Here is a 57,671-nt window from a genome sequence, read left to right on the forward strand (position 1 = left end):
AATAAGGTTTCTTTACAAGAACAAGCCGAGTCTCAAGCAAGACAAGCGCTTCAATCTATTCTTGAAAGTGCCCCAGCACCGAAACCTGTGACCGAACCATCACAAAATTTTGCTGAGAAACAAAGTCAACGTCAAGCTAGTTTTGATAAGGCTGAAATAACGCCAATGGTTGATATTAATTCTGAAGAGAATCGTGTTGTTTTTGAAGGATATATTTTTGATGTAGAGCAACGTGAAACTAAGACGGGTCGAATTATTATTAATTTTAAGGTAACTGATTATACCTCTAGTTTTGCTATGCAACGATGGGTCAAAGATAGTGATGAGCTCGCTAAGTTCGATATGATAAAAAAGGGGAACTGGGTTAGGGTTCGTGGCCGTATCGAGAATAATCCTTTCACTCATAGTCTGACTATGAATGTGCAAGACATTAAAGAAATTTCACATACTCCTCGTAAGGATTTGATGCCTGAGGGACAAAAGCGTGTGGAATTTCATGCGCATACCAACATGTCGACTATGGATGCAATGCCAACTGTTGAAGATCTTATTGATACTGCTGCCTCTTGGGGGCACCCAGCAGTTGCTATAACAGATCATGCTAATGTTCAGAGTTTTCCTCATGGCTACCATAGGGCTAAAAAAGCTGGGATTAAGGCTATTTTTGGTCTTGAAGCCAATCTTGTTGAGGATAAGGTACCTATTGTTTATAATTCTGAGGATTTGGAATTAAAAGAAGCAACTTATGTTGTATTTGACGTTGAGACAACGGGCTTGTCTGCTGTTCATAATGATTTGATTCAGATTGCGGCATCAAAAATGCATAAAGGTAATATTATTGAGCAATTTGATGAATTCATAGATCCAGGACATCCTCTTTCTGCATTTACTACTGAGTTGACCGGTATTACTGATAATCATGTTAAAGGTGCTAAACCTTTAGTGCAAGTTTTACAGGAATTTCAAGAATTCTGTCAAGGAACTGTGCTAGTGGCCCATAATGCGACCTTTGACGTTGGTTTTATGAATGCCAATTACGAAAGACATCAGTTACCAACAATTTCACAACCGGTTATTGATACTTTAGAATTTGCACGAAATCTTTATCCTGAGTATAAGCGTCATGGTTTGGGGCCTTTGACGAAGCGGTTTGGTGTGGCTTTGGATCATCACCATATGGCCAATTATGATGCGGAAGCTACGGGTCGTTTGTTGTTTATCTTCATAAAAGATGTGTTTGATAAGCACGGTTTGACTAATCTGGAACAGTTGAACACGGATTTGGTTTCTGAAGATTCGTATAAAAAGTCTCGTGTCAAACATGCGACGCTGTATGTTCAGAATCAAACTGGCTTGAAGAATATCTTTAAGTTAGTAAGTTTATCAAATGTCTCATACTTTGAGGGAGTAGCACGTATTCCTCGTACGGTCTTAGATGAGTATCGTGAGGGAATTATTGTAGGTTCTGCTTGTGCTGATGGTGAGGTTTTTGATACGCTTCTGTCTCACGGTATTGACAAGGCGGTTGAAGTTGCTAAATATTATGACTTTATTGAAGTTATGCCACCGGCAATTTATGCACCCTTGATTGCAAAGGATTTAATCAAGGATGAGGAGGCTATAGAACAACTGATTCGGGATTTGATTGAAGTCGCTAATCGTCTGGACAAGCCTGTGCTGGCTACAGGAAATGTACACTATATCAACCCTGAGGATGCCATTTATCGTGAAATCATTGTTCGTGCTTTGGGACAAGGAGCCATGATTAATAGGCCAATTGGTAAGGGAGAAAATGCGAAACCTGCTCCTTTACCTGAAGCGCATTTTAGGACAACTAACGAGATGCTAGACGACTTTGCCTTTTTAGGAAAAGACTTAGCCTATGAAATTGTTGTAACTAATACGCAGGCTATGGCAGATCAAATTGAAGAGGTTGAGGTTGTCAAAAAAGACTTGTACACACCTTTTATTGATCGTGCGGAAGAACAGGTTGCGGAGATGACATATGCTAGAGCGTTTGAGCTCTATGGTAATCCTTTGCCTGATATTATTGACCTGCGAATTGAGAAAGAGTTGTCTTCAATTCTTGGTAATGGATTTGCCGTAATCTACCTGGCTTCGCAGATGCTAGTTAACCGTTCAAATGAACGTGGCTACCTAGTTGGTTCGCGTGGATCTGTCGGTTCTAGTTTTGTTGCGACGATGATTGGAATTACTGAGGTCAATCCGATGCCGCCACATTATCTCTGTCCTAATTGTCAACACTCAGAGTTCATTACAGATGGATCTTATGGATCTGGCTTCGATTTGCCTGATAAGGAATGTTCAGAATGTGGAACGGAATATAAAAAAGATGGTCAGGATATTCCTTTCGAGACCTTCCTAGGTTTTGATGGGGATAAGGTTCCTGATATCGATTTGAACTTTTCCGGAGATGATCAGCCATCAGCCCACTTGGACGTTCGTGATATTTTTGGAGAACAATATGCTTTTCGTGCCGGAACAGTCGGAACTGTTGCAGATCGGACGGCTTATGGTTTTGTTAAAGGTTACGAACGTGATTACAATAAGTTTTACCGTGATGCCGAGGTCGATCGTTTAGCTATGGGGGCTGCGGGTGTTAAGCGAAACACAGGTCAGCACCCGGGTGGTATCGTTGTTATTCCAAATTATATGGATGTCTATGATTTCACACCTGTTCAATATCCGGCAGATGATGTAACGGCTGCCTGGCAGACGACTCACTTTAACTTCCACGATATTGATGAGAACGTGTTGAAGCTTGATATTCTGGGACATGATGATCCGACTATGATTCGTAAGTTGCAGGATTTATCAGGAATTGATCCAAAAGATATTCGAGCAGATGATCCAGATGTAATGAAACTTTTTTCAGGGACTGATATTTTAGGGGTAACACCTGAACAGATTGGGACACCAACGGGAATGTTGGGAATCCCTGAGTTTGGGACTAACTTTGTTCGTGGTATGGTCGACGAGACGCATCCGACGACCTTTGCGGAACTCTTACAGTTATCTGGTTTGTCCCACGGAACAGACGTTTGGTTAGGTAATGCACAAGATTTGATTAAGGAAGGTATCGCCACTCTGAAAACAGTTATCGGTTGTCGTGATGATATCATGGTATACCTAATGCATGCGGGATTAGATCCTAAGATGGCCTTCACGATCATGGAACGTGTTCGTAAGGGGATGTGGTTGAAGATTTCCGAAGAAGAGCGTAATGGCTATATTCAAGCCATGCGTGAAAATAATGTTCCAGACTGGTACATTGAATCTTGTGGTAAAATCAAGTACATGTTCCCTAAAGCCCATGCGGCAGCCTACGTTATGATGGCCCTGCGTGTAGCTTATTTCAAAGTGCACCATCCTATTTATTACTATTGTGCCTATTTCTCAATTCGAGCTAAAGCATTTGAGCTTAAGACGATGTCTGCGGGTCTTGATGCTGTTAAAGCTCGAATGGAAGATATTAAGGAGAAGCGCCAACGAAATGAAGCGACTAATGTTGAAAATGACTTATTTACAACGCTTGAAATTGTCAATGAAATGTTAGAACGTGGCTTTACCTTTGGTCAGTTGGATCTTTATAAGAGTCAGGCAACTGAATTTCTGATTGAAGGAGATACTTTGATTCCACCGTTTATTGCACTTGAAGGTTTGGGTGAGAACGTTGCTAAGCAAGTGGTTGCTGCACGTGAAGAAGGTGAATTCCTTTCCAAGACAGAATTGCGTAAACGAGGAGGCCTATCATCAACCTTGGTTGAAAAATTGGATGAAATGGGAATCCTAGGAAATATGCCAGAAGATAATCAATTAAGTCTTTTTGACGATTTCTTTTAATAGCTAAAGAGAATCGTCATCAACTTTGAGAGAATGGAGTCAGTCTCTGTTCTCTTTTTGTTTAGGGGTCTGCATGTGATGCTAAAAAGCCAAAGCTGAGAGGAAACCTTTTTCTTCGTCTTATGGTATACTGATAGAAAATTATAGTTTCAAGGAGTTAATTATGGTTTTACCAAATTTTAAAGAAAATCTTGAGAAATATGCTAAATTACTGGTTGCTAATGGGATTAATGTACAACCTGGTCACACAGTGGCCTTGAGCATTGATGTAGAACAAGCAGAGCTAGCACACCTCTTAGTTAAAGAAGCCTATGCTCTAGGAGCAGCTGAGGTAATCGTTCAATGGTCAGATGATATTATTAATCGCGAGCGCTTCTTGCATGCTGATATGGACCGCATCGAAGAGGTTCCTGCCTATAAAAAAGCTGAAATGGAATATTTGTTAGCCAAGAAAGCAAGTCGTTTAGGTGTTCGTTCATCAGATCCGGGCGCCCTTAATGGTGTAGCTCCTGAACGTTTATCTGCTCATGCTAAGGCTACTGGAGTGGCCTTTAAACCTATGCAGGTGGCAACTCAGTCTAATAAGGTTAGTTGGACGGTAGCTGCTGCAGCTGGTAAAGAATGGGCTAAGAAAGTCTTTCCTGATGCTTCGAGTGATGAGGAAGCTGTAGATTTACTTTGGGATCAAATTTTCAAGACGTGTCGTGTCTATGAAGAGGACCCTGTACGTGCCTGGAAGGAACATGCTGACCGTTTGGATGCTAAAGCACGCCTACTCAATGAGGCACAATTCTCAGCTTTGCACTACCAAGCACCTGGAACAGATTTGACTCTAGGATTGCCTAAAAACCATGTTTGGGAGTCTGCAGGTGCCATCAATGCACAAGGTGAAGGCTTCCTTCCTAATATGCCAACAGAAGAGGTCTTTACGGCACCTGATTTTCGTCGTGCAGATGGTTATGTCTCAAGTACAAAGCCTCTAAGTTACAATGGTAATATTATCGAGGGAATCAAGGTAACCTTTAAAAACGGTGAAATTGTAGATATCACAGCGGACCAAGGTGACGAAGTGATGAAGAATCTCGTCTTCAACAATAATGGGGCGCGTGCTCTAGGTGAATGTGCCTTGGTACCAGATCCAAGTCCTATCTCACAGTCAGGAATCACCTTCTTTAATACTCTTTTTGATGAGAATGCGTCCAACCACCTAGCTATTGGAGCAGCCTATGCTACCAGTGTTAAGGGTGGAGCAGACATGACAGAAGAGGAGCTTAAGGAAGCTGGACTTAATCGTTCTGATGTACACGTAGACTTTATGATTGGTTCAAATCAAATGGATATTGATGGTATCCGCCAAGATGGTAGTCGTGTACCGATCTTCCGAAATGGGGATTGGGTAATCTAAGTATGATGGAGAATTTATCATGATTGGAAGTATGATAGTTGGTTTTCTCATTGGCCTTATTGCCTCTGCTATATCAAATAGGGGTGAACGTATGGGCTGTATTGGTAAGACCTTTGTTGGATGGCTAGGTGCTTTTGTTGGTCAGCTTCTTTTTGGAAATTGGGGACCGATGCTAGCAGATACTGCTATCGTTCCATCAGTACTGGGTGCTGTTATCTTATTAGCCCTTTTTTGGAATCGTAATAGTTAGAAATGAAAGAGTTCTGAGGTATTGGTTAGATATCTAAGGACTCTTTTTTCTTATTTTTTCATTTTCATATACCACTTTTAGAAAAACTGTGGTAGAGTAATAAAAACAGCATCTATTTGGAAAGGACTAGAAATGAGTGACTTAGATAAAAACATGGCTGTAAAAAGTATGGTAGTTATGCGTAAAGCTTTTCGTACCATCGATGCCAAGGTTTCTGAGACCTTTAAAGAATTTAATTTGACACCAACTCAATTTGGAGTCATGGACGTGCTTAATGCCAAAGGTCGCATGAAGATTGGCGAATTAATTGACCGCATGCTTGCCACCTCCGGGAATATGACTGTTGTCATTAAAAATATGGAGAAAAAAGGTTGGTTGACGCGAGAAGCCTGCCAAACAGATAAGCGTGCTTTCGAGGTTGATTTGACGGATGAGGGCCGTCGTATTATTCAAGCAGCAATCCCGCCACATCAGCAAGCTATTGAGGAGACTTTTTCCGTTCTGACACCTGAAGAGCAGGCACAGTTGGTAGAGCTCCTGAAAAAATTTAAGAATGTCTGAGCATATTTCTTTATATTTCTAATGGAATCCTATATATTACTATGTAGTAATAAAAAACAATTATTAGAAATACAAAGGAAGTGTATTATGAAAAACATTTTATTTATCGTTGGGTCTCTTCGCAAGGGATCATTTAACCACCAATTAGCAGAAGAAGCTGAGAAAATGCTAGCTGGTAAAGCTAATATTTCTTATCTTGACTATAGTCAAGTACCTGTTTTTAATCAGGATTTAGAAAGTCCAGTTCTTCCAGTTTTGGCAGAAGTTCGAGAACAGGTCTTGGCAGCAGACGCAATTTGGATTTTCTCACCGGTTTATAATTTCTCAATTCCTGGGCCAGTGAAAAATTTGCTTGACTGGTTGAGCCGTGCCCTTGACCTATCAGATCCTTCAGGGCCATCAGCTCTTCAAGATAAGATTGTAACCGTGTCATCAGTTGCTAATGGTGGTCACAATCAACTTTTTGATGCCTACAAAGACTTGTTACCATTTATCCGTACCCAAGTGGTCGGTGATTTTACAGCGACACGTGTAAATGATACAGCCTGGGCGGATGGGAAATTCCTAGCAACTGAAGAAGTTCTTGAAAGTCTTCAGAATCAAGCGGAAGCTTTGATTGAAGCGATTAAATAAGAATAATGAATACCCGAGGTTTCTAGCTTCGGGTATTTTTATATGCAATAATGAAAAAAGACACCCTAAGGTGTCTTCGTATTATGAAGGCGGTAGACGGATTTGAACCGACGATCAAGCTTTTGCAGAGCCGTGCCTTACCACTTGGCTATACCGCCATAACAGATACCATTCTATCGAAAAAAAAAAGATTCGTCAAGTCTCTTTCATCAAATTGACGGGGTGTTTGTTCAAACTGCCTATTTACAAGAAACATAAAGAGGTTGAAAGACATTCAACCTCTTCATATTAATTGTAACTGTTGAAGATAGATTACTAACACGCAAGTGTTGATTATTGTCTAATCAAGTAATCAAAGGCTCCAATAGCAGCTGTAGCACCAGACCCCATGGAGATAATGATTTGCTTGTAGGCGCTATCTGTACAGTCACCTGCAGCAAAAATACCAGGGATATTTGTTGACCCAAATTTATCAACGATAATTTCTTGGCGCTCATTGAGTTCAATGCCACTATCTTTGAGCCAAGCAGTACTTGGTACAAGACCAATTTGAACAAAGACACCTTCAAGATCAAGATGTTTTTCTTCGTTTGTATCACGCTCAACGTAATTCAAACCAGTTACATGATCTTGACCAACAATTTCTTTGGTTGCAACGTTCTTAAGAATGGTCAGATTATCAGTTTTAGCAGCTCGTTCTTGTAAGACTTGATCTGCCTTTAATTCAGGTAAGAACTCTAAGACCGTAACATGTTTAGTAATGCCGGCTAAATCTAAAGCCGCTTCCAAACCTGAGTTACCACCACCGATAACTGCAACATTCTTCCCTTCAAATAGTGGACCATCACAGTGTGGGCAGTAAGTAACACCTTTATTGCGGAATTCTTCCTCGCCAGGAACGTTGATATTACGCCATTTGGCTCCGAGAGCTAGGATGGCAGTTTTGGATTTTAAAACGGCACCGTTAGCCAGTGTCACTTCAATAAGTTCTTTCTTTTCGATGCCAGTAGCTAATTGACTTTTGATGATATCAACATCATAAGATTTCGTATGCTCTTCAACTTGGGCCATTAACTTAGGACCTTCTGTATATAGCGTACCAATCATGTTCTCAATGCCGACTGTTTCGATAACTTGTCCACCAAAGGTTTCTGCTAAAAGACCAGTTTTTAAACCTTTACGGGCAGCATAGATGGCCGCACTGTTTCCAGCAGGACCACCACCAATAACCAAAACATCATAGACACCTTTATCAGCGAAAGCATCAGCATCAAGTGGTCCGTCCAATTTTTCTACAAGTTGTTCAATGGTTGCACGACCAGATGTAAATTCTTCTTGATCTTTGTAAACCGTAGGAACAGACATGATACCTTTGGCCTTGACCTCATCCTGATACATACCACCTTCAATCATGGTGTGAGTGATATTTGGGTTCAAAACAGCCATTATATTAAAGGCTTGAACAACGTCTGGACAATTGTGACAAGTTAATGAAACATAAGTTTCTAAATCGATGGGTTTATCAATCTTCTTGATACGTTCGATAGTGTCCTCATCAACTTTAGGTGGACGACCAGAAACTTGCAAGAGAGCTAAAATGAAAGATGTGAATTCGTGGCCCATTGGTAAGCCTGAGAAAATAACACGACTTTTTTGCCCTTTTTGTGCAATACCAAAACTAGGTTGACGTTTTAAATGTGTTGATTCAAGACTAATACGGTCAGACATAGCGGCAATCTCGTCTAGAAATTCTTTTACTTTTCGAGAATTATCGTCATCCCCTAAGTCTGTTTGTAATACAATATCAGATTCTAGTAAATTTAAATATTGTGCTAATTGCGTCTTGATTTCTTTATCTAAGACCATGGATACCCCCTGGTTGTTAAATTTTACCTACAAGATCTAAGCTAGGAGTAAGTGTTTCAGCTCCTTCTTTCCATTTGGCTGGACAAACTTCACCTGGATGTTGACGAATATATTGAGCAGCACGAACTTTATCAATAAGAGTGCTTGCATCACGTCCAATACCATCAGCGTTGATTTCCATCATTTGGATAACGCCATCTGGATCAATAATAAATGTACCACGTTGTGCGAGGCCATCTTCTCCAAGAACATCAAAACCTTGTGAGATGTGGTGTGAAGGATCTCCAATCATAGGATAAGTAATAGTTCCAACAACATCTGAGTCATCATGCCAAGCTTTGTGAACAAAGTGAGTATCAGTAGAGACAGAGTAAACCTCTACACCAAGAGATTTAAGAGTTTCATATTGTTCTTGAAGGTCACCGAGTTCAGTTGGGCAGACAAATGAGAAATCTGCAGGGTAGAAGCAGAAAACAGCCCATTTTCCCTTAACATCTTCATCTGTAACAGTAATGAATTCCCCGTTGTGGTAAGCTTGTGCTGAAAATTCAATAATTTCTTTTCCGACTAATGACAAAATAATGTCCTCCTCTATTTTTGATAGCCTAATTATAAACAAAATACTTATCAACCTCAAAGAAAACGATTGCAATTTTAATGCGGGTAATTTTTTTCTAATGATTAGCCTGATTTTAGAGCTTGTCAAATGTCACTTTTTTTGATAGACTACTATAGTTGCGTAAAGTGACAAATACTCATTCTAAGCCGATTGTGGTCTTGTTGCCGCAGGGTGGGACTGCAAGTCTAAAGCTTAGAAGAGGAAAAAACAATTTTTAAGGAGAAATACTCATGGCAGTAATTTCAATGAAACAACTTCTTGAGGCTGGTGTTCACTTCGGTCACCAAACTCGTCGCTGGAATCCTAAGATGGCTAAGTACATCTTCACAGAACGTAACGGAATCCACGTTATCGACTTGCAACAAACTGTAAAAATGGCTGATACAGCTTACGAATTCGTTCGTGAAGCAGCAGCTAACGATGCAGTAATCTTGTTCGTTGGTACTAAAAAACAAGCAGCTGAAGCAGTAGCTGAAGAAGCAACTCGTGCTGGTCAATACTACATCAACCACCGTTGGTTGGGTGGTACTCTTACAAACTGGGATACTATCCAAAAACGTATCGCTCGTTTGAAAGAAATCAAACAAATGGAAGCTGATGGAACTTTCGAAGTTCTTCCTAAGAAAGAAGTTGCACTTCTTAACAAACAACGTGCACGTCTTGAAAAATTCTTGGGTGGTATCGAAGATATGCCTCGCATTCCAGATGTAATCTACATCGTTGACCCACACAAAGAACAAATCGCTGTTAAAGAAGCTAAAAAACTTGGTATCCCAGTTGTAGCGATGGTTGATACAAACGCTGATCCAGATGAGATTGATGTAATCATCCCAGCTAACGATGACGCTATCCGTGCCGTTAAATTGATCACTTCAAAAATGGCTGATGCTATCATCGAAGGTAACCAAGGTGAAGATGCTTCTGCAGATTTCCAAGAAGCAGCTGCAGCTGATTCAATCGAAGAAATCGTTGAAGTTGTCGAAGGTGACAACAACTAATCTTTAAGATTGGTTTGGGCTCAATGCCCACTAAAGATACGACAAACACCTAAGGGGCGGGGCTCAGCCCTGCCCCTTAGTTTGATAAAATAAATTTGGAGAAAAACAAAATGGCAGAAATTACAGCTAAACTTGTTAAAGAATTGCGTGAAAAATCTGGTGCTGGTGTCATGGACGCTAAAAAAGCATTGGTTGAAGTTGAAGGTGATATCGAAAAAGCAATTGAATTGCTTCGCGAAAAAGGTATGGCTAAAGCAGCTAAGAAAGCTGACCGTGTTGCAGCTGAAGGTTTGACTGGTGTTTACGTTAACGGTAACGTTGCAGCAGTTGTTGAAGTTAATGCTGAAACTGACTTCGTTGCGAAGAACGCTCAATTCGTTGAATTGGTAAACGAAACAGCTAAAGTAATTGCTGAGGGTAAACCAGCTAACAACGAAGAAGCACTTGCATTGACTATGCCTTCAGGTGAAACTCTTGAAGCTGCATACGTAACTGCTACAGCTACTATCGGTGAAAAGATTTCATTCCGTCGTTTTGCAGTTGTTGAGAAAACTGATGCACAACACTTCGGAGCTTACCAACACAACGGTGGACGTATCGGTGTTGTTTCAGTTATCGAAGGTGGAGATGATGCTCTTGCAAAACAAATCTCAATGCACATCGCAGCGATGAAACCAACTGTTCTTTCATACACTGAATTGGACGAACAATTTGTTAAAGATGAATTGGCACAACTTAACCACGCTATCGATCAAGATAACGAAAGCCGTGCTATGGTTAACAAACCAGCTCTTCCACACCTTAAATATGGTTCTAAAGCTCAATTGACTGATGCTGTTCTTGCTCAAGCTGAAGAAGATATCAAAGCTGAGTTGGCTGCTGAAGGTAAACCAGAAAAAATCTGGGATAAAATCATCCCAGGTAAAATGGACCGCTTCTTGCTTGACAACACTAAAGTTGACCAAGCATACACACTTCTTGCTCAAGTTTACATCATGGACGACAGCAAAACAGTTGAAGCTTACCTTGAATCAGTAAACGCTTCAGTAGTAGAATTCGTTCGCTTTGAAGTTGGTGAAGGTATCGAAAAAGCATCTAACGACTTTGAATCAGAAGTTGCAGCTACAATGGCAGCAGCTCTTAACAACTAATTCTAGTTACTAGATAAAAAGAAAAGAAGTTACGTGAATGAATCGTAGCTTCTTTTTTGTTGCTATTAAAAAACGTCTGAGTATGCCCCAGACGTTGAAAAAGTAATTAATGAGCGAAGGTATTTACACCAAGTAGAAGAGAGAGTGTTCCCATGATGATACCTGCAAGGATAACCCCAAGCATAACAGCAATAACACTACGTTTAAAGTCCCAATCTAGGATAGATGCTGCTAGGGTACCAGTCCAAGCTCCTGTTCCTGGAAGCGGAATTCCCACAAAAAGGAGAAGGGCCCAGAAGACACCCTTATCTCCGGCAGCTTTTTCAAGTTTTTGGCCACCACTGTGACCTTTTTTAAGACACCAGGTAAAGAAACCACCAATTAGAGGTTTGTCTGCCCCCCATTCGAGAACACGGCGGGCGAAGAAGAAGATAATTGGGACTGGAATCATGTTCCCAATGACACAAAGAATTAGGGCTTGCCACCAAGGGATACCTGAGGCGATAGCAACAGGAACGGCTCCACGGAGCTCAACCAAGGGAATCATAGAGATTAAGAGTGCAATGATGTATTTCATGAGTAACCTTTCATAGGGAAATAAAATAAGAGATAAGACTCAAAATGACATGAGCTTTATCAAGAGTGATAAGACTAGTACTACTGCTAAAGTGCTAAAAAGTACTTGTTGGATTAGGTGGGTCTCAGCCTATTAAAGTGGATAGAAAATTTGAATCAAACACCTTAAGTAACCTAATATTTTAGTCTTATTTATTGTATCTTATATGGTCTCTAATGACAACTTTAAAAAGCTTTTTGAAGGTATAGTTTCCCATGAGCTGACATTTTTGGTATAATAATAGTCAGTTATAGTCAAATTAGACTGGAGGAATTAAGATGGCAAGAAATACATCAGATAGTATAGAAGAATATATTAAAGAATTGCTGGGCCAGTCTGGAATTGCTGAGATTCAACGCTCGAACTTAGCAGATACTTTTCAAGTTGTACCGAGTCAGATTAACTATGTTATTAAGACTCGTTTTACAGAAAGTCGTGGTTATATTGTTGAGAGTAAACGTGGAGGTGGCGGTTATATTCGTATCGTCAAGGTCAGATTCTCCGACAAGCACCACATGATTAATGATTTGCTTCAGAACTTGGCAGATCAGCTCAGCGAGCAGGTATTTACAGACTTGATTCAGTTGCTTTTTGATGAAAAAATCATCACTGAACGTGAGGGAAATTTGATTTTAGCAACTGCTAGTGATGATGTTTTAGGCGAAGATGCGGCTGCTATTCGTTCGCGTATTCTACGCTCGCTATTACTTAGATTGGATAGAAAAGGAAATTAGATGACGACATATTCAAGAAAAATGCAGGCCATTTTCCATCGTGCTCAGCTTGAGGCAGAGCGTTTTGGAAGTCCTTTCTTGGAGACTTGGCATGTGCTTCTGGCTATGGTTGAGGTTCCAGGATCTGTAGCCTACCTAACATTTACTGATTTTGAGGACCGTATTCGTGCGGAAGAGCTTGAGACAGCCGCTGTACTAGCGATGGAGAAAAGTCCAAAAGACTTGTCTGAATCCGATATTATCGATTTACGTGCACAGTCACATGCTTTAGAGGTTATGTTGCAAGAGGCAGAGGGAATTGCTAGTGTGACTGGTGCTGTAGAGGTAGGGTCTGAACATGTATTGATGGCCTTCCTTCTTCATAAGGATTTGATGGTTTGCCGTCTCCTTGAAGTTGCTGGTTTTCAATATAAGGATGACAGCGATAAGCCTCGCATTATCGATTTACGACGTTCTTTGGAGCGTTACGCAGGTCTTAGTAAGCAAGATTTGAAGGCCATTCATGACCTTCGTAAGCCTAAAAAATCAAAGGCATCAGGAAATTTTGCTAATATGATGCAGCCTCCTCAATCTTCTACTGGGGAACTGTCAGATTATACCAAAGACTTAACGGCAGTAGCCGAATTAGATGCTCTTGATCCTGTTATTGGACGTGAGAAAGAAATTTCACGCATGATTCAGGTTTTGAGTCGTAAAACGAAGAATAACCCAGTTCTTGTGGGTGAAGCAGGTGTTGGTAAGACGGCACTTGCGCTTGGCTTAGCACAGCGTATTGCTTCAGGCGAAGTACCTTTTGAGTTGGCTGATATGCGTATCTTAGAGCTTGATATGATGAGTGTGGTTGCAGGAACACGTTTCCGTGGCGATTTCGAAGAACGTATGAATCAGATCATTGATGAGATTGAAGCTGATGGAAAAATCATTCTTTTTATTGACGAATTGCATACGATTATTGGTTCTGGTTCAGGTATTGATAGCACCTTAGATGCGGCGAATATTTTGAAACCCGCTCTAGCACGTGGAACTCTTCATATGGTTGGAGCAACTACTCAAGCTGAGTACCAGAAGCATATTGAGAAAGATGCAGCTCTTTCTCGCCGTTTTGCTAAGATTACAATTGAGGAGCCAAGTGTACCTGAGGCGATTGATATTCTAAAAGGCCTACGTTCGTCTTATGAAGACTATCATCGTGTAACGATTACTGATGAGGCGGTTGAGACAGCAGTCAAGGCAGCCCACCGTTATTTGACGAGTAAAAACTTGCCTGACTCTGCCATTGATCTTTTAGATGAAGCGAGTGCAACTGTTCAAGGTCGTATCAAAAAAGAAGCCAAACGTGAGATAACGCCTTTGGATGAAGCGCTTCTATCTGGTGATATGAAGGCTGCTGTTAAACAATATAAAGCTAGCCAAAAAGCAAAATTACCAGAACCTGCCTTGGTAGATGCAGATCAGATTATGCAAACCCTTAGTCGTCTATCAGGTATTCCTGTTGAGAAGATGACTCAGGCAGATAGCAAGCGTTACTTGAATCTGGAAGCAGAGCTTCATAAACGTGTTATTGGTCAAGACGAAGCAGTTTCAGCGATTAGTCGTGCTATTCGTCGTAACCAGTCAGGTATTCGTACTGGAAAACGTCCGATTGGTTCCTTCATGTTCCTTGGACCTACTGGTGTTGGTAAGACAGAGTTGGCCAAGGCTTTGGCGGAAGTTCTCTTTGATGATGAGTCAGCTTTGCTTCGCTTTGACATGTCAGAATACATGGAAAAATTTGCGGCTAGCCGCCTTAATGGTGCTCCTCCAGGTTATGTTGGATATGATGAGGGTGGTGAATTAACAGAGAAAGTTCGCAATAAGCCTTACTCAGTTCTCCTCTTTGACGAGGTGGAAAAGGCTCACCCAGATATTTTCAACATCCTCTTACAGGTTTTGGATGATGGTGTCTTGACGGATAGTCGAGGTCGTAAAGTCGATTTCTCAAATACCATTATCATTATGACTTCGAACTTGGGAGCGACTGCTCTTCGTGATGATAAGACTATTGGATTTGGTGCCCAAGACATTTCTCATAATCACCAAGCAATGCAGTCACGTATCATGGAAGAACTTAAGAAGGCCTACCGTCCAGAGTTTATCAACCGTATTGATGAGAAGGTTGTCTTCCATAGTCTAGAGGAAGAGCAACTTCGTGAGATTGTCAAGATTATGATGAAACCGTTGGTATCAGCTTTGGCTGAAAAAGGGATTGACTTGAAATTCCAACCAGCTGCTCTCAAGCATTTAGCTAAAGATGGCTATGATGTTGAGATGGGTGCTCGTCCATTACGTCGCACGATTCAAACTCAAGTGGAGGACAAGTTATCTGAGCTCTTACTAGGTGGTCAAGTAGTTAGTGGACAAACTCTTAAAATCGGCTGCTCGAAAGATAAATTAACCTTTACAGTAGTGTAAAAATCAAACAAATAGACAGATTACAGGTGTAGTCTGTCTTTTTTTGTGTCAATAGGAGTCAAGATAGAGTCAATCTTTCTGTAAAGATGGGGTAAAAGAAAAAGCCGAGCAAAGCTCGACTGTAATAATTAGAGTTTTTCGTTGACAAAGTTGACAAAGTGATTCCACCAGACCTTGAGGAAGAAGCTTTTCTTAACTTCTTTACCAGCAACCAGTTCCATGCTAGGCATACCTTGGTTAGGCAAGTAACCTTCTCCTACAAGTGACTTATCTTCAAAGGTAGCAGTTCCAACCTTGTCACTTGAGTTGACAGGGGCTTGGACTTGATTTGTAGTAACTTTAATATGTTTACTATTGTTAGCATCTATTTTTTGGATGATATTAAAGTCAGACTTAGCAACAGCAGTGACTTGCTTAGATTTCCCATCAAGGACAGGGGCTTGGCTTTTACCGATGGCTTGTCCTTTTTTGGCAATGGTCTTGCTTTCCCAATGATAGACTACGTAATTAAGTAGGTCATTGGTTGCAGTGAAACGGGCGTAGTCATCAGTATCGGTATTATCAGCATTCAAAATGACTGTGATAATGCTCATGCCGCTTTCATTTGAGTGGGCCACGAAGGAAGCACCGGCTAAATCAGTGGTCCCTGTTTTTAGGCCATCCACTCCTTTACGGTAACTAGGTTGTCCCTTGAGCATATAGTTGAAGGTTTTGAGTTTGTTGACACCATCAAAATCAGCTTCAGTTTTTTTAGTGATATCGAGAATTTCAGGATATTCTTTCACCACGTGTTGTGCAATGATAGCAACATCTTTAGCACTCATGGTATTTTCTTCGTCTGATTTAGAGCCTGGATAGATATTGTCACCTAAGTAAGAATTATTGAGGCCAGAGGCATTGACAATCTTGGCATCAGTGATACCCCAATCTTTAAGTTGGGCTTTCATCATGTCGACAAACTTACTTTCGGTTCCTCCGATTTCCTCGGCTAGAGCAATAGATGCACTGTTGGCACTGGAAATAAGAGTTGCGTCAAGAAGTTGTTTGACAGTGTATTTGCGGGCATCTAGTGGAATATTAGATACTCCGGCACTGACAGTTAGTTCAAAGGGGTAGTCAGAAATGTCAACTTTGCTGTTCCATTTTAGGTCTCCCTGATCTACCGCTTTATAAACCATATAGGCTGTTAGGAGCTTGGTAATAGAGCCAACCCCTGTAGAGGTGGTTGCATCTTTTTCGTATAAAATCTTGCCAGTATTAGCTTCGACAGCGATGGCATGTTTGGCTGAGGCATCATATCCTTTTTTCTTATCTGCTGCAAAAGCAGGGGCTACGCTTCCCAGACAGAGTAAGAAGGTCATCATAAGCGTAATCAGTTTTTTCATGGTTTGTTCCTTCATGTGTTTTGGATATTTATTATACCACATTTTGAGAGGAACTTAAGGTGTTGAGAAGGAGCTTTTACTTACAAGACCAATTTTGAAGGCAAGATAAAACTACCTTTTGATATCTAAAAGGTAGTTTTGTGTTTACTTGTTTCCTGTAAAGAAATTAACGATATGGTTCCACCAAACTTTTAAGAAGAAACTTTTCTTGATAGATTGGTTGGCTGTTACAGAAATTTGAGGTGGATCAGAGATGTAACCTGTTCCAACGAGATCCTTATCATCAAAGGTCGCTGTTCCAATAGTGTCACCTTTTTTGATAGGTGCTGTTATAGTTTTTGCTTTGATTTTAACAGCATCATTTTTGCTGTTTATTTTTTGAACGACTGTAAGGTCCGACTCGAGCTTAGCAGATATGGTTTGACTGTCTCCATCGGCTACCTTAATATTATTTTTCTTGACGATTTGTCCTTTGGTGTTGAGGGTTTTGATTTCCCAGTTTTGAGTCACATAATCTAGCAACTCATTTGTGGCTGTGAATCTGGCAGCTTCATCTTCTCCACCATTATCTGCATTCATGACAACGGTAATCAAACTCATGCCATTTTCATTGGAGTGGGCTACAAAGGATGCTCCTGCAAGTTCAGTTGTTCCAGTCTTGAGTCCATCAACGCCTTCACGGTAGTTGTCTTGACCTTCTAACATGTAGTTGTGCGTCGTTAATTTGTTGTCACCTTCGAAATCAGTTTCGGTTTGCTTGGTGATTTCAAGTACCTGAGGATAGTCTTTGATGAGGTGGTCTGCAATAATGGCAACATCTAGAGCGCTCATAGTATTTTCGTCATCTGCTTTAGAGCCAGGATAGCGGTTATCCCCAAGGTATTTATTGTTTAGGCCAGAAGCGTTAAATAATTTAGCATCTGTAATGCCCCATTCTTTAAGTTGGGCTGTCATAGTGTCAACAAAGGCACTCTCTGATCCTGAGATTTTTTCAGCTAGAGCAATAGCAGCACTGTTAGCGCTGGAAATGAGGGTGGCATCCAGGAGCTGTTTAACAGTGTATTTTCGGGAATCTAGTGGGACATTTGAAACTTCTGAATCAACGGTTAAGTTGAAAGGATAGTCTGAAATATCTACTTCAGTGTCCCAGGTAATTTTTCCTTGGTCAACTGCTTTATAGACCATGTAGGCTGTTAGGATTTTAGTCATTGAAGCCACACCATCAGGAGTAGTGGCGTCCTTTTCATAGAGGACTTTCCCAGTAGTTGCTTCGATAGCAATCGCATGTTTAGCAGAAACATTGAAGTTATCTGTCTGTTCTTGTGCTAGAGCAGGTGTTACTAGGCCTAGTAAGATTAAGGCAATCATAATGATGTGTTGTAATTTTTTCATAGTCATTCCTTTGTCTCTCATAAGTGTTTATTATATCACAAAACGACTTAAATATCTGAGAGAAAGGGAGACTTGGGCGCTAACTTATGCCGGAGCTCTGCCATTTTTGACTATATTATGGTAAAATGAAAGTTATATCAAATGAATGACATAAAGTTGACCGGTTCGTTTTTTTAAGGGCTGGTCATGGATAAAAAGAGGGATCAAACATGGCTAAACAAACTTTTGAGATGACCTTTGCAGGACGCCCGCTTGTCGTTGAAGTTGGGCAGGTAGCCAAGCAGGCTAATGGTGCTGTCGTCGTGCGTTATGGAGATACAACTGTATTATCAACAGCTGTTATGTCTAAAAAGATGGCAACTGCAGATTTCTTTCCTTTACAGGTTAATTATGAGGAAAAAATGTATGCAGCTGGTAAGTTCCCGGGTGGCTTTAATAAGCGTGAGGGTCGTCCTTCAACAGATGCCACTTTGACTGCTCGCCTTATTGACCGTCCTATTCGTCCTATGTTTGCGGAGGGCTTTCGTAACGAAGTTCAAGTCATTAACACCGTCCTCTCTTATGATGAGAATGCTAGTGCTCCGATGGCGGCTATGTTTGGGAGTTCTTTAGCTCTTTCTATCTCTGATATTCCTTTCAATGGTCCGATTGCTGGGGTTCAAGTGGCCTATGCTGCAGAAGATTTCATCATCAACCCAAGTGCAGCGGATAAGGAAGTTTCACTTTTAGATTTGACAGTGGCAGGTACCAAGGAAGCTATCAATATGGTAGAGTCAGGTGCCCAGGAATTGTCTGAGGATATTATGTTGCAAGCACTCTTGAAGGGACATGAGGCTATTCAAGAGTTGGTTGATTTCCAAAATTATATCGTTGCAGCTGTTGGCAAGGAAAAGGCTGAGGTTGAACTTCTACAAGTTGATGCTGATTTGAAAGTCGAAATCGAAACAGCTTATTATGATCAATTAGCTAAGGCTGTTCAGGTGGAAGAAAAACTGGCGCGTGAAGCAGCAACCCAGGCTGTAAAAGAAGAGGTCCTCGCTTCTTATCAAGAACGCTTTGCGGAAGATGAGGATAAGGAAACTATTCTGCGTGATGTAGCAGAAATCCTTGAGCAGATGGAACATGCTGAAGTGCGTCGTTTGATTACAGAAGACAAGGTTCGTCCAGATGGTCGTCGTGTGGATGAAATCCGTCCTTTGGACGCAGAGATTGACTTTCTTCCTAAGGTTCATGGTTCAGGTCTCTTTACACGTGGTCAAACTCAAGCCTTGTCAGTTTTGACTTTGGCACCTATGAGTGATACACAACTTGTTGATGGTTTGGATCCAGAGTATAAGAAACGTTTCCTTCACCACTATAATTTTCCTCAGTATTCAGTGGGTGAGACAGGGCGTTATGGTGCACCAGGTCGACGTGAAATTGGTCACGGAGCCTTGGGTGAACGTGCCCTTGCTCAGGTTCTCCCAAGTGTTGAAGAGTTCCCTTATGCGATCCGTTTGGTAGCCGAAGTCTTGGAGTCAAATGGTTCTTCATCACAAGCTTCTATTTGTGCAGGAACCTTGGCGCTTATGGCTGGTGGTGTACCGATTAAGGCACCTGTTGCAGGTATTGCCATGGGACTTATCTCAGATGGTACTAACTACACTGTCCTAACTGATATTCAAGGTTTGGAAGATCATTTTGGAGATATGGACTTTAAGGTAGCTGGTACACGTCAAGGAATTACAGCTCTTCAGATGGATATTAAGATTTCGGGTATTACACCGGCCATTCTCGAAGAGGCTTTGGTTCAGGCAAAGGTAGCTCGTTTTGAAATTCTTGATGTTATTGAGTCAGCAATCGCTGAGCCACGTCCAGAATTGGCACCAACAGCACCTAAGATTGACAGTATTCAGATTCCTGTTGACAAGATCAAGGTTGTCATCGGTAAAGGTGGCGAAACTATTGACAAGATTATCGCTGAGACTGGTGTCACTATTGATATTGATGAAGAAGGTCTTGTTCAGATTTTCTCTAGTGATCAGGATGCCATTAACCGTGCTAAAACTATCATCTCTGATCTTGTACGTGAAGCTAAGGTTGGAGAAGTTTACACTGTACCCGTTGTGCGTATTGAAAAGTTCGGTGCCTTCGTCCACCTTTTCAATAAGACAGATGCTCTCATCCACATCTCAGAACTAGCTTGGGAACGTACTGAGCATGTCGAAGATGTGGTTAAAGTTGGGGGTACGGTAACTGTTAAGATTATCAAAATCGATGAAAAAGGACGTATCGATGCCTCAATCAAGGCCTTGCTTCCTAAGCCTGAAAAACTTGAGGAAGGGGAAAATGGAGGAGAGCAGCGACATCGCCGTCGTTCTCGTCATAAACCACGCCACCATAATGAAAGTGGTGAAACACCGAAAAATCCTGATAAATCAGAAACGAAAGAACAGACAGAAGAATGACAGAAAATCAAGAATTGCAAGCTTTTGATGAAACTCTAAAAGAATTTTTAAAGGAACCAGACCACTTTTTGACTAGTCTGGCTTTGGTTAATCACCTACAACGTACTCCCGTCTTGGCTGCCCAAGACCTCTACGCAGTTGAAGTGGAAGGAAAGAAGGTTGTTCCTGTCTTCACCAATGAACAGGACCTACAATCTTTCAAAGCTACTCAAGAGAGTGCTCGAGAACAAACTTGGGTAGAACGTTCGAGCTTAGATGTTTTAACACAACTTGTTCAGGCAGAGCTTTTTGGTCTTGCTTTCAATTTAAAAGAGGATGGTGATTTCTCGAATACTACTCTTTTTGCAAGCAGTGAACTCATCCAGTTTATCAACTATTTCACTCAGACCCTTAATAATCTTTTGGGTGAGGAAAATCAAAAGGCAGCTCCTAAAGATAAGATTTATCTTGTTCCAGCCTTCATTCACAAACGCGAGGAAGATGGCCAGGATGGCCGTTTCTTTGCGACCATGTCGAATGCAGAGGGACAAAGTTATGTGCCTGTGTTTACGAACTTAACGAGCTTTGCAAAATGGTACGGTAACGAGACTTTTGGTCTACCTTTCCGTAAGGCTAAAGGGACGATTTTACAGTGGCCACTGTCAGAAATTTACCAGCCTTCAACAGGTGAAAATGAGTTGGATAAGGTTCAAGGTATTGTCATCAATCCGTTTGATGAGCAGCCTGAGTTAGTCGACTGGTCTTATTTTGAAGGGGATAGCGAGTAGACCTAGTGTTGGTAGCTTTCCACTTTAAATAATAATAGGGCCACAGCAAACAATAATAACAATAATGATGTAAGGAGTGACCTAAATGGGTTGGTGGAAAGAAAGTATTGATATAGTAAAGAAAAATGACCCGGCAGCTCGGACGAGTCTAGAGGTTCTTTTAACCTACCCTGGCTTAAAAGCCTTGGCTGCTCATCGTATCTCACATTTTCTCTGGCGCCACCATTGTCGACTCTTAGCGCGTATGCATAGTCAGTTTTGGCGCTTTTGGACTCAAATTGAGATTCACCCAGGGGCTCAGATTGCTGAAGGTGTCTTCATTGACCATGGCTCTGGCCTTGTTATTGGTGAGACAGCTGTTGTGGAGAAGGGTGCTATGCTTTACCACGGTGTCACTTTAGGTGGTACTGGTAAAGATGTGGGAAAACGTCACCCAACTGTTCGTGAGGGTGCCTTGGTTTCAGCTCATGCTCAGGTCATAGGCCCTATTGAGATTGGAAAGAATGCTAAGGTCGGTGCGGCAGCTGTGGTTGTTGCGGATGTCCCAGAAGATGTTACAGTCGTTGGTGTTCCTGCTAAGGTTGTGCGTGTTCATGGTCAAAAGGATGAAGAAGTTATCCACGATATTGAAGAAGGTCGTGAATACTATAGCGAAAAGCTAGAAGACCTTCTAAAAGCAGCTAGCTTTCATTCATCACGTCTATAAGGAAAGGAAACGATGAAACTCTTTAGTTCAAAGGTGACTCGATTGACGGTTGTGGGTCCTCTTGCTCTTGTTTACATTGCTTTACATAGAGCAGACTATAGTATGGCCGCCTTATGGTTTTGCATTGCTCTGTTATGGGCCGGTCTTGTTTTTAAGCAACGACACAAGTGAGATTTGAGTAATGAAAAAATTCTTCAAGGACAATCCTTTTTTGGTCTTCTATATAGTTGGGAGTTTTCTTTCAGCTATGTCTCTCTTAGCTCAAGGTCAGCTAGATGCGGCTATTTGGATTATCATTCTCGTTATACTCTTGTGTTTGTACCTAAACCATATCAAAGATAAAAAATAGTTTCCAGTTAATTGAAAGGAATCTCTAGTGATTAAAATTTATGATACGATGACGCGTTCGCTCCGTGATTTTGTACCTTTGACAGAAAATGTTGTCAATATGTATGTCTGCGGACCAACAGTTTACAATTACATTCATATCGGAAATGCCCGTTCAGCAGTAGCTTTTGATACTATTCGTCGTTATTTTGAGTATTGTGGCTACACAGTCAACTATATTTCCAACTTTACGGATGTAGATGATAAGATCATCAAGGCAGCCAATGAAGCTGGTATTTCAACTAAGGAATTGTCGGACAAGTTTATCGCGGCCTTTATGGAAGATACCGGACAACTTGGCATCAAACCAGCGACACAAAATCCACGTGTTATTAACTACATGGATGAAATCATTGCATTCGTGTCAACCTTGGTTGACAAAGGATTTGCCTATGTCTCTGAAGGTGATGTTTACTTCCGAGTAGCTAAGTCAAACAACTATGCTAAATTGGCTAACAAGACCTTGGAAGATCTTGAAATTGGTGCAAGCGGACGTACGGATGCTGAAACAGAACGTAAGGAAAATCCTCTAGATTTTGCCCTTTGGAAAGCTGCTAAAGAGGGAGAAGTTTCTTGGGATAGCCCATGGGGACCTGGTCGTCCTGGTTGGCACATCGAATGTTCTGTTATGGCGACTGAAATCCTTGGAGATACTATCGATATTCATGGTGGAGGGGCAGACCTTGAGTTTCCACACCATACCAATGAAATTGCCCAATCCGAAGCCAAAACTGGCAAGACCTTTGCTAACTACTGGATGCATAATGGTTTTGTCAATGTGGATAATGAAAAAATGTCAAAATCCTTGGGTAACTTCGTGACCGTTCATGATATGCTTCAAACGGTTGATGGTCAAGTGCTTCGCTTCTTCCTAGCAACACAACAGTATCGTAAACCAATTAACTTTACAGAAAAAGCTATCCATGATGCTGAAGTCAATCTTAAGTATTTGAAAAATACCCACAGTCTTCCGTTGACAGAACAGGTGAATCAAGCTGAGTTGCAAACTTATCTTGACGCCTTCCAAGAAGCTATGGATGATGATTTTAATACGGCAAACGGAGTGACTGTTCTGTTTGACATGGCTAAATGGATTAATTCAGGCAATTATGATCAAACCGTTAAGGATGCTTTTGAAAAAATGCTCCAAGTCTTCGGTATTGTTTTCGAAGAAGAAGTCCTTGATGAAGATATCGAAAAACTCATTGAAGAGCGTCAAGCGGCGCGTGCCAACAAGGACTTTGCGACAGCAGACCGCATTCGTGATGAGTTAGCTGCTCAAGGTATCAAACTTCTTGATACCAAGGAGGGCGTGAGGTGGACACGTGACTAAACATCTTGATGTCAACCTTATTAATGGTATTGCTCTCGCTTTTGAGGGAGATGCTGTTTATTCCTTGTACATTCGCCGTCACCTGATTTTTCAAGGTCAGACCAAGCCAAACCAACTGCACCGTCTAGCTACACGCTATGTTTCAGCTAAGGCCCAGGCTAGTCTCATTGAAAAAATGCTGGAGCAAGAGCTTTTGACTGAAAAAGAGCTAGACATCTATAAACGAGGTCGTAATGCGAATAGCCATACCAAGGCTAAAAATACAGATGTTATTACCTATAAAATGTCAACAGGCTTCGAAGCAGTCATGGGCTATCTTCATATGACAGAGGATATCGCTCGCTTAGAGGAACTGATTGCTTGGTGTATTGACGAAGTTGAAAAAGAAATCTAAAAATTCTGCCGAGAGCAGGATTTTTTGTTTAAAGGCTATAAAAATTGTAACAGTTAGCCAGAGTTTCAAAATTTAGATTATTTGATAATCAAAGTAATTCGGCGTCTTGACAATAAAAAATAAGATGAAACTAATATTTAGCACCTTGAAAATGAGAAAGTTAAGGGATGTCTGACACGTGTAAAACCCCGATATAATAGCGTTTTTTAATAAAACTAATTTGACAGAAAGTAAAAAAAAAGTCTATAATATTAGTAAATGAGGCCATCTAAAAAATGAGGAGGTGAATGGAAATAGCTAAGAAAAAAGTTTTCTATACAACTTTTGCTGCTTTGATTTTATCTAGCTTTACGCTTCAAACAGGTAAAGCAGATGAAGTTCAGGTAAAACCTGATGAAGCTAAAATAGATTATGTTAATAGTGAGGCACCGGCTCCAGTTGCTCCTCAGGCTGATTTTTCTTCAGTAGGAGCTAAGGCAGAGTCAGCGAGTCAAGTAAGTTCAGTAGTGACCTCAACGTCACTGATGGTTGTCTCTTCAAGTGAGACAGATGAGGGGCTTCTTGAGGTACATTCTCAAGTTGATATCGTGGAGACTAGTGTTTCTACGACGACACCTCATTCAGAAGAGGCTCGTGCCCAGGCTTTTGGTGAGGATCGATCAGTAGCGGCATCTGAACGAGGAGATGCAAACCCAACATCTGATTCTGAACAAGCAAAACCAAATATTGTGCTTACTTATGATAAGTCTCATGAGGCTACAGCGACTGCAGAGTCTCAAGCTGTGACTTCAATGTATAAGAGTGAAAGCACACTATACACATCTGAACTTGCTGGAAATACACATGCAGTTATAGAAAAATCAGAGTATTCTTCACTGGATTCTCATACGACATCTGTAAGTGCGACTCCTACTAGCCAAGCTATTGCAACTTCTGAAGTCGCTTCTGAGTCTGCAAGCACTGCAAGCTCTCTTGCATCTACGGCTCCAGAAACGAGTCAGTTAAATAATAATTCAGAAGATAGCTTAACTGTCCTTACGGTTGGCTGGAAAGATTCATCATCAACTTCTGAGGTCTTTGAAACTTCTGTAGTGGTTTCTATGTTGCAAAGTGAGAGTTTGACCTATTCGTCAGAGGTAACCTTTACGGATGGACTTACTTCAGAAATCTTAGCAACTCCAATCACTTCTGAAGTTTATACCGTTGTTCCAAAACGAGACAGTACTGGAGCGCTTCTTGAAGATCAACCTGCTGTTACAGGGAATACAGATATTCTTTATTTAGCACGTGGTGAAATCTTTAACGTCAACTTTGATGTTAACAAGATGGAAGGTAAGAAGATTAAGGGCCTTAATCTAGTCCTTGATGGCAAACAAATTCATCACAGTTACTTTGTTGAAGGAACTCTGGATGAGGTCAATGCTGGTTTGAGTGCCTACCATTTGGCAGAGCAAACAACTGGTATTCATAAAATGACCTTTGAGTTGATTGATACGAATAACAATATTCATTACCTGACACAAACCTTCAGTGTCTTCAATGAAGGTGAGCGTCCAGTGACACCTGATAGTTACCGTAGGAATCAGTATTCATCAACAACGACTGTACCGGTTACTTATAATACCAGTGCAAATAGCTACACTGAAACAGCCAATCATATACAAGCTACGGCTGTTAATGAGTTGGCTGAGACAACTAGAGCGCTAACACAGCAATTGGCAGAACAAATTGCTGAGGTTTTGAGTGGTTGGTCTTCAGCGATTTCTGGAAATAGTTCAACAAGCACAGGTTCAATTGATATCTTCCAAGCAGCAGGTAAAACCATTACTCAAGCTGCGAGAAAGATTGCAGAATCAATCTCAGATCCAGATACAATTGGTAAGCAAGCTTTGGCTGCTGCAACTGTTGTTCTCGTTCTTCTAGTGCTTTACCTAGCAGCAATTACATTTATTTAACATGCTTTGCCCTCGTAAGAGGGCTTTTTTTATGATAGAATTAGCTTATGAAAACAACTAAAGAATCAAGTCTAGACATTGTTTATGGTGTGCATGCCGTAACAGAGAGTCTGGAAGCAAATACTGGTAATAAACTCTATATTCAAGATGATCTTCGAGGGAAAAATGTTGATGCTATTAAGGCTTTGGCAGCTGAAAAGAAGGTTTCCATCTCTTGGACACCTAAGAAAACCCTGTCTGATATGACAGGTGGAGCTGTGCATCAAGGTTTTGTTCTTCGTGTGTCAGAGTTCGCTTATTCTGAACTCTCAGTTATTATGGATAAGGCTGAACAAGAGGAGAATCCTCTAGTCCTCATTTTAGATGGACTCAACGATCCTCATAACTTTGGTTCTATCCTACGTACAGCTGATGCTACTCAGGTGACAGGAGTTATTATTCCTAAGCATCGTGCTGTGGGGGTAACACCTGTCGTTGCCAAGACATCAACAGGGGCAGTGGAACATATTCCCATTGCTCGAGTGACCAATCTTAGCCAAACTCTTGATAAACTTAAAGAAGCAGGCTTCTGGGTATTTGGGACAGATATGGATGGCACACCATCTCATAAATGGAACACAGCTGGGAAGGTTGCCCTTATCATTGGTAATGAAGGCAAGGGAATCTCTGCTAACATCAAGAAGCAAGTGGATGAGATGATTACTATTCCTATGAGTGGTCATGTGCAGAGCCTTAATGCCAGTGTGGCAGCTGCAGTTCTCATGTATGAAGTTTATCGAAACCGATTGTAACTATGAAAAAAAGAATACTTCTAGTTGATGGTTATAATATGATTGCCTTTTGGCAAGAAACCCGTCAACTTTTTAAGACCAATCAGCTTGATCAAGCTCGTGAAACATTGCTTCGTAAGCTTAATCATTATGCTAACTTTGAACATATTGATATTATCTGTGTATTTGATGCTCAGTTTGTTCCAGGGAGCCGTCAGCGTTATGATCAGTATCGTATCAGTGTTATTTTTACTGAGGAAGATGAGACAGCAGATAGCTATATTGAGCGCGCAGCGGCTGAGATGAATACTGTTCAAAATCTAGTTGAAGTGGCAACTAGTGACTTAAATGAACAGTGGGCTATCTTTTCGCAAGGGGCTTTACGTGTTTCGGCGCGTGAGTTGGAAGAGCGTGTCAATACCGTTAAGTCTGACCTAGACAAGATGTCGGCACATATTGACTTAAAGACACCAAAACTACGTCCTTGGGACGATGCACAATTAGGGAAATTACAGGACCTTTTAAATGAAATAGAATAGAGGGATATATGACATTTAATATTTTGACAGATTCCACAGCAGATCTAGATGAAAAATGGGCTCAGGAGAATAAGGTAGAGCTCGTTGGTTTGACCATCACGCTTGATGATATTGCTTATGAGACCGTTGGCCCTAACCGTTTAACGAGTGACCGTCTCTTAGAACGTATGCAAGAAGGCAGTCAGCCAACCACAAGCCAGGTGAATGTTGGTCAATTTGAAGAGGTTTTTCGTCGTCATGCTAAAAATGGTGATGCTCTTCTCTATATTGCCTTCTCATCAGTGCTTTCAGGTACTTATCAAAGTGCTGTTATGGCGCGTGACATGATTTTGGATGAATACCCAGAAGCTATCATTGAGATTGTAGATACCCTGGCGGCAGCAGGTGGGGAAGGTTATCTTTCTATTTTGGCGGCAGAAGCTCGTGACCAAGGTAAGAGCTTATCTGAAACAAAAGCCATGATTGAGGACATTCTGCCACGTTTACGGACCTATTTCTTAGTTGATGATCTCTACCATCTCATGCGTGGGGGTCGCCTTTCTAAAAGCTCAGCTATTATTGGTAGTTTGATTAATATCAAACCCCTTCTTTGGTTGGACGCTTCAGGCAAGTTGGTTCCTCTGGCCAAAATCCGTGGACGTAAAAAAGCCATTAAAGAAATGGTCCTACAAGCTACCCAGGATATTGGACATAGCACAGCAATTGTCGCTTATGCCAATGATATTGAAGCGGCGGAGAATCTAAAAGAACAATTGTTAGCAGTTGACGGCATTGAGCAAGTTCTCATTATGCCACTTGGGCCAGTCATCTCTACTCACGTCGGACCGGATACTTTAGCCGTCTTTACGATTGGTAAAGAAGCTAGATAGAAAAAGTGTCAGATAGGCTTTCCTATCTGATTTTTTTGTTTTCTGAAATGATAGATTAATAGAATATAAAAAGATAATCTATACAAAATGAATGATATATTTGACATAGTGTAAAATAATGCTATAATTAATCTAGAAAATGGAGGAAACAAAATGAAAAAGTCACAGAAAAAAGTAGCTAGCACGATGGATGAGCGTGCTTCAGTTGATCAGCGGAGAATCTTCTGCTAGAGGTTATTGGATAGCCATGCTTGGTATATTTGTAACGATTATGGTTGCTAGTAAGACCCACTCCATCGAATTAGTGCAGTCACTATTAATCATCACTTTCTTTGGTTCTATGTGCCTAGTATTAGTTCACAGCGTATCACGTAATGGGCATCCATGGTTGCTAGACAAAAAACTTGAGAAGAAGATGCTCATATTATCCTGGGTAATGTGTCTTTTGGGAATTTTTATATCGCTAATGGGCCTTTTAAGTCTATTTCAGTCGTTTAAGATAGGGAAGAATCTTATGAGTAGTGTAGCATTTTTGACATTGGGTTTGACTCTTATTTGTGACTGCTGGGTTATCATTAAAAGAATCAAGAAGAACCGTTTGGAAGAACTAGAAAACGAAGAATAGGATTTTTGAATGAAAAATTTAAAAATGAAGTCAGCTCGTGTAGCAAAGGATCTCACTCAACAAGGCTTGGCAGATGCTATAGGAGTCTCTCGTCAGACCATCTCAGCTATTGAAAAAGGTGATTATAACCCTACTATAAATCTGTGTATTGCTATCTGCAAAACTCTGGACAAAACTTTAGACCAGCTTTTTTGGGAATCTGAGGATTAGTTTGTACTCTTTAGATGTTATTTAGGCATGATTTCTAGTCTTACACCTTATAAAATGAGAGACTAAAAAAATACAAAAAATAAAAGAAAAACATCTCCAAATGACTTGCCTTGGATGTGTTTTTTTGATATTATGTTAAACGGTATTGTTTACCCCATTTGAAAGGCCCCGGAACCTTCCAAATACTTTTCGATGGGAAGGAACACCCATCACTCGTAAACAAAAATCGAACTATATATAGGAGAAATCATGAACAAAACAACATTTATGGCTAAACCAGGCCAAGTTGAACGTAAATGGTATGTCGTTGACGCAACTGATGTGCCACTTGGACGTCTTTCTGCAGTAGTTGCTAGCGTACTTCGCGGAAAAAACAAACCAACTTTCACACCACACACTGATACAGGTGACTTCGTAATCGTTATCAATGCTGAAAAAGTTAAATTGACTGGTAAAAAAGCAACTGATAAGATCTACTACACTCACTCAATGTACCCAGGTGGATTGAAACAAATCTCAGCAGGTGAACTTCGTTCTAAAAATGCTGTTCGTTTGATCGAAAAATCAGTTAAAGGTATGCTTCCACACAACACTCTTGGACGCGCACAAGGTATGAAATTGAAAGTCTTCGTTGGCGGTGAGCACACTCACGCTGCACAACAACCAGAAGTACTTGATATCTCAGGACTTATCTAATTCTAAGAGGAAAGGAGCACTAATATAATGGCACAAGCACAATATACAGGTACAGGACGCCGTAAAAACGCCGTTGCACGCGTACGTTTGGTTCCAGGTACTGGTAAAATCACTGTTAACAAAAAAGATGTAGAAGAATACATCCCACACGCAGACCTTCGTCTCGTTATCAACCAACCTTTTGCAGTTACTTCAACTGAAGGTTCATACGACGTACACGTTAACGTTGTAGGTGGTGGATACGCTGGTCAATCAGGTGCGATCCGTCACGGTATCGCTCGTGCACTTCTTCAAGTAGATCCAGACTTCCGCGATTCATTGAAACGCGCTGGACTTCTTACTCGTGATGCACGTATGGTTGAACGTAAGAAACCAGGTCTTAAGAAAGCTCGTAAAGCTAGCCAGTTCTCAAAACGTTAAGAAACGGCTACAATACAGCATTTATCAACACTTCATGTTTCACACCATGGGGTGTTTTTTGATGTTTTTTTGGCAAAATTCACACCACTTTTCACACCAAATTCACACCATTACTTTTTAAGGTTACGGTAGGCAATTTCACCAACAGCCATTGGTATGACATTTGAAGTGTTGACATAGGTCTTAGTTGTGAGAGTATCGCTATGCGTTAGAGCTTCTGAAATGTCCTCTAGTGATGTGCCAAATTGTTTGGCAAGAGTTGCACCCGTATGACGTAATTTATGAGGTGTGGCGTGTGTTAGTTCCTTATGACGGCGTTCGACTGACTTCATCTTATTATTAAGATAATCAGCGTGTAAGGGACTATTAACATTCCCTTTTGTATCAATATAAGTAAAAACATACTGTTCATCAGATTGGATAATATTGAATTTTGCCAATTCCAATTTTTGTTGTTTTTTCCAAGCACAGAGTAAATCAGTTAGTTCAATAGGAATATGGAAAGTTGTCCTTTTATTTCCCTTAGTTGATTTTGGATTTTTATACTTGTCCAAGGCTTTCACTAACTGAATTTCTTGTTTCTTTAGGTTAATGTGTTTCCATTGCAAAGCGTAACTTTCGGATTTCCTATCTCCTAAGAAAAAAGTTGTATAGAATAACACATAATCTTTGAATAGTAGCTTGTCGTTTTCTAAATCTTCTTCAAAAGCGGTGAACCATGCTTGAAGTTCTGATTGTGACAGATATAAATCTTCATCATTTTTACTCTCTTGTAGTTTTATTTTTTTAGTTGCCTTAATACGGCTAATTGTTTTAGAGAGACGATTAGTTTCGATATATTCCAATTCCTCAGCCCAATCAAAAATAGAATTAACGTAACTTCTAATGACTTTAAAGTTTGCATATTCTTCTGCCTTTTGTGTTAAAAGATTCAAGATAACCTGTTTATTTTGATTGAGAAAATCAATGGAATAATTACCAAGCAAGGGTAGGATATGTTTTCTAAAGACAATTTCGGTACCGTCAATAGTAGCTTGTGAAGGTGGTTTTGTGGTAGATGTTGTTTGACCTGCTTTATAGGATTCCCACCAAACATTGTGATAAAAATCGGAAAAGAGGATTGAGCCATTTGTTTCCAATGAGGTTGATTCTCCGCTTAAAATTTTATCAATCTTGTTTTGTAATTCAAGTTCGTATTTTTTAGCCTCACTCCTTAGTTTGAAACGTTTTTCAATCACTTTTTTATTAATTCCCAATGAGGATTTGACTTCTTCTGGGACATAGATACGTAAGCGATAAGTTCCGTTTTTAGTTTTTGTAATTGACATAGTATTCTCCTTTTTTGAATTGAGCTAGAAAAATACCGTGGCTTCATTATATCAGACCACGGTTAGAATGCTACTGATTTTGTAACCAGTAATTAAGTTCGGTTTTATCAAAGCGGACAGTTTTTCCAACTCGAATAACTGGTAATCCCTTTTTTATCCAAGAATCAAGCGTATTATTGGCAATTCCTAGATACTTACAAGCTTGTTGCTTGTTCAAGAATGGACTTTCAATGTTGTTACTATCCAATTTATTTTTTATTTCATTTTCTATAAGTCGGCTAATTAACAGTTGTAGCTGATGAATTTGTTCGTCTGGTAAAATCACTTGCATAGCCTCTTTTGTCCTTTCATGATATAATGTTAGTAGTTATTATTTCTAAGGCGATTTGTTTACGGCAAGTCGTCTTTTTGTATGCCCCAAGTCCCGGAACTCTGGTGTTCACGGACATATTGGTCAATCTCCTTTTCATCGCTGTTAGTAAATTTCGATAGTCCCAATTTTAAGAGGTCTTGGAGAAATTGGTTAGCTTCTTCAAGTGTGGTTGCCTCGTACTTAGCCACATAGAGCTTGGCTAAGGTCTTTGAGACTTGTTTTTCCGTCCATTGTTCCGATTGTCTAAGTGTTGGCTTGGTGCGTTCAATACTCAATCGTGTTTTAGTTTTCGTCTGGAGGTAGTCCAGCCACCATTTAACAGGTTGACGTCTGCGTTTGTTGGTATCCCTGTCATTAGGTCTGACAAAGCGGTAGTGTCCGTTGATTGCCTCAAAGTAAATGGCTGTCAGAGGTCTTTTAAGAACCATTTGCTGGGCGATAATATTGGCTTTGCCTTGCCAACAACGGAGCTCCGCCCTGACCCAAGAATGGGTCTCATCAATGACTTTACCTTTTCCTTTTTGTTCCATGAGTTTGTTATAAACACACCATTGTTGGCTTCCTCGTGCGCCTATGGTGACGGTCTCGCCAATCCGTTCCCCTGTTTCAAGGACTGACCGCTCGTGATAGTCCATGTGTTGGGCTCTGGTGATACACAATCCCCGTTTACAGTAAGCATAGAGAGTTTGAACCGATAAGGCATTATCGTAGATGTCATTAGCAATATCAATTCGGGTAAAGTTAACCTGATAGCGGTAAAGGCGTGTTACTAGAGCTACCCAGTTGTTAGCGTTACCCGCCATAAATTCCTCATATTGGCGACAGCCTTGTCCTTTTAGTTCCAGATAGACCCCCATATTATCTAAGGCTTGGTTAAAGTAAACTTTGATGTCTGAACAGGCATAGTGGCGTTGATACTTATTTATTCCCCAAGCATTCAGTGCAAACTGATCTTGGGGAATAAGGAGTATCTCTTCTAACACCTCCTCTGGTGAAACATCTTTAACGGTTACAGCGAAGTAGTCAATCCTTACGCTGTTGTCCATGCTTAGTCACCAGTCATTTTAAGGTCATTTGCCACTAGTTTTACACCAGACCAGTTGCTACGAGTCATGTTCCACATGAGACGGACTTGAGGATTGACGAGTTCAACGGTCTTATCAAGTAAACCGTCGTTTTCTGCCAGTTTCGTGATTTTGTCGAGGTTGTCATGAATTTCAAGCGTAATCGCTTTGAGTTCTTCAATGGCAATGTTCATTTCTTTTAACACTTTGATTTTATCCGCATCTTGAACGCTACAAACTAGTTTGGATGGTTCGTCTGTTCGGACTTGTTCGCCGTTTACCTCTTGATACTTATAACTCATACGAGCAGAAAGTACCACTACTTTTTTAGGAAGCATGAATTGACTTTTATCAAGGTTCAATTCGCCAAGTTTAAGTGTTGTGTCAGTTAGTGTTAAGTTTGTCATCATATTCTCCTTTGTGTTTTTTAAAGTAGTTATCTTTTCTAAACGTACGCAGAATTAGTTTTGAACCTTACTCTCCCAAGGGATTTCAGCGAAAACTTCAACTGATTGGCTTTAACCCCAGACGTATCAAGGGGTTAGCCCTACTTTCGTGTACGTTCGTACCCCCTATTAGTAGTGGGGCACTTATTTTAATGGCAAGTCTCGCCCGTTTCGAGCCCCTACCGCCTTGTGGGCTACCGTGTTGACCACTCGCCCACAGCGTTGGTGCTGTACCGTGCTCACTTCCCAAACAACTTTTTCTTCCTTGATTTCTCCAAATTTTCAATCTGTTCACTTAACTGTTCCATACGAATAGCTAATGCTTGTTCCTGTTGTGTTAAGTTGGTTACTCTTTGACTTAATTTCTTTAGTTGAAAGGTTAAGCGATTAATTTTTTGGTTAATGGATAAAGGGGAAGCTCTACTGGGGACATAAGCTTTTAGGATTGCCCTATCAAGTCCAAGACTTCCTTTAGTATCTGCAATTTGTTGGAGCTTTTCAATATCATCAGTGGTAAAGAGGAAGACTTTGCTATAAGAACGTTTCCCTGTTTGTATCCTATCTTCTTGAAAGGTATGTCCTGTTAAGTGTTCAATCTTTAAACGCCACTTTTTTAGCGTAGAGACTGAATTTAAACCTGAAACTTGTTTTATTGTTTGATGATAGTCAAAGTAATTAGTCATGTATTCTCCTTTAACTTAAATTTATTTTATATATTTAAAACTTATTTTTACTATTTATATCTATATTATATATCCTTTTTATTATATGTCAAGTATTTTGTTGAAAAATAAGTTTTAAATTGTTAAAATAAATAACAACCAAAACAAAGGAGCTACCTATGACTTATATGATTCATAATTTCGCTTTTAATCTTTCTCGACTTCGTAAGGAAAAAGGGATCAGTCAGACAGAATTGGCGGAAAAACTAAATATTGGAAAACAATCGATTTCTGATTACGAAAAAAGCAAAAGCTATCCAACTTTTGCGACCTTAGATAAAATAGCGGACTTTTTTAAAGCAACACCAGTACAACTTTTTGGGACAAGTCAAGATATTGAACTGGAAAAAGCTGTTCTTAAAACAGATGAATACACAGAAAAGGCTAATAATATCATACAAGCAGTTAAATCTTTTGATGAGTTAGCTCATCAAATAGAAAAATATAATAGTATAGAAGGTTATACTAGTGATACGATTAATAATTTAGCATTTCTATTAAAGAGAGTCCCTATCATATCTCCCAAAACCGACCATCAGCTTTATAAACATATTCCTAGTGGTAAGCTAGTTGAGGCAGAAGATAAAGATGATATTGAAAGTAACTATGAACTTGCTTTTGAACCTAGTGCATTATCTAGATTGCAGTATATGAGTGATGATGAGTTAGCCATAATTGACAAACTGATTTATTTAACTCAAGGTAAACCAATACTTAATAAAGATGGGGAACCATTGACTAGTATTGGTAATGGTAAATACGTTGTAGCAGAGAATGGTGATGAAATTGCCCGTGAAAAATCACCTCTACAGTTATTGTTAGAAAACGAGAGTAAATTAAATAATCTTCTTTAATTTATATGACTAAATTAAAGAAGATTAAAATGTAAAGACTGATGTGAGTGATAATACCTTAAAAATGGAAATGAAAAAAATAAGTATGAATAATTCTATTTTTGCTGATTTGTATTAATTTTTAGGAAAATAAGAGTAAATAGCATAATAAAAAGGGATTGAAAATAAAATTTCAATCCCTTTTTTGGATAAAGAAAATAATAATGGTGCTAATTAGGATTAATACCTAAATAAGTTTTAATTTTCTTTTCAAGAAAATCAATATGTTGGTTAATTTCAGTTTGTTGCTTATGAAGTTCATCAAGTTGAAAAAATAGTAGTCTAAGTCGTTGAGGAATTGTGGAGTCTCCTTTATATCTTAGGTCAGCGTATTCTTGCATATTTTTAATAGACATTCCCGTCTTTTTTAATCTAATAATGAATTGAGTCCACGCTATATCAGAGTCATCATAGTATCTACGATTATTTTCTTCTCTGTGTGAGTAAATCAATTTTTCTTGCTCATAGTATCGAAGTGTGGGGATAGAAAGTCCAGTTTTTTCAGCAAATTCTCCAATAGAATAGTGAGCCATAATATTTCCCCTCCTTTTTTTTAATTATTTTAGCATAATTTTTAAAAAAATCAAAAAAAAATTTCAGTTTTCTCTTGACATAAAGTGCACTTTACTATGTAAAATACATAGCATCAAAGGAATTTGATATAAAGTTAGGAGAGGAGGTAATACCATATGGAAGTGGAAGAAAGACGAAAAATTGGTTTGAAATATCTGAAGACTATAGATGGTGAAGTTGGTGATGAAGTCATAAAAGCCCTTGATGGAGTGGCAGGGGATATAGGATATATTAGGGTATCTCGAGAAGTTATTCCCCTCATGAAGAATGCAAATAATGGTAGAATTATTAATATCGTAGGTACCTTTGGGAAACAGCCAAGTCCGTTTTTTATAGTAGGTTCAGTGATTAATGCCGCATTGCTATCTTTTACTAAAGCTTTATCGCTTGAGCTAGCAGAAACAAATATTACCGTTAATGCAGTAAATCCTGGAGCGGTTCAATCTTTACTTTGGAAAGAAACAATTAATCAAATTTTAGCTTCTGGGAAAAAAGAGTTACAATTTCTGACAGACCCACACTTAAAATTAGTTCAACCAGAAGATGTTGCACGAGCTGTATTATATTTAGCAGATGAAAAGAATAATATAATAACAGGAACTTCAATAAATGTTGACAATGGTGTGTACTCAGGTTTGTAATTTTGTTTCTACAAATAGAAAAGAAGTGGCAAATATGAAAAGAATATTTATTGTAGGTGCTAAAAGGACGCCTATAGGTAAATTTGGAGGAAGCCTATCAACTTTTTCAGCTTCAGAACTAGGAGCAAAAGTTATATCGGCAGTACTTAAACAATCTAAATTACCTAAAGAAAAAATTGACCAAATATTGATAGGGAATGTATTGCAGGCAGGTCAAGGACAAAATCCAGCTAGAACAGCAAGTCGTTTAGCAGGACTTCCAGAATCCATACCAGCAATTACCATTAATGATGTGTGTGGTTCAGGCTTGTCAAGTGTTAATTTAGGTGCTTCTCTTATTATGTCAGGACAAGCGGAAGTTGTTTTAGTTGGAGGAATGGAGAGTATGTCTAATGCTCCATACTTACTAGATAAAGCAAGAGTAGGATACAAAATGGGAGATGGTATTTTAATTGATTCCATGCTCAAAGATTCTCTTATTGATTCTATTGGAAATTATCACATGGGAATGACAGCAGAAAACATTTCATCTAAATATTCTATTACAAGGGGAGAAATGGATAAATATGCTGTTGAAAGTCATCAGAAGGCGACTTATACAACAGAATATGGAGGCTTCAAAAAAGAAATTGTTGATATTATAGTAGATAATAGAAAAGGAAGGAATCTAATTGTAACTGATGAAAATATTCGCTCTGATACAAGTATTGAAAAATTAGCAAAACTAAAAAGTGCTTTTAAAGAGTCAGGAGTAGTCACAGCTGGAAACTCGTCAAGCATAAATGATGGTGCTTCTATCCTTATGCTAGTTTCAGAAAAAATTCTTTATGATTACAAATTAACTCCTTTAGCAGAATGGATAGATTCTTCGTTAGTAGGTTTAGAACCTCGATTAATGGGAATTGGACCAGAAATTGCTGTAAAGAAATTGTTGACTCAGCAAAAAATGGATATAACTGATATTGATATCTTTGAATTGAATGAAGCATTTGCTGCACAATCAATAGCTTGCATAAGACAATTGGGAATCAATGATATGGATAAGGTTAATCCTAAGGGTGGTGCCATTGCTTTAGGGCATCCAGTTGGAGCTTCAGGAAGCAGAATACTGACTACTCTAATTTATGAGTTGATTGAAAATAAAGGAAATTATGGAATCGCTTCTCTGTGTATCGGTGGCGGAATGGGAGCAGCGACTCTTATAAAAAATGCAAATAGCAATCTGTAAAGGAGAAAATAGTTTGGAACAAACGAAGAATTATACTTGTATTACTGGAGCCAGTGCTGGTATAGGAGCGGAGACAGCAAGACAATTTGCAAAATTAGGAATGAATCTTATTTTAATTGCTCGGCGTCAAGAACGACTAGAAAAATTGAAGCAAGAGATTTTGAACCATTATCCGGATTTAGATGTTGTTATTAAAGTTGTTGATTTATCGAAGTCCAGTAATGTTTTTGAACTTTATGAAAGCTTGAAAAAATATCACATTACTACTCTAATAAATAATGCAGGTTTTGGAAATTATGATAAGGTTGAATATCAAGATTTAGAAAAGATAATAACATTAATCCATCTAAACATTGAAGCTTTAACAATTCTATCAACTCTATATGTGAGAGATTATAAAGATTGTAAAGGCGCTCAATTGATTAACTTATCATCTAGAGGCGGATACATGATGGTTCCAAATGCAGTTACATACTGTGCAAGTAAATTTTATGTCAGTGCTTTTACAGAAGGCTTGGCATTGGAACTAGAGGCAAATCAACATCAATTAAAAGCTAAGGTTTTAGCTCCAGCTGCCACAAAAACGGAATTCGGTCAAGTTGCTACAGATTCGAAAGAATACAATTATGATGAGCATTTTGCTAAATATCACACAAGTGAAGAGATGGCACAATTTTTGATGGAATTATATCAAAGTGACAAAGTTGTTGGTTTAGTTGATGTTACAAATTTTGAATTTCATCTTAGTGGACCACTACTTAATCATTAATTATTTTATTAAATAGAGATAATATGTATTGAATAATAATAGTTGCAGCCATTTTATGACAAGAAAAAAGCTTCTGAAATGTTAGATTTCAGAAGCTTTTTGTCTATCTATTATGATTTAAACCTTGGTAAGTTATAATTTTCTGTGATATTTAGGATATTTAAAAATATAGAAGTATTTTTGTAGACTAATTTACAATTTTTCCAGTATTTTACCAAGTAGTTCTTCTAACTTTCCTAAATCTCCATAGACTGTTCCGTCCATATAAAGATTGTAAACCTCGTCATCTTGCTCCACACGTATTTGTGCAGAATAACCTTTTGATAGTGCTAAGGAACGAATAACTTCTCGTTGAGTTCGTCCATTCCCTTCTCGAAAGGGATGGAAATAATTAAGATTATCAAGAATTTTTGCTAATTGTTTAATAATTTTATTTTTTGAATTAGCAGTTTGATAATAGGTATGAATAAGATGGTTGATATAGTCTTGGGCAGTACTGAAAGATTGTATTGGCATAAAGGGATTCCCGCTTTTTGAGATATTCACCTTGCGATATTGTCCCGCCCAAGCATAGACATCTTGAAATAAATATTTATGAATGGCTAAAATATCACTAATAGAGTAGACTTCTATGGTTTTCAAGCGCAAGTCTGCAAGCCTTCTAGTAACGAATAAATGCTCATTCCGGTAGGCTTCTTCAATATTTGTAATATTTTGTTTGTTGATTAAGACTGTAGAATTTGGATAGGTATATTGGTGATTGGGGTCAATGTACTCATAGCCTTCGTATTGATTTTTAACCAATATTCAATTCCTTTCGTCTGTTGATAACATAAGTTTTTAAATCAATCACATCTTGAACAGTAGGTTCATAATTTTCAATCATTGATGACCCAATGGCATACCAGACAGTATCAAAATCTGAAAAGTTATCAAAGGGAATCCCTAAAATTGTTAATTCTTCTTTATTTACATCAAGAGTCATGGCACACCTCCTTGTATAGAGTTATCCTTATTATACCATAAAATCGGTATTTTCACCTAAAGGATAGAGACTGTTATTAAAGTATGAATTTATGATAAAATAATTTTATCATAAAAAGAAATAGCAGGGGTGTAGCATGGAGGCATATATTACAGAAGCGTTAGTAAAAGCAGGGATTGAGTTGGGAACTCTAACATTTAAAGGAACAACAACACTAGTGAATAGTAAAATTCAATCATTAAAGGAAGAACGTAATGCTGATAAATTACGAAATACTTATGATGAAATTGTAAATGAGTTACTTTCGGAACGAGAACAGGCAATCAGAATTGCTCAGGCATATAAAGAAGAATATGAAAAAGTACATATTGATGATAAAGATATTGAGTATTTACACAACACTTTAGAACAGGTTATTTCTCTGCTATCTTCATTTACTAGTGTTGAAGATGGGAAAGAAGATTCAATGAAACAATTAGTTGCTTTACTTAATAAGGATACTTTAAAGACTATGCAATTATTGGGATTTAATTACAAGGAGGCAATAGGAGAACCTCTAACGGAGGTTTGTTCAAATGCTATAAGAAATAAATTAGGAGGTCTATCATCTAAGAAAAACGTACGTAACAAAAAATAATTTAACTAATGGTGTGAACTTTTAGTATTTATCAGCTCAATTCTTTGTAATTTTGGGGTAAAATTCACACCATTCAGATAAAATTAATTGAAATTGATTGAAATAACGCTTTCAGAAAAGTGTAGAAATGCTTGATATTAAAGACTTTTGAAATTTAGTCAAACAAAAGTTGTTCGAACCAGGCTTGAAAAAAGCTCGTAAAGCATCACAATTCTCAAAACGTTAATTCGTTGCTGGGAAGCACAATACAAACGAAAATACTTTGCAACTTGCAAGGTATTTTTTGTATGAGAACTGGCGGTACACAATTAGGCTAGCTCTAACGACTTTAGTCGCATAGAGATATGCTATGCACAGTTGCCTCAAGAAAACAAGTAGAGCGATGTTTGATTGGATGGCAACCACTACATAATGGAAATATCTAGAAATGTCTATTATAACTAAATAAAAAAGTTTCAGGAAAATAGTTATTTTTCGGAAAGTCATATTTAGAAATTGAATGGTATTGGTCGAATATTTCTAGGAAGTCTGAGTGGATGATGTGGGGTTCCGTTTTTATTTTTTCTAAGACAATATAAATTGGGTACAAGATCCTTAATGATATTTTCCCTATTCATATACATACCATTATTTCCCCAGCAGGCAACTACTAAATCAGATTGTGCAACACATTCTAAAATATAATTATCATTTTCGTCTCCTATAGGATCATCAACTAAATATATATCCTTTGGGTAAGTGCTTCTAAAAGCAAATAAGTTAGTCATAAGTAAGGTTCCATATCCCCAAGCTTTTGCATAATTTATACATCGTGTGATTGTCGGATCATCGATAGTTTCATCGGCAATTGAAGGATTCAAACCAATAAAAAGAATCGTAGGTTTTGTTGAGTCCCAGGTACGAGATAGTTTATAGCGATAAAGCTGATTGTCTGAAATAGTAGCTTCTTTTTGCATAGTTGACCTCCGTTTTCTTCTATTATATCATTATTGATTTTTCCAAGTAAAAACATTTATAAACTGTTCGGATTACTTTTGATAAAATAGAATCAGAAATAGAGAGGAAATTACAATAGAAAATAACAAGTCGATGTTTACTTTAACTTTATAGGCAACTGTCAAGTGCTATGAAAAGCGGGCATAGAAAAAATGACTTAAAAACGGTAAAATATTATTAGTTAATTTAGACTAAGTTGCAATTAGCTTTCATCTTTAAGGAATAATGTGAAATGCTAAAAGCGGAGAGAGTTTAAAATTTGTTGTTGGGAGGAGTTTTGCTGGTGAGTGATAAGAGTAACAAAAAATTTTGGGATAAATTCGCCAAGTTGTATGCTCCTTTTATGAAGAAGGATAAAGGTGTTTATGATAAAGTTTGCGGATACATAAACCCTTATTTGAGTAAGGATATGAATGTACTTGAACTTGCTTGTGGTTCAGGTCAATTATCCTTTAACCTTTCAAAATATACGAAAAGTTGGATTGCAACTGATTTTTCTAAACAAATGATTTTTGAAGCAAGAAAACATGGAGAATACGAGAACCTTGTCTTTGAAATAGCTGATGCTACTTCATTGATTTATACAGATGAGAAATTTGATTGTGTAGTAATAGCTAATGCACTTCATATTATGCCCGAGCCTGACAAGGCAATGAAAGAAATATATAGGGTATTAAAACCTAATGGTACTTTGTTTGCTCCCACTTTTTTATGGAAAGAGGAAAAACAAAGTAAATTCAAAAAACGGCTGATGTCTATTGTAGGGTTTAAGATGTATAAAGAATGGGATAAAAAGCAATTTGAAGAATTTATCCATGAATATGGATTTTCAGTAGCTGAAATGAAATTGGTAAATGGAGGTCTTGCACCAGTTGGTGTAATGATTGCATATAAAAAGTAATATTAAATTATTATTTACAATGATGGAAACTCCTTAAAGTATCAAGATACAATAGTTTTACAGGAGAAAAAGAGATGTAAGTAATGGCTCTTTGTAAAATCGTGTTGGTAGAAGTAGACGATTTTTCTACCAACACGATTTTTAATTTATTATAGAACTGATTTCTGTTAAAATCCTAAAAGCCACCTATTTCGACAGTTTTATAGCTTGTTATTCTATTTTCTTGACAATAATACCACCGTCTCCACACGTTTTTTAACCATAAAAAGACACCTCCATGAGCATTTGATTATATTGTACCAAATCCAACTTGGAGGTGTTTTTATTTAATTCTCATTTACGGGATTCAGTGCCAATTAAAATTGCGTATTTTTTATTTAAAATGTATTAGAATTAAATTCATATAAAATATGCACGAAAAATAAATCAAAATTAAAAAGTACAAATTAATGAAGTGATTATTGATAAAAATAGTTAATAATTGGTTAAACAAAATATATAACTCGTTTATAAATTTATAGAAATGAACCATTATAAATCTCCTCTTAAATATTGAAAAAACCATTGGCAGTGGACATACTTTAAGACTATATATTTCTGAAACTAGTTTCACAATACAAATATTGACATGCAATTATTAATTGGTGGATTTTAAGTTGACATCTACAAAGCTTAATGTTAGAATACATTCAAAAATATATTTGAATGAGGTATTTTATGATTCAAAATGTTGTTACTTCAATAATCCTGTATTCTGGGACAGCCGTAGACTTACTTATTATCCTAATGTTATTTTTTGCCAAAAGAAAAAGCAGAAAGGACATCATTAACATCTATTTAGGACAATTTCTAGGCTCTGTTAGTCTAATATTCCTAAGTTTGCTTTTTGCATTTGTCTTAAATTATATTCCTAGTAAAGAGATTTTAGGTTTACTCGGTTTGATTCCAATTTTCCTAGGCCTCAAAGTTTTGCTTTTAGGAGATTCTGATGGAGAAGCTATTGCAAAAGATGGTTTGCGAAAAGACAATAAAAACCTGATTTTTCTAGTCGCTATGATTACTTTTGCAAGTTGTGGCGCTGACAATATTGGTGTCTTTGTCCCATATTTTACCACCTTAAATTTAGCGAATTTGATAGTGGCTTTACTTACCTTTCTAGTCATGATTTATCTCTTGGTTTTTTCTGCCCAAAAATTGGCACAAGTCCCTTCTGTTGGAGAAACTTTGGAGAAATATAGCAGATGGTTTATTGCCGTTGTCTATTTAGGATTGGGGATGTATATCCTGATTGAAAACAACAGCTTTGACATGCTATGGGCTGTGTTAGGCTAGGAGAAAAAATTATGAAAAAAGATAGTATCTGTCAAGTGGATGTTATAAATCAACAAAATGTTACAACCGCAACGAACTACCTTGAAAAGGAAAAAGTCCAAAAATCACTTCGCATTTTATCAAAATTTACCGATAATAAACAGATAAATATCATCTTTTATCTCCTTGCCGTCGAAGAACTCTGTGTCTGCGATATAGCCTGTTTATTAAATCTCAGTATGGCATCTGCCTCCCACCATCTTCGTAAACTAGCCAATCAAAACATCTTGGACACTAGAAGAGAGGGGAAAATTATATATTATTTTATAAAAGATGAGGAAATCAGAGATTTTTTTAATCAACTAGGATAACAACTATTTTTACTACTTTTCCATGATTATAGGGAGATTATATATGAAATTTTTTGATGAAAATTACTCACAAGAAATACCTACTCGTATCAAATGTTTAAGAAAAAAGTATAATTTAAAGCAAAGCGACCTAGGTAATGCAGGTCAAGTTAGCCAAGTTGAAAAGGGAGGAATTTGAAAGGATTTGTATCTTTTATTTTTTGTTTCATTTATGCCCTATGCTACTGGAATAGTTAGTAGTCATTTCATGAATCATACGGCACAGCTCTTTTATGGACTGATCGTTATTGTTTCAACGGTAGCAAACTGGTTTTTACATAAAGTAATTGATAAACCCAATATAGATCAGAAAGAATTACTTGAAGCTACCGTACAATATAGGAAGTTATTGATACCTGACCTAATAATTAAAGGAGTGGGATTGATTCTATCCTTAATTCTCTATCCTCCGATTATGATGTATAGTGTTTTAATTGTGGCATTTTACATCATAACTTTAAAAACACTATCCGAAAAAAGAGTGAATAACTAAAAAACGGTGACCAAAGTTAGGTGTATTATTTTAATGCTTAGAGACCTAAACTATTCCCCTATTTTAAAAATATTGATTCAGATTTTATGAAATTAAAAAGTAGATATTGTTCAGAAAATCCTTGATATTACGCTGTTTTTAGTCCAACTGAAATCCATACTTTCCAAACCAGGTCTTAAGAAAGCTCGTAAAGCTTCACAATTCTCAAAACGTTAATTCGTTGCTGGAAAGCAGAATACAAACGAAAACACTTTGCAGTTTGCAAGGTGTTTTTTGTATAGATTTCTGAAAAGTGTTCAAAATCTTACTAGAGTTTTGTCTTCATCTTGAAATTCTTATAACAATGTGATATATTTATAACAGATAAGGTGTGATATATTTATAACATACTAAAAAGAGGTGACTAAAATGAAAATATCGAAGAACTTAAAGATAATTCTTTATATCTCTAGCGTGCTTATTGTTGTATGTTTAGTTTTATTGCTGGGGAATCACCTACCGATTCTAGCGAAAGGTGCTATTATGACGACGGCTTGGCTTCCTTCGTATTTGGTTTGTACGATGCTATCGGTCCTCTCAAAATCAACCTATCAAAAGAAAGAGAAAAAAATGTTTGGGATTACTGCAAAATTATATACAGTGCTTGTATTTCTCTCGTCCTCAATCTATACTATTGGAGTTTGGCTTCTAACTCCTGGTTCTTTGATTAAGAATATAATGTTAGGAATTGGATTAAGTGTTCAATTGTTATTAATGTTTTACTTCTTATTCAAGAGAATTAATGAAGAACCCGATGAACGATTTTATAGAAATATTGCAAAGTCCTCTTCCATTTTGTTTACAATAGCAATCTTTATATTATTGGGAATGGCAACCTTGATAGCTGTCTGTAAAGTTTTCGTTTTGAATGCTGGATTCCTTTATATTTTGGTGGCTTTTTTACTCTTATTATTTGCCATTACTTACTTTATCACTGAAAAAAGGGGATGAAATATGGCGAAAGAAAGTAAAATAAAGACTAACTTGAAAGAAGTAAGGGAAGCTTATGGTATGACTCAACAAGATTTAGCAGATCAAGTAGGAATACGGAGAGAAACGATTGTTCACTTGGAAAATAACCGCTACAACCCTTCGTTGGAAATGGCTTTAAAAATAGCGCAAGTCTTTAATAAACAAGTGGAAGAACTATTTCGTCTGAAATAAGAGAAGTAAAACAATCGAATTGATTTGTGTATCAGTTTTTGGAAACTTGTTATTCTATGGCGAGGTAGTGGTAAAAGGGAGTATTTTCAAAGGAGTTTTTCGTAATAACATTTTAGTTGAAACGCTTTCAAAAAAATAAGATAATAGTTTATTTTTCAAGAATTTTAACCAATAATAGAACTTTTTAGGTGGAAATACTCTCAAAAATGCTAATATTTCTCTAATCTATTCAATTGTGAGGTCTTGCATATTATGTAGTTATCATACAAAAATGATAAAAGTGAATGAATACATTCATTTGGAGGATGATATTGTTCTGCACTTCAAATTTATTGAAATCAAGAGTTTTTTATCTTCAACAAAGATTATTTGAGGTTTTGAAATAAAAGTTATCATAATAAAGAATGTATATTTTACAAATTATGCTTTTATATATGGATGTTCTTTTGTATTTTAACTTAAGGTAAGCCATAACAAAATGCTCAAAATAACACTAAAATTAAAAATAGTTAATCATAACTATTGGTTAGTATGTTCTAAAAACCCATTATTTGTGCGAATTGTAGGATATATTAAAATTCAAAAAAATTTTTTAAAAAATGTTGACATATCTCTAAATAGTGTTATAATCAATGGGTATCGGGAATACCTGATAAAAAAATAAGTTGTTTATAGAGGAGAATTAATTATGAAAAAAGTATTGCTTACTTCAGCAGCAGTTCTTGCGCTTTTTGCGGCTGCAGCGCCAGCAGTTGCGGATATCAATGGTGGAGCTAACACTCCAGGAGCATATGACCAACCAACAACAGGTGGTGGTGTGAATGATGCCTACAACGCTCAAACAGAATTTGAAAATGCTCGTAAAGTAAATGAATACTTGGCAGGGCATCAAGAAGATATCGATGCTGAAGCAGCTCAAGATCCAGCAGTAGTTGCAGCTAAATCTGAATTTGATGCGGTTGAAGGCGGATCACACCTTTACACTGAAAAGAAAGAAGCTTATGAATCAGCTTTGAATACTGCTCGTAACAACGTTCGTAACCGTTACACTGAAGAACTTCAAAAGAAATGGAATACTGCTTCTAAAAAAGAAGGTAATTACTACATTTTGAATGAAACTCCAGAACAAAAGAACGCTCGTTATGAAGCGGAACATGGAGCTCAAGCAGAAGATAAAACTGCTCCATCACAAGAAGATGTGAAAAAAGCTCAAACTTCAGCAGAAAAAGCTAAAAAAGCAGAAGAAAAATCTAAAGCAGTTAAAGAAAACAAATCAGGTTCTAAAGCAGAAGCAAAAGCTCTTCCAAATACTGCGGCAGTAAAATAATTAGTGATTACTAGTTATTACCAAGAATATCACTGAAGTTAGGCTTCAGTGATATTTTATTATTAATAATAAAATGAAGAGAGAGTAGAGATTTATGAGTAAACGCAATAGTAGCACGAAGATCTTAAATAAAAAATCCTTAAGTATTTTGGCATCCATTCTTGTATTAGGATTAGTGATTATTGGTGGAGTCAAACTTTTTACAGGAAACAATGCTCATTCACTTGGGAATAAGGTTACTCAAGTCAGTGACTATAAACCTACCGATGATGAAAAGAAGTATCTCAAGTCGAAGTTTGATGGTCTTTCTGCAACTAATTCAGATACGATTGCTTATATCTATGCACCAGGCACTCAATTAGATGAGCCTGTTGTACAAACTAAAGATAATTCTACATATCTAGATAAAACTTTCGAAGGAGGTAATAAGCCTCTGTTTGGTACTGTATTCATGGATACAGACAATAAGAAAGATTTTAGTGACCGTTTGACTTGGCTTTTTGGTCACGCTAGAGGAAGTCAGGTAGAAGACCATCGTATGTTTAATGATGTTAACTACTACAGTGATCAGTCGTTTTTTGACAAACACAAGTATGTTGTTGTAGAAACCCCTCAAAGAAAGTATTATTATGAAGCTTTTGCGATGGTTATTGTTCCTGAGGATACAGCTTTCTACCGTACATCATTCAAAGATGATAAGGATTTTAAGGAACAATTAGATATTATCTATGATACGGCTGATGTTAAAAACAAGGATTTGAAGGTTAGTGCTTCAGATAAATACCTCGTTCTTTCGACTTGTCGTGAGGAAGATCCAACGATTCGTGCCAATCTCTACTTGCGTCAAATTCCAGACTCTGAGATGTCTGACTTTGTAGCTAAACATGGAAAAGATTTGGAATACACACCAACACGATAATCATTAACAGAACTCTACTTCTCGTGAAGTAGGGTTTTTATTTTATTTGAACAGAGCTACTGTATTTTTAAAGTTGTTATAAGGGTGAGATGTAACCGTTTGTTAATCTTTTTTATCATTAATGGATAAGTTTTTTTGGTACACTAGGAGTATGAAAAAGGAGAGTGTTATGAAACAGAGCCAAGCTAAAAAGCGTGACAATGCGATGACTAATAAGATTTTGATGGGGTTGATTGCTCTCGTCTTAGGTTTGCTTTTTCTTGAAATTTTAATTGTTCATAGTAAGAACGAACAGCAAAAGAATGTCTCAAACCAGGTACAGACAGCACGTATCATGGCTAATGGGGACTTGCTCTATCATGACGGTCTCTATATGAGTGCCCTGCAGGCAGATGGTAGCTATGATTTTACGGAGAATTTTACTTATGTGAAGCCGTGGTTAAAGCAGGCCGATTTGACCTTGGGTGATTTTGAGGGAACGATTAATCCTGATTATCCTTTGTCAGGCTATCCTCTGTTTAATGCTCCTCAATCAGTGACAGCAGCTATTAAGGATGCTGGTTATGATGTTATGGATTTGGCCCATAATCATATCTTGGATTCTGGTTTAGAGGGAGCTTTTACAACGTCTGATGCTTTTAAAAAAGTGGGAATTGATCCTGTTGGTGTTTACGAAAAGCCGGTGCGAGACAAGGCGCCACTCCTCATCAAGAATGTTAATGGCATCAAAGTTGCAATACTTTCCTATGCTTATGGTTACAATGGTTTAGAGTCGAACTTGACGGATAAAGAGGTTGCAGACCACTTATCGAATTTGGATGAAAAACGTATGAAAGCCGAGATTCAGCGTGCCGAAAAAGAAGCAGATATCACGGTTATCATGCCTCAGATGGGTGTTGAATATCGTTTGGAACCTACAGATGAACAGGTTAAACTCTATCATAAGATGATTGATTGGGGTGCTGATATTATCTTTGGAGGTCATCCTCATGTGGTAGAACCTTCTGAGGTGGTTAAAAAGGATGGACAGCAAAAACTTATTATTTACTCAATGGGTAATTTCATCTCAAACCAGCGCATAGAGACCATGGATGGTGTGGATAGTGCAGAGTGGACAGAGAGGGGTGTCTTAATGGATGTCACCCTTGAGAAAAAGAATGGTCAAACCACGATTAAGACTGCTCAAGCACATCCGACTTGGGTTAACCGTACGCCTAAAGGAACAACTTCACCAGAGGGATATCCTTTGTATACTTACCAAACTTATATTTTAGAGGATTTCATTAAGGGTGGTAAATATAGAAATAAACTTGATGAAGAAACCAAAGAGCGTATAGATACTGCATATAAAGAAATGAATGCCCATGTTAATTTAAAATGGAAATAAAGCTAAGATATCGCCTGAATTTGGCGATATTTTTTGTTTATCGACAAGTTACCCACAGACTTATCCACAGGTGTGGAAAAGTCTGTTGATAGTGTTGAATCTTGATTTTTCAAGGTTTTAAAAGAAGGAAATTATTTAGGTTGTGAACAAGTTTATCCACAAGTAGTTGGGTCAAAGAGAGGATGTTTTCATAAACGATATTAGTTAAAATTCTCGGAAACATTCGTCTTTTTCAAGAAAAAAGATGCAAATTTCATAAAAAATAGCATTTTTAATCAAAATATGCTAAAATTATACAAAATAAAATGATGGAGGCTTCTCATGAAAGCGATTATTACAGTTGTAGGTAAGGACAAAGCAGGTATTGTTGCGGGTGTTGCGACTAAGGTGGCAGAACTTGGCTTGAATATTGATGATATCTCTCAAACAGTTCTTGATGAATTCTTTACCATGATGGCGGTTGTATCATCGGAAGACAAACAAGATTTTACACACCTACGTGCGGAATTGGAAGCCTTTGGTGAGTCATTGAATGTTAAAATCAACATCCAAAGCTCAGCAATTTTTGATGCTATGCACAACTTGTAAGATAGGAGTAGCTTAAAATGGATATTAAACAGGTCACAGAAACCATTGCCATGATTGAGGAGCAGAACTTTGATGTTCGTACCATTACCATGGGGATTTCACTCCTAGACTGTATCGATTCAGATATCGATAAGGCGGCGGAAAAAGTCTATAACAAGATTGTATCTAAGGCTAAAAATTTGGTAGCTGTTGGTGACGAAATTGCAGCTGAACTTGGTATTCCGATTGTTAATAAACGTGTGTCTGTTACTCCGATCTCAATCATCGGTGCGGCAACAGATGCAACAGACCATGTACCTTTTGCGAAGGCATTAGACCGAGCAGCTAAGGAAATCGGCGTTAACTTTATTGGTGGTTTCTCTGCACTCGTTCAAAAGGGCTATCAAAAAGGTGATGAGATTCTTATTAATTCTATTCCACGTGCGCTTGCAGAGACTGATTTTGTCTGCTCATCTGTCAACATTGGTTCAACAAAGACTGGTATTAACATGACAGCAGTACGTGACATGGGACGTATCATCAAAGAGGCTTCTGAGGCAGATCCAATGGGCCCAGGTAAATTGGTGGTCTTTGCTAATGCGGTTGAAGATAATCCATTTATGGCAGGTGCCTTCCACGGTGTTGGTGAGGCTGATGTTGTAATCAATGTTGGGGTTTCAGGTCCTGGTGTTGTGCAACGTGCAGTTGAGAAAGTTCCAGGCGAAAGTTTCGATGTTCTAGCTGAAACAGTTAAGAAGACCGCCTTCAAAATCACACGTGTTGGTCAGTTAGTTGGTCAAATGGCCAGCGAACGTCTTGGTGTCGAGTTTGGTATTGTAGATTTGTCTCTTGCGCCAACACCAGCAGTTGGTGATTCAGTAGCCCGTGTACTTGAAGCGATGGGTCTTGAAGTTGTTGGTACGCATGGTACTACTGCAGCTCTAGCCCTTCTTAACGACCAAGTTAAAAAAGGCGGTATCATGGCATGTAACCAAGTTGGTGGTTTGTCAGGTGCCTTTATTCCAGTTTCTGAAGATGAAGGTATGATTGCTGCGGTTCAATCTGGTCATATCAACCTTGAAAAATTGGAAGCTATGACAGCTATCTGTTCTGTTGGTCTAGACATGATTGCTATTCCTGCTGATACGCCAGATACAACAATCGCGGCCATGATTGCTGATGAAGCGGCAATCGGTGTCATTAACCAGAAAACAACAGCTGTTCGTATCATTCCTTATGGTAAGGAAGGTGATATGTTGGAACTTGGAGGTCTTCTTGGTTATGCACCAGTAATGAAGGTAAACAAAGCTTCATCGGCTGACTTCATTGCGCGTGGTGGTCAAATCCCAGCTCCTGTTCACAGCTTTAAAAACTAAGCGGATGATAAATGCTTTGCCAATTGGTAAGGCATTTTCTGATGGTCTCGCTGGCTAGATAGTCGAGGGGATTTGTGCTATAATGAATTCAAAAATGACGGAAAGAAGGGGCGCTATGAGTAAGGTTAAGTTGTATATTGCGAGACACGGCAAAACGATGTTTAACACCATTGGTCGTGCACAAGGTTGGTCTGATAGCCCTTTGACCCCGTTCGGTGAGGAAGGTATTCGTGAATTGGGAGTAGGTCTGAAAGCAGCAGGTATTCCTTTCAAGGCCGCATATTCTAGTGATTCAGGTCGAACGATTCAAACCATGGATATCATTTTACGTGAGACGGGTTTGGAAACTATTCCTTATAAACGTGACAAACGTATTCGTGAGTGGTGTTTTGGTAGTTTAGATGGTGGCTATGACGGTGAACTTTTCTACGGTGTGCTACCGAGAACAGATGCTTTTCAAGGTAAGGATTTGCATGAGGTAACTTATCCTGAGCTTGCACAAGGTATTCTTGATGTGGATACGGCTGGTTGGGCAGAGCCTTGGGAAGTGCTCAGAAAACGTATTTTAGAGGGGTTCACAGCTATTGCAGAAGATCTTGAGAGGTCTGGTGGCGGTAATGCTATCGTCGTTAGTCACGGTATGACCATTGCAACCTTTGCTTGGTTAATTGATCCTTCTGTCGAGCATCCTTCATTGGACAACGGTTCGGTTACTGTTGTTGCTTATGAAAATGGTAAATTTACATTAGAAGCACTTGGCGATATGACCTATCGTCAGGTTGGGCGAGAGATAATAGAAAAAGAAAATGGTAAAAAATAACTATCCAAGTCGCCGTCAGGCGAAAAAGCAAACCAACTGGTTTTTGGTTATCAGTAGTGTCTTGATTGCGATGCTTTTGATTGCAGCAGGACTTTATTCAGTATTTGGTGTCAGTCGTACAGTCCAACAAGCCAATGGATCGTCAGTAACAAAAAGTAGTAAACAAGCCACCGATGCGACTCGAAGCAAGGATACAAAGGGACTACCTGATGTATCGCCTAAAGACTGGGAATTGCTTTTGGTAAATCGTGATAATAAGTCTAAAGAACTTAACCCTGAGATTGCTGACGTTGATGGTGTTTCTGTAGATGCAAGAATTGCTAAGAATGTGAAGCAGTTTTTAGCAGCTGCTCAAGAAATTGATCCAAGTTATCACTTGATATCAGGTTATCGTAGTGTTGCTTATCAGACAGAACTTTATAACAGTTATGTTCAGCAGGAAATGGCTGCCGACCCAAGTTTGACGGAGTCTCAGGCGGAGAAAAAGGTTCAAACCTATTCACAACCACCAGGAGCGAGTGAACACCAGACAGGTCTTGCGATTGATATGAGTACTGTGGATAGCTTAAATGAAGCAGATCCAGATACAGTAGCTAAAGTCAAAGAATTGGCGCCGAAATATGGCTTTGTTCTTCGTTTTCCAGATGGTAAAACATCGTCAACGGGTGTAGGCTACGAGGATTGGCATTTCCGCTATGTTGGTAAAGAGTCAGCAGAGTATATGACTGAACATAATCTTTCTTTGGAGGAATATTTGGCATTATTAAAGGAGAAAGCTAAGTGAGACGACGTTTTAAACTAAAAGCCTTCATTACCTTAGTTGTTGTTTTCGCTTTAGGTATTCTCTTACCTTTGATTCTTCATGCCTCTACAGATGATAATGCTCGTTCGGTAAAGGTTGCTTACACACAGCAAGAATTTATTGAGACCTTAGCTCCAACAGCTCAAAAGATGTCTAAAAACTATGGTGTACCTGCGTCTATTCTCCTTAGTCAAGCTGCATATGAGTCGAATTATGGTAGCAGTCTTTTATCTGTTAAATACCATAACATCTACAGTCTCCCTGCTCAGCCAGGTCAAGAACGTATTCGTTTAAAGGATAGTATCTACAGTAAAGGGAAATGGCAATATCAAAAGGTGGATTTTGCAGTTTTTAAGGATTGGTCAAGTTCTATGATGACTTATTTAGAAGAACTTCGCCAAGGAACGTGGGGCGAGTCGACCTATAAAGAGGTGGCAGGAACGACTAGTTATAAAGTTGCGGCAGAAAAACTACAAGCTGCGGGATTTAGCAGTGATCCAGATTATGCCAAACACCTCATATCTATTATTGAGACCTATCATTTGTCAAAATATGATTGATAAGATTAGAGTGCCTCTGAGGTGCTCTTTTTTTGCTTTTCTAGGTCTTAAGATGTATTTTTAGCACTCTTACAAAAAGAGTGCTAATTTTTTGGTTTTTTGGGTTGACATGTTCAAGTTTAGGTGTATAATAGAATCATAAGTTAGCAGTCGATGTGCCAGAGTGCTAATAAATAGAAATGAGGTGACATCGTGATTACGCAAAGGCAAAACACTATTTTGAATTTGATAGTTGAGATGTTCACTCGTACACATGAACCGGTTGGTTCTAAAGCATTACAAGAATCAATTGATTCGAGTTCAGCGACCATTCGTAATGACATGGCCAAGCTTGAAAAGATGGGCTATCTTGAAAAAGCTCATACTTCTAGTGGGCGTATGCCAAGCCGAGCAGGTTTCCAGTATTTCGTCGCTAATTCTTTGAATCTTGATACGATTGATGAACAAGATGTTTATCAAGTGGTCAAGGCCTTTGATTTTGAAGCCTTTAAACTTGAAGATATTTTGGATGCAGCGGCGAAGCTGCTGGCAGAAATGACAGGATGTACAGCAGTGATTCAAGATGTGGAGCCGACACGACAACGTCTGACTGGGTTTGACATTGTTCATCTATCCAATCACGACGCTTTAGCGGTTCTTACTCTAGATGAATCTAAGCCTGTGACAGTTCAGTTTGCTATTCCAAAAAATTTCTTGTCTAGTGATTTGGAGATTCTTCATAAGCTTGTTCAAGAACGTTTTTTGGGAAACACTGTCTTAGATATCCATTACCGATTGAGAACTGAGATTCCTCAGATTGTGCAAAAGTATTTCAAGATAACAGATAATGTTTTAGATTTGTTTGATTATATCTTTTCACAACTTTTTAAGGAATTGATTTTCATCGAAGGTAAGGTTGCATCACTGACTTATGCCGACTTAAAAACCTATCAATTTTTGGACAATCCACAACATGTGGCACTTGAGCTTCGATCAGCTATCTCCGATGATGAAGTGACTAAGATTTCGGTTGCAGAATCAACTGAAGAAGCGCTTGAAAATGTCACAGTTATGAGTCATAAATTCCTGATTCCTTATCGTGGGATGGCACTCATGCATGTGATTGGCCCAGTTGAAATGGATTATCGTCGCATGGTTAGTTTGGTCAATGTTATTAGTAGAGTTTTGGTTATGAAGTTGACGGATTATTACCGTTACCTCAATAGTAACCATTATGAAGTTAACTAAGATATAACATTTAAAAAGTATAGAAAGAGGTGTATGCCTTGACTGAAGATATTAAAAAAGAAGAAGTGAAAGAAGAGGAAGCTACGGAGACAACTGAAGAAGTTGTAGAGGAAGTAAGCGAACCTTCTGAACTTGAGGAAGCCCAAGCGCGTGCCGAAGAATTTGAAAACAAATACCTTCGTGCCCATGCAGAAATGCAAAACATTCAGCGACGTGCAAATGAAGAACGTCAACAATTGCAAAAGTATCGTAGCCAAGATTTGGCAAAAGCGATTTTACCATCACTTGATAACCTTGAACGTGCTCTTGCCGTTGAGGGCTTGACTGATGATGTCAAAAAAGGTTTGGAAATGGTGCAAGAAAGTTTAGTGCATGCTCTTAAAGAGGAAGGAATTGAAGAAATTCCAGCAGATGGTGATTTCGACCATAACTTCCACATGGCTATTCAAACAATGCCTGCAGATGATGAACATCCAGCAGACACGATTGCACAAGTTTTCCAAAAAGGATATAAACTCCACGAACGCGTCTTACGCCCAGCTATGGTAGTTGTATATAATTAATTGAAAACTTGTCCGAAATGACAGAAAACTATGAATGAAAGATAAAAAAGCAAAATAGAAATTAAAGTAAAAAGGGGAAAAACATATGTCTAAAATCATTGGTATTGACTTAGGGACAACAAACTCAGCAGTAGCAGTTCTTGAAGGAACTGAATCAAAAATTATCGCAAATCCAGAAGGTAACCGCACAACTCCATCTGTTGTGTCATTCAAAAACGGTGAAATCATCGTTGGTGACGCTGCAAAACGTCAAGCAGTAACAAACCCAGATACAATCATCTCTATCAAATCTAAGATGGGTACTTCTGAAAAAGTTTCTGCAAACGGTAAAGAATACACACCACAAGAGATTTCAGCTATGATTCTTCAATATTTGAAAGGTTATGCTGAAGATTACCTTGGTGAAAAAGTAACTAAAGCAGTTATCACAGTTCCTGCTTACTTCAACGATGCGCAACGTCAAGCAACAAAAGACGCTGGTAAAATCGCTGGTCTTGAAGTAGAACGTATCGTCAACGAACCAACAGCAGCAGCTCTTGCTTATGGTTTGGATAAGACTGATAAAGAAGAAAAAATCTTGGTATTCGACCTTGGTGGTGGTACATTCGACGTATCTATCCTTGAACTTGGTGACGGTGTCTTTGACGTATTGGCCACTGCAGGGGATAACAAACTCGGTGGTGATGACTTTGACCAAAAAATCATCGACCACATGGTTGAAGAATTCAAGAAAGAAAATGGCATCGACTTGTCAACAGACAAGATGGCTCTTCAACGTTTGAAAGATGCAGCTGAAAAAGCTAAGAAAGACCTTTCTGGTGTCACTTCAACACAAATCAGCTTGCCATTCATCACTGCTGGTGAGGCTGGACCTCTTCACTTGGAAATGACATTGACTCGTGCGAAATTCGATGATTTGACTCGTGACCTTGTAGAACGTACGAAAACTCCAGTTCGTCAAGCCCTTTCAGATGCAGGTTTGAGCTTGTCAGATATTGACGAAGTTATCCTTGTCGGTGGTTCAACTCGTATCCCTGCCGTTGTAGAAGCTGTTAAAGCTGAAACTGGTAAAGAACCAAACAAATCAGTTAACCCTGATGAAGTAGTTGCCATGGGTGCTGCTATCCAAGGTGGTGTTATTACTGGTGATGTCAAAGACGTTGTCCTTCTTGATGTAACGCCATTGTCACTTGGTATCGAAACAATGGGTGGAGTGTTCACAAAACTTATTGACCGCAACACTACTATTCCAACATCTAAATCACAAGTCTTCTCAACTGCAGCAGATAACCAACCAGCCGTTGACATCCACGTTCTTCAAGGTGAACGCCCAATGGCAGCGGATAACAAGACTCTTGGACGCTTCCAATTGACTGATATCCCAGCTGCACCTCGTGGTATCCCACAAATCGAAGTTACTTTCGATATTGACAAGAACGGTATCGTATCTGTTAAAGCTAAAGACCTTGGAACTCAAAAAGAACAAACAATTGTCATCCAATCTAACTCTGGTTTGACAGACGAAGAAATTGAAAAGATGATGAAAGATGCTGAAGCAAATGCTGAAGCAGATGCAAAACGTAAAGAAGAAGTAGATCTTCGTAACGAAGTTGACCAAGCTATCTTTGCGACTGAAAAAACAATCAAAGAAACAGAAGGTAAAGGCTTCGACACAGAACGTGATGCTGCTCAATCAGCTCTTGATGACCTTAAGAAAGCTCAAGAATCAGGCAATCTTGATGACATGAAGGCTAAATTGGAAGCTCTTAACGAAAAAGCTCAAGCTCTTGCAGTTAAACTTTACGAACAAGCTGCAGCAGCACAACAAGCTCAAGCAGGAGCAGAAGGTGCACAAACAGCAGATAACTCAGGCGACGATGTTGTAGACGGAGAGTTTACTGAAAAGTAAGATGTAAAGTCCATTAAAACCTCACAGTGAAAATAGGAAGATTTCTCTTTTTCACCAAGAGGTTAGGGTGTGCTCAGTTCGGTAAGGTGTTGAGCTTAGCTAGTAAATGATAAAAAGAAATCCAGAGGTTGCAAACCAGCCTCTGTTTTTCGGTAAAATAGAGGATGTCGCTTATGAAAAAAGTGCTTTGTATCATTTATCCTAATTTTTCTCTCTACGAGATAGCCTCTTTAACGAGTACTTTAGCTCTGTCTTTCGATATAACGATTGATTATGTAGCCTCAGATTATTCGATTGTGGTATCTGAGGACGGCTTGCCCTGTCAACTGACGAAAACATTGGATCAAGTACGTATAGAAGATTATTCTTGCGTGATTTTGCCAGGAATGGTCAACATAGGACCTGCCCTACAGGATGAGAAATTGATTTCGTTCTTGAGGGGCCTTGGTGAACAAGATATCCTCATTGCAGCCATTTCTTCAGCGCCTCTTTTATTAGCGAAAGCAGGTCTGTTGAAGGACACGAAATTTACAGGTGGAATTTGGCAAAACTTCTTTGACTATTTTGAATTTCTTCCACGTGAAAATTTCCAACCTAAAGTGGTTGTACAAGATAAAAAAATCATTACAGCCATAGGCTTTGCACATCAAGAGTTTGCAAGAAAAGTGATTCTTAGTCTAGGGTTGTCAGATTATACGGACAACTATTTTAAAGAACAGAACGAGTATGCTGAAGAGGATTTGATATTTACTCTATCAGACGAAGAGTTTGATGAAGTGAAGCGAAGTATAGAAAAGACCCTCTAAAGATTTACATGAAAATTATAGAAAGGAACAAAGAGTGTTCGAGGAATTGAACACGAGCGGAAAGCTAGGAAATTAGATAAACCTCCTAAGAAATCATGATTTCTTGTCGGTTTCCTAAATTTCAGTCGCTTTCTGTTCGCTCTTAGTATCTTGTATGAACAATACCGAATATTACGATCGTCTTGGGGTATCTAAGGATGCCTCTCAAGATGAAATTAAACGTGCCTATCGTAAGATGTCTAAGAAATACCACCCAGACATTAATAAAGAACCAGGTGCGGAAGAAAAATATAAAGAGGTTCAAGAGGCCTACGAAACTTTAAGTGATGACCAAAAACGTGCAGCCTATGACCAATACGGACCAGATGGTGCGAATGGTTTTGGAGGTCAAG

At 38.5% G+C, this 57,671-nt stretch carries 58 protein-coding genes, 1 tRNA gene and 1 pseudogene (2 of these 60 running past the window's edge); 45 read left to right on the forward strand and 15 right to left on the reverse strand.

The features are described from left to right. The 5 genes from NST80_RS00455 to NST80_RS00475 form a co-directional block, all read left to right on the forward strand. A protein-coding gene (locus NST80_RS00455) for a PolC-type DNA polymerase III (protein WP_002886329.1) crosses the window boundary here: on the forward strand, nt 1-3,864 show its 3' portion. It extends 531 nt beyond the left edge of the window; only the last 3,864 of its 4,395 coding nucleotides appear in the window; its start codon lies off the left edge, out of view; it ends in the stop codon at nt 3,862-3,864. Nucleotides 3,865-4,027: 163 nt separating this feature from the next. After that, nucleotides 4,028-5,269 carry an aminopeptidase gene (locus tag NST80_RS00460; protein ID WP_064524489.1) on the forward strand — a complete coding sequence of 414 codons (1,242 nt, stop codon included), beginning with the start codon at nt 4,028-4,030 and terminating at the stop codon, nt 5,267-5,269. A 19-nt stretch (nt 5,270-5,288) separates the two neighbouring features. Beyond that, nucleotides 5,289-5,519 (forward strand): GlsB/YeaQ/YmgE family stress response membrane protein, encoded by a 231-nt coding sequence (locus NST80_RS00465; protein ID WP_002889604.1) that lies wholly within the window; start codon nt 5,289-5,291, stop codon nt 5,517-5,519. A gap of 132 nt (nt 5,520-5,651) precedes the next feature. Further along, a complete protein-coding gene (locus NST80_RS00470) occupies nt 5,652-6,080 on the forward strand; it encodes a MarR family transcriptional regulator (protein ID WP_060973199.1) in 429 nt (142 codons plus the stop codon). Nucleotides 6,081-6,167: 87 nt separating this feature from the next. After that, nucleotides 6,168-6,713, forward strand: a complete 546-nt coding sequence (locus NST80_RS00475) for an NADPH-dependent FMN reductase (RefSeq protein WP_021143435.1) — start codon at nt 6,168-6,170, stop codon at nt 6,711-6,713. An 87-nt stretch (nt 6,714-6,800) separates the two neighbouring features. Here NST80_RS00475 and NST80_RS00480 read toward each other — a convergent pair. The 3 genes from NST80_RS00480 to ahpC all read right to left on the reverse strand — a co-directional run bounded on the left by NST80_RS00480 (nt 6,801) and on the right by ahpC (nt 9,156). Further along, nucleotides 6,801-6,871 (reverse strand) — tRNA-Cys (locus tag NST80_RS00480). A 175-nt stretch (nt 6,872-7,046) separates the two neighbouring features. After that, nucleotides 7,047-8,579 (reverse strand): alkyl hydroperoxide reductase subunit F, encoded by a 1,533-nt coding sequence (gene ahpF / locus NST80_RS00485; protein WP_038675041.1) that lies wholly within the window; start codon nt 8,577-8,579, stop codon nt 7,047-7,049. Nucleotides 8,580-8,595: 16 nt separating this feature from the next. Next, nucleotides 8,596-9,156 carry an alkyl hydroperoxide reductase subunit C gene (gene ahpC / locus NST80_RS00490; protein ID WP_064520680.1) on the reverse strand — a complete coding sequence of 187 codons (561 nt, stop codon included), beginning with the start codon at nt 9,154-9,156 and terminating at the stop codon, nt 8,596-8,598. Nucleotides 9,157-9,428: 272 nt separating this feature from the next. Between ahpC and rpsB the strand changes: the two genes are divergently transcribed. Further along, entirely contained in the window at nt 9,429-10,196 is a 768-nt protein-coding gene (rpsB, locus tag NST80_RS00495; protein ID WP_002886342.1) for a 30S ribosomal protein S2, read from the forward strand. Between the two features lie 110 nt (nt 10,197-10,306). Further along, nucleotides 10,307-11,347 (forward strand): translation elongation factor Ts, encoded by a 1,041-nt coding sequence (gene tsf / locus NST80_RS00500; protein WP_002886343.1) that lies wholly within the window; start codon nt 10,307-10,309, stop codon nt 11,345-11,347. Nucleotides 11,348-11,453: 106 nt separating this feature from the next. Here the strand turns inward: tsf and NST80_RS00505 are convergent, their stop codons facing one another. Further along, a complete protein-coding gene (locus NST80_RS00505) occupies nt 11,454-11,924 on the reverse strand; it encodes a small multi-drug export protein (RefSeq protein WP_004182164.1) in 471 nt (156 codons plus the stop codon). Between the two features lie 317 nt (nt 11,925-12,241). Here NST80_RS00505 and NST80_RS00510 point away from each other — a divergent pair, with 317 nt between their 5' ends. Continuing rightward, the gene (locus NST80_RS00510) at nt 12,242-12,697 is read left to right on the forward strand and encodes a CtsR family transcriptional regulator (protein WP_014633783.1); all 456 of its coding nucleotides are present in this window, start codon (nt 12,242-12,244) and stop codon (nt 12,695-12,697) included. Then, nucleotides 12,698-15,148 (forward strand): ATP-dependent Clp protease ATP-binding subunit, encoded by a 2,451-nt coding sequence (locus NST80_RS00515; protein ID WP_118172279.1) that lies wholly within the window; start codon nt 12,698-12,700, stop codon nt 15,146-15,148. Nucleotides 15,149-15,276: 128 nt separating this feature from the next. On the opposite strand, the gene pbp3 (NST80_RS00520) is transcribed toward NST80_RS00515, so the two are convergent. After that, nucleotides 15,277-16,533, reverse strand: coding sequence for a D-alanyl-D-alanine carboxypeptidase PBP3 (pbp3, locus tag NST80_RS00520; RefSeq protein WP_183138047.1), 1,257 nt, complete (start codon nt 16,531-16,533; stop codon nt 15,277-15,279). 144 nt (nt 16,534-16,677) lie between these two features. Next, complete coding sequence (gene pbp3 / locus NST80_RS00525; protein WP_073689842.1) at nt 16,678-17,925, reverse strand: D-alanyl-D-alanine carboxypeptidase PBP3; 1,248 nt, start codon at nt 17,923-17,925, stop codon at nt 16,678-16,680. A 209-nt stretch (nt 17,926-18,134) separates the two neighbouring features. On the opposite strand from pbp3 (NST80_RS00525), the gene pnp reads away from it, so the two are divergent. The 12 genes from pnp (at nt 18,135) to rpsI (ending at nt 30,043) form a co-directional block, all read left to right on the forward strand. Next, on the forward strand, nt 18,135-20,372 hold the full coding sequence (pnp, locus tag NST80_RS00530) for a polyribonucleotide nucleotidyltransferase (protein ID WP_002886349.1): 2,238 nt from the start codon (nt 18,135-18,137) through the stop codon (nt 20,370-20,372). Beyond that, on the forward strand, nt 20,369-21,139 hold the full coding sequence (locus NST80_RS00535; RefSeq protein WP_183138049.1) for an SseB family protein: 771 nt from the start codon (nt 20,369-20,371) through the stop codon (nt 21,137-21,139). The genes pnp and NST80_RS00535 overlap by 4 nt, the downstream gene beginning before the upstream one ends. Before the next feature lie 85 nt (nt 21,140-21,224). Next, nucleotides 21,225-21,845 (forward strand): serine O-acetyltransferase, encoded by a 621-nt coding sequence (gene cysE / locus NST80_RS00540; protein WP_002886354.1) that lies wholly within the window; start codon nt 21,225-21,227, stop codon nt 21,843-21,845. Between the two features lie 376 nt (nt 21,846-22,221). After that, nucleotides 22,222-23,565, forward strand: coding sequence for a cysteine--tRNA ligase (cysS, locus tag NST80_RS00545; protein WP_013989932.1), 1,344 nt, complete (start codon nt 22,222-22,224; stop codon nt 23,563-23,565). Next, a complete protein-coding gene (locus tag NST80_RS00550) occupies nt 23,558-23,959 on the forward strand; it encodes a Mini-ribonuclease 3 (protein ID WP_002886359.1) in 402 nt (133 codons plus the stop codon). The genes cysS and NST80_RS00550 overlap by 8 nt, the downstream gene beginning before the upstream one ends. Nucleotides 23,960-24,246: 287 nt before the next feature. Then, the gene (locus tag NST80_RS00555) at nt 24,247-25,914 is read left to right on the forward strand and encodes a hypothetical protein (protein ID WP_002886368.1); all 1,668 of its coding nucleotides are present in this window, start codon (nt 24,247-24,249) and stop codon (nt 25,912-25,914) included. A 47-nt stretch (nt 25,915-25,961) separates the two neighbouring features. Beyond that, complete coding sequence (gene rlmB / locus NST80_RS00560) at nt 25,962-26,705, forward strand: 23S rRNA (guanosine(2251)-2'-O)-methyltransferase RlmB (RefSeq protein ID WP_002886369.1); 744 nt, start codon at nt 25,962-25,964, stop codon at nt 26,703-26,705. Between the two features lie 2 nt (nt 26,706-26,707). Beyond that, a complete protein-coding gene (locus NST80_RS00565) occupies nt 26,708-27,223 on the forward strand; it encodes an NYN domain-containing protein (protein WP_002886370.1) in 516 nt (171 codons plus the stop codon). Nucleotides 27,224-27,231: 8 nt separating this feature from the next. Further along, nucleotides 27,232-28,092 carry a DegV family protein gene (locus tag NST80_RS00570; protein WP_013989934.1) on the forward strand — a complete coding sequence of 287 codons (861 nt, stop codon included), beginning with the start codon at nt 27,232-27,234 and terminating at the stop codon, nt 28,090-28,092. 634 nt (nt 28,093-28,726) lie between these two features. Continuing rightward, on the forward strand, nt 28,727-28,927 hold the full coding sequence (locus NST80_RS00575; RefSeq protein ID WP_002886373.1) for a helix-turn-helix transcriptional regulator: 201 nt from the start codon (nt 28,727-28,729) through the stop codon (nt 28,925-28,927). A gap of 249 nt (nt 28,928-29,176) precedes the next feature. After that, the gene (gene rplM, locus NST80_RS00580; RefSeq protein WP_002886374.1) at nt 29,177-29,623 is read left to right on the forward strand and encodes a 50S ribosomal protein L13; all 447 of its coding nucleotides are present in this window, start codon (nt 29,177-29,179) and stop codon (nt 29,621-29,623) included. Nucleotides 29,624-29,650: 27 nt separating this feature from the next. Then, nucleotides 29,651-30,043 carry a 30S ribosomal protein S9 gene (gene rpsI / locus NST80_RS00585; protein WP_002886375.1) on the forward strand — a complete coding sequence of 131 codons (393 nt, stop codon included), beginning with the start codon at nt 29,651-29,653 and terminating at the stop codon, nt 30,041-30,043. 110 nt (nt 30,044-30,153) lie between these two features. Here the strand turns inward: rpsI and NST80_RS00590 are convergent, their stop codons facing one another. The 5 genes from NST80_RS00590 to NST80_RS00610 form a co-directional block, all read right to left on the reverse strand. After that, on the reverse strand, nt 30,154-31,371 hold the full coding sequence (locus tag NST80_RS00590; protein ID WP_045768738.1) for a tyrosine-type recombinase/integrase: 1,218 nt from the start codon (nt 31,369-31,371) through the stop codon (nt 30,154-30,156). 70 nt (nt 31,372-31,441) lie between these two features. Continuing rightward, nucleotides 31,442-31,702, reverse strand: a complete 261-nt coding sequence (locus NST80_RS00595; RefSeq protein ID WP_045768737.1) for a helix-turn-helix domain-containing protein — start codon at nt 31,700-31,702, stop codon at nt 31,442-31,444. Nucleotides 31,703-31,761: 59 nt separating this feature from the next. After that, nucleotides 31,762-32,790, reverse strand: coding sequence for a replication initiation factor domain-containing protein (locus NST80_RS00600; protein ID WP_155124139.1), 1,029 nt, complete (start codon nt 32,788-32,790; stop codon nt 31,762-31,764). Between the two features lie 2 nt (nt 32,791-32,792). Next, nucleotides 32,793-33,215 carry a hypothetical protein gene (locus NST80_RS00605; RefSeq protein ID WP_045768735.1) on the reverse strand — a complete coding sequence of 141 codons (423 nt, stop codon included), beginning with the start codon at nt 33,213-33,215 and terminating at the stop codon, nt 32,793-32,795. A 278-nt stretch (nt 33,216-33,493) separates the two neighbouring features. Continuing rightward, nucleotides 33,494-33,937 carry a hypothetical protein gene (locus NST80_RS00610; RefSeq protein ID WP_155124138.1) on the reverse strand — a complete coding sequence of 148 codons (444 nt, stop codon included), beginning with the start codon at nt 33,935-33,937 and terminating at the stop codon, nt 33,494-33,496. Nucleotides 33,938-34,095: 158 nt separating this feature from the next. Here NST80_RS00610 and NST80_RS00615 point away from each other — a divergent pair. Continuing rightward, a pseudogene (locus NST80_RS00615) lies at nt 34,096-34,386 on the forward strand (helix-turn-helix transcriptional regulator); the annotation flags it as partial. A 653-nt stretch (nt 34,387-35,039) separates the two neighbouring features. Here the strand turns inward: NST80_RS00615 and NST80_RS00620 are convergent. Further along, the gene (locus tag NST80_RS00620; RefSeq protein WP_201061648.1) at nt 35,040-35,402 is read right to left on the reverse strand and encodes a MerR family transcriptional regulator; all 363 of its coding nucleotides are present in this window, start codon (nt 35,400-35,402) and stop codon (nt 35,040-35,042) included. 156 nt (nt 35,403-35,558) lie between these two features. Here NST80_RS00620 and NST80_RS00625 point away from each other — a divergent pair, with 156 nt between their 5' ends. From NST80_RS00625 to NST80_RS00635, 3 genes are read left to right on the forward strand one after another with little or no spacing between them, the layout of a single operon-like run. Beyond that, nucleotides 35,559-36,083 carry an SDR family oxidoreductase gene (locus tag NST80_RS00625; protein WP_342504614.1) on the forward strand — a complete coding sequence of 175 codons (525 nt, stop codon included), beginning with the start codon at nt 35,559-35,561 and terminating at the stop codon, nt 36,081-36,083. Between the two features lie 34 nt (nt 36,084-36,117). Continuing rightward, nucleotides 36,118-37,311 carry a thiolase family protein gene (locus NST80_RS00630; RefSeq protein WP_342504654.1) on the forward strand — a complete coding sequence of 398 codons (1,194 nt, stop codon included), beginning with the start codon at nt 36,118-36,120 and terminating at the stop codon, nt 37,309-37,311. 13 nt (nt 37,312-37,324) lie between these two features. Then, the gene (locus tag NST80_RS00635) at nt 37,325-38,080 is read left to right on the forward strand and encodes an SDR family NAD(P)-dependent oxidoreductase (protein ID WP_201061646.1); all 756 of its coding nucleotides are present in this window, start codon (nt 37,325-37,327) and stop codon (nt 38,078-38,080) included. A 192-nt stretch (nt 38,081-38,272) separates the two neighbouring features. Here NST80_RS00635 and NST80_RS00640 read toward each other — a convergent pair whose 3' ends face one another. Continuing rightward, nucleotides 38,273-38,884: a Fic family protein gene (locus NST80_RS00640; protein WP_155124136.1), complete on the reverse strand. Its 612-nt coding sequence runs from the start codon at nt 38,882-38,884 to the stop codon at nt 38,273-38,275. Next, nucleotides 38,877-39,065 carry a hypothetical protein gene (locus NST80_RS00645; protein ID WP_014713950.1) on the reverse strand — a complete coding sequence of 63 codons (189 nt, stop codon included), beginning with the start codon at nt 39,063-39,065 and terminating at the stop codon, nt 38,877-38,879. Before NST80_RS00645 ends, NST80_RS00640 begins: the two co-directional genes overlap by 8 nt. Nucleotides 39,066-39,201: 136 nt before the next feature. On the opposite strand from NST80_RS00645, the gene NST80_RS00650 reads away from it, so the two are divergent. Beyond that, the gene (locus NST80_RS00650; protein WP_021144854.1) at nt 39,202-39,702 is read left to right on the forward strand and encodes a hypothetical protein; all 501 of its coding nucleotides are present in this window, start codon (nt 39,202-39,204) and stop codon (nt 39,700-39,702) included. A 488-nt stretch (nt 39,703-40,190) separates the two neighbouring features. Here NST80_RS00650 and NST80_RS00655 read toward each other — a convergent pair whose 3' ends face one another. After that, nucleotides 40,191-40,658 (reverse strand): DUF1643 domain-containing protein, encoded by a 468-nt coding sequence (locus NST80_RS00655; protein ID WP_013989941.1) that lies wholly within the window; start codon nt 40,656-40,658, stop codon nt 40,191-40,193. Nucleotides 40,659-40,981: 323 nt separating this feature from the next. Here NST80_RS00655 and NST80_RS00660 point away from each other — a divergent pair, with 323 nt between their 5' ends. From NST80_RS00660 to dnaJ, 19 genes are all read left to right on the forward strand, one after another. Further along, on the forward strand, nt 40,982-41,599 hold the full coding sequence (locus NST80_RS00660; protein WP_002886378.1) for a class I SAM-dependent methyltransferase: 618 nt from the start codon (nt 40,982-40,984) through the stop codon (nt 41,597-41,599). A 717-nt stretch (nt 41,600-42,316) separates the two neighbouring features. Next, on the forward strand, nt 42,317-42,931 hold the full coding sequence (locus NST80_RS00665) for a CadD family cadmium resistance transporter (RefSeq protein ID WP_045001996.1): 615 nt from the start codon (nt 42,317-42,319) through the stop codon (nt 42,929-42,931). An 11-nt stretch (nt 42,932-42,942) separates the two neighbouring features. Next, nucleotides 42,943-43,281, forward strand: a complete 339-nt coding sequence (gene cadX / locus NST80_RS00670) for a Cd(II)/Zn(II)-sensing metalloregulatory transcriptional regulator CadX (protein ID WP_000711078.1) — start codon at nt 42,943-42,945, stop codon at nt 43,279-43,281. Nucleotides 43,282-43,324: 43 nt separating this feature from the next. Further along, the gene (locus tag NST80_RS00675; protein ID WP_002889641.1) at nt 43,325-43,459 is read left to right on the forward strand and encodes a hypothetical protein; all 135 of its coding nucleotides are present in this window, start codon (nt 43,325-43,327) and stop codon (nt 43,457-43,459) included. A gap of 762 nt (nt 43,460-44,221) precedes the next feature. Further along, complete coding sequence (locus tag NST80_RS00680) at nt 44,222-44,803, forward strand: hypothetical protein (RefSeq protein WP_002886383.1); 582 nt, start codon at nt 44,222-44,224, stop codon at nt 44,801-44,803. Nucleotides 44,804-44,806: 3 nt separating this feature from the next. Then, on the forward strand, nt 44,807-45,016 hold the full coding sequence (locus tag NST80_RS00685) for a helix-turn-helix transcriptional regulator (protein WP_002886384.1): 210 nt from the start codon (nt 44,807-44,809) through the stop codon (nt 45,014-45,016). A gap of 688 nt (nt 45,017-45,704) precedes the next feature. Then, nucleotides 45,705-46,343, forward strand: a complete 639-nt coding sequence (gene abpA / locus NST80_RS00690) for an amylase-binding adhesin AbpA (protein ID WP_002886387.1) — start codon at nt 45,705-45,707, stop codon at nt 46,341-46,343. Nucleotides 46,344-46,437: 94 nt separating this feature from the next. After that, nucleotides 46,438-47,262: a class B sortase, LPKTxAVK-specific gene (gene srtB, locus NST80_RS00695; RefSeq protein ID WP_002886388.1), complete on the forward strand. Its 825-nt coding sequence runs from the start codon at nt 46,438-46,440 to the stop codon at nt 47,260-47,262. Nucleotides 47,263-47,431: 169 nt separating this feature from the next. Further along, entirely contained in the window at nt 47,432-48,649 is a 1,218-nt protein-coding gene (locus tag NST80_RS00700; RefSeq protein ID WP_118172275.1) for a CapA family protein, read from the forward strand. Nucleotides 48,650-48,970: 321 nt separating this feature from the next. After that, nucleotides 48,971-49,237, forward strand: coding sequence for an ACT domain-containing protein (locus NST80_RS00705; RefSeq protein ID WP_003092287.1), 267 nt, complete (start codon nt 48,971-48,973; stop codon nt 49,235-49,237). Nucleotides 49,238-49,254: 17 nt separating this feature from the next. Continuing rightward, nucleotides 49,255-50,592 carry a PFL family protein gene (locus NST80_RS00710; protein ID WP_118172274.1) on the forward strand — a complete coding sequence of 446 codons (1,338 nt, stop codon included), beginning with the start codon at nt 49,255-49,257 and terminating at the stop codon, nt 50,590-50,592. Nucleotides 50,593-50,707: 115 nt separating this feature from the next. After that, complete coding sequence (locus NST80_RS00715; protein ID WP_002886392.1) at nt 50,708-51,412, forward strand: histidine phosphatase family protein; 705 nt, start codon at nt 50,708-50,710, stop codon at nt 51,410-51,412. After that, nucleotides 51,399-52,196, forward strand: coding sequence for a M15 family metallopeptidase (locus NST80_RS00720; protein WP_002886393.1), 798 nt, complete (start codon nt 51,399-51,401; stop codon nt 52,194-52,196). The genes NST80_RS00715 and NST80_RS00720 overlap by 14 nt, the downstream gene beginning before the upstream one ends. Next, nucleotides 52,193-52,774 (forward strand): glucosaminidase domain-containing protein, encoded by a 582-nt coding sequence (locus NST80_RS00725; RefSeq protein ID WP_002886394.1) that lies wholly within the window; start codon nt 52,193-52,195, stop codon nt 52,772-52,774. The genes NST80_RS00720 and NST80_RS00725 overlap by 4 nt, the downstream gene beginning before the upstream one ends. A gap of 192 nt (nt 52,775-52,966) precedes the next feature. Beyond that, nucleotides 52,967-54,001 (forward strand): heat-inducible transcriptional repressor HrcA, encoded by a 1,035-nt coding sequence (gene hrcA / locus NST80_RS00730; RefSeq protein WP_002886395.1) that lies wholly within the window; start codon nt 52,967-52,969, stop codon nt 53,999-54,001. 38 nt (nt 54,002-54,039) lie between these two features. Next, nucleotides 54,040-54,564 carry a nucleotide exchange factor GrpE gene (gene grpE / locus NST80_RS00735; RefSeq protein ID WP_002886396.1) on the forward strand — a complete coding sequence of 175 codons (525 nt, stop codon included), beginning with the start codon at nt 54,040-54,042 and terminating at the stop codon, nt 54,562-54,564. Nucleotides 54,565-54,649: 85 nt separating this feature from the next. Then, a complete protein-coding gene (gene dnaK / locus NST80_RS00740) occupies nt 54,650-56,473 on the forward strand; it encodes a molecular chaperone DnaK (RefSeq protein WP_002886397.1) in 1,824 nt (607 codons plus the stop codon). A gap of 173 nt (nt 56,474-56,646) precedes the next feature. Continuing rightward, nucleotides 56,647-57,279, forward strand: coding sequence for a DJ-1/PfpI family protein (locus NST80_RS00745; protein ID WP_002886398.1), 633 nt, complete (start codon nt 56,647-56,649; stop codon nt 57,277-57,279). Between the two features lie 154 nt (nt 57,280-57,433). Then, nucleotides 57,434-57,671, forward strand: the 5' end (the start) of a protein-coding gene (gene dnaJ, locus NST80_RS00750) for a molecular chaperone DnaJ (RefSeq protein WP_002886399.1). It continues 896 nt past the right edge of the window; the window shows 238 of its 1,134 coding nt (coding positions 1-238); it begins with the start codon at nt 57,434-57,436; its stop codon lies beyond the right edge, outside the window.

The sequence above is a fragment of the Streptococcus sp. FSL K6-1323 genome, from assembly GCF_038630745.1.
In the GTDB taxonomy this organism is placed as follows: domain Bacteria; phylum Bacillota; class Bacilli; order Lactobacillales; family Streptococcaceae; genus Streptococcus; species Streptococcus salivarius_D.

What these genes read in the sequence shown, in the direction of transcription:
- rplM (WP_002886374.1), top strand. Translation starts at nt 29,177, where the DNA reads ATGAACAAAACAACATTTATGGCTAAACCAGGCCAAGTTGAACGTAAA.
- NST80_RS00720 (WP_002886393.1), top strand. Translation starts at nt 51,399, where the DNA reads ATGGTAAAAAATAACTATCCAAGTCGCCGTCAGGCGAAAAAGCAAACC.
- NST80_RS00565 (WP_002886370.1), top strand. Translation starts at nt 26,708, where the DNA reads ATGAAAAAAAGAATACTTCTAGTTGATGGTTATAATATGATTGCCTTT.
- rpsB (WP_002886342.1), top strand. Translation starts at nt 9,429, where the DNA reads ATGGCAGTAATTTCAATGAAACAACTTCTTGAGGCTGGTGTTCACTTC.
- NST80_RS00675 (WP_002889641.1), top strand. Translation starts at nt 43,325, where the DNA reads ATGAAATTTTTTGATGAAAATTACTCACAAGAAATACCTACTCGTATC.
- NST80_RS00715 (WP_002886392.1), top strand. Translation starts at nt 50,708, where the DNA reads ATGAGTAAGGTTAAGTTGTATATTGCGAGACACGGCAAAACGATGTTT.
- NST80_RS00705 (WP_003092287.1), top strand. Translation starts at nt 48,971, where the DNA reads ATGAAAGCGATTATTACAGTTGTAGGTAAGGACAAAGCAGGTATTGTT.
- NST80_RS00515 (WP_118172279.1), top strand. Translation starts at nt 12,698, where the DNA reads ATGACGACATATTCAAGAAAAATGCAGGCCATTTTCCATCGTGCTCAG.
- pbp3 (WP_073689842.1), bottom strand. Translation starts at nt 17,925, where the DNA reads ATGAAAAAATTACAACACATCATTATGATTGCCTTAATCTTACTAGGC.
- NST80_RS00645 (WP_014713950.1), bottom strand. Translation starts at nt 39,065, where the DNA reads ATGACTCTTGATGTAAATAAAGAAGAATTAACAATTTTAGGGATTCCC.
- abpA (WP_002886387.1), top strand. Translation starts at nt 45,705, where the DNA reads ATGAAAAAAGTATTGCTTACTTCAGCAGCAGTTCTTGCGCTTTTTGCG.
- NST80_RS00510 (WP_014633783.1), top strand. Translation starts at nt 12,242, where the DNA reads ATGGCAAGAAATACATCAGATAGTATAGAAGAATATATTAAAGAATTG.
- NST80_RS00665 (WP_045001996.1), top strand. Translation starts at nt 42,317, where the DNA reads ATGATTCAAAATGTTGTTACTTCAATAATCCTGTATTCTGGGACAGCC.
- NST80_RS00575 (WP_002886373.1), top strand. Translation starts at nt 28,727, where the DNA reads ATGAAAAATTTAAAAATGAAGTCAGCTCGTGTAGCAAAGGATCTCACT.
- NST80_RS00600 (WP_155124139.1), bottom strand. Translation starts at nt 32,790, where the DNA reads ATGGACAACAGCGTAAGGATTGACTACTTCGCTGTAACCGTTAAAGAT.
- NST80_RS00610 (WP_155124138.1), bottom strand. Translation starts at nt 33,937, where the DNA reads ATGACTAATTACTTTGACTATCATCAAACAATAAAACAAGTTTCAGGT.
- NST80_RS00650 (WP_021144854.1), top strand. Translation starts at nt 39,202, where the DNA reads ATGGAGGCATATATTACAGAAGCGTTAGTAAAAGCAGGGATTGAGTTG.
- NST80_RS00475 (WP_021143435.1), top strand. Translation starts at nt 6,168, where the DNA reads ATGAAAAACATTTTATTTATCGTTGGGTCTCTTCGCAAGGGATCATTT.
- NST80_RS00590 (WP_045768738.1), bottom strand. Translation starts at nt 31,371, where the DNA reads ATGTCAATTACAAAAACTAAAAACGGAACTTATCGCTTACGTATCTAT.
- NST80_RS00505 (WP_004182164.1), bottom strand. Translation starts at nt 11,924, where the DNA reads ATGAAATACATCATTGCACTCTTAATCTCTATGATTCCCTTGGTTGAG.
- NST80_RS00595 (WP_045768737.1), bottom strand. Translation starts at nt 31,702, where the DNA reads ATGCAAGTGATTTTACCAGACGAACAAATTCATCAGCTACAACTGTTA.
- ahpF (WP_038675041.1), bottom strand. Translation starts at nt 8,579, where the DNA reads ATGGTCTTAGATAAAGAAATCAAGACGCAATTAGCACAATATTTAAAT.
- NST80_RS00700 (WP_118172275.1), top strand. Translation starts at nt 47,432, where the DNA reads ATGAAACAGAGCCAAGCTAAAAAGCGTGACAATGCGATGACTAATAAG.
- dnaK (WP_002886397.1), top strand. Translation starts at nt 54,650, where the DNA reads ATGTCTAAAATCATTGGTATTGACTTAGGGACAACAAACTCAGCAGTA.
- NST80_RS00460 (WP_064524489.1), top strand. Translation starts at nt 4,028, where the DNA reads ATGGTTTTACCAAATTTTAAAGAAAATCTTGAGAAATATGCTAAATTA.
- NST80_RS00465 (WP_002889604.1), top strand. Translation starts at nt 5,289, where the DNA reads ATGATTGGAAGTATGATAGTTGGTTTTCTCATTGGCCTTATTGCCTCT.
- cysE (WP_002886354.1), top strand. Translation starts at nt 21,225, where the DNA reads ATGGGTTGGTGGAAAGAAAGTATTGATATAGTAAAGAAAAATGACCCG.
- NST80_RS00535 (WP_183138049.1), top strand. Translation starts at nt 20,369, where the DNA reads ATGACAGAAAATCAAGAATTGCAAGCTTTTGATGAAACTCTAAAAGAA.
- NST80_RS00655 (WP_013989941.1), bottom strand. Translation starts at nt 40,658, where the DNA reads ATGCAAAAAGAAGCTACTATTTCAGACAATCAGCTTTATCGCTATAAA.
- NST80_RS00680 (WP_002886383.1), top strand. Translation starts at nt 44,222, where the DNA reads ATGAAAATATCGAAGAACTTAAAGATAATTCTTTATATCTCTAGCGTG.
- rlmB (WP_002886369.1), top strand. Translation starts at nt 25,962, where the DNA reads ATGAAAACAACTAAAGAATCAAGTCTAGACATTGTTTATGGTGTGCAT.
- NST80_RS00745 (WP_002886398.1), top strand. Translation starts at nt 56,647, where the DNA reads ATGAAAAAAGTGCTTTGTATCATTTATCCTAATTTTTCTCTCTACGAG.
- pbp3 (WP_183138047.1), bottom strand. Translation starts at nt 16,533, where the DNA reads ATGAAAAAACTGATTACGCTTATGATGACCTTCTTACTCTGTCTGGGA.
- cadX (WP_000711078.1), top strand. Translation starts at nt 42,943, where the DNA reads ATGAAAAAAGATAGTATCTGTCAAGTGGATGTTATAAATCAACAAAAT.
- NST80_RS00685 (WP_002886384.1), top strand. Translation starts at nt 44,807, where the DNA reads ATGGCGAAAGAAAGTAAAATAAAGACTAACTTGAAAGAAGTAAGGGAA.
- NST80_RS00470 (WP_060973199.1), top strand. Translation starts at nt 5,652, where the DNA reads ATGAGTGACTTAGATAAAAACATGGCTGTAAAAAGTATGGTAGTTATG.
- NST80_RS00570 (WP_013989934.1), top strand. Translation starts at nt 27,232, where the DNA reads ATGACATTTAATATTTTGACAGATTCCACAGCAGATCTAGATGAAAAA.
- rpsI (WP_002886375.1), top strand. Translation starts at nt 29,651, where the DNA reads ATGGCACAAGCACAATATACAGGTACAGGACGCCGTAAAAACGCCGTT.
- srtB (WP_002886388.1), top strand. Translation starts at nt 46,438, where the DNA reads ATGAGTAAACGCAATAGTAGCACGAAGATCTTAAATAAAAAATCCTTA.
- NST80_RS00630 (WP_342504654.1), top strand. Translation starts at nt 36,118, where the DNA reads ATGAAAAGAATATTTATTGTAGGTGCTAAAAGGACGCCTATAGGTAAA.
- NST80_RS00605 (WP_045768735.1), bottom strand. Translation starts at nt 33,215, where the DNA reads ATGACAAACTTAACACTAACTGACACAACACTTAAACTTGGCGAATTG.
- NST80_RS00625 (WP_342504614.1), top strand. Translation starts at nt 35,559, where the DNA reads ATGGAAGTGGAAGAAAGACGAAAAATTGGTTTGAAATATCTGAAGACT.
- tsf (WP_002886343.1), top strand. Translation starts at nt 10,307, where the DNA reads ATGGCAGAAATTACAGCTAAACTTGTTAAAGAATTGCGTGAAAAATCT.
- NST80_RS00555 (WP_002886368.1), top strand. Translation starts at nt 24,247, where the DNA reads ATGGAAATAGCTAAGAAAAAAGTTTTCTATACAACTTTTGCTGCTTTG.
- NST80_RS00620 (WP_201061648.1), bottom strand. Translation starts at nt 35,402, where the DNA reads ATGGCTCACTATTCTATTGGAGAATTTGCTGAAAAAACTGGACTTTCT.
- NST80_RS00710 (WP_118172274.1), top strand. Translation starts at nt 49,255, where the DNA reads ATGGATATTAAACAGGTCACAGAAACCATTGCCATGATTGAGGAGCAG.
- pnp (WP_002886349.1), top strand. Translation starts at nt 18,135, where the DNA reads ATGGCTAAACAAACTTTTGAGATGACCTTTGCAGGACGCCCGCTTGTC.